The sequence below is a fragment of the Mesonia sediminis genome, from assembly GCF_042684705.1.
GTDB lineage: Bacteria > Bacteroidota > Bacteroidia > Flavobacteriales > Flavobacteriaceae > Mesonia > Mesonia sediminis.
Genome location: NZ_JBHULZ010000009.1, coordinates 1 through 42,070, shown reverse-complemented (window position 1 = coordinate 42,070; position 42,070 = coordinate 1). Strand labels below are relative to the sequence as shown.

Below are 42,070 nucleotides of genomic sequence, written 5' to 3'. Positions count from 1 at the left end.
GATAGAAAAATTTCTAAAAATCCTGACAAACTGAATTAAAAAACACTACACACAATAACTAAGCGTTCCCCAATGAAAAATCGGGGCAAGCTGTGTGGCCGGTATAGCCTGTCCCGACCTCTTTTTTCGAGAGCCTAACATGAACGCAGTGTTGACTAACCCGGCTGTTTGTCGGTTGGTACTATGGGGATTAATCTATTGTTGTGCTGCTCTTTTAGAGATGATTAGCAACATTTCTTTTCTTAGCGGTAGACTTAGGATACCCAAAAAGCTTATAAATTGCACCTCTTTGCGTATTGAATGGTTTATTGCTATCCCCGCTAGTGCACGGTTGCATCGCGTTCACCTTGCCTTATAAACCAAAGTAGCCTGTACGGGAAAATATTGACCCTTCCAGATTTTATCCCTAATAACCGAGTTAGGCTTTATCCAGTACAAAATTGTTTTAAAAGTGTATATTTGGGTTGATATAACGAGTTGGCAATAAGCTAAAAAATAATTTGAAATAAAGTTGAATGAGTAATTATAAAGTATTTATCATTAACTGGATTGAAAAACTTAACTAGTATTTTGACCTAAGATTATATAATTCAGATAATTCCCGTTTTTTTATTATATTTATCTCCAAATTACTTCAGCTGACATTTAAATCTAACCGTTAGCAGTAAGTCAGGATCTTCATGGGGAAATTAGCCGAACAGGAACCAATAGAACAATAGTAGGCACATCTAAAAATTTATTTTACATTAAAAATTTTAAATTGTCATTACGCATTTTATTCGCACTTTTTTTAAGTGCCAGTTTATTTACAGCTTGTTCTGTGGATAACGAAACACCCGAAAATGAACCTCTAAACGAAAGTTTGGAATCCTATCTGGAGTCCTTTTATTCGGACAGTTACCGTACAGGAAAAAAGGTCAATATTCCATTGCCAGGATCTGAGAGCCTCTATGACAGAACAGCGGATTTCGATGGTTATACCGTTACAGAAATTTTTGTAGGAAAAGAAGAAAGGGCCAGAGGGTATTTGGTTGAAAATCCCCAAAGTCAAAGGATTAGTCACGTGGACGTTGATAGGAAGCAGTATGTTTACACAATTACAGACTATAATACTTCCAGAGTAGATACCTATAGTGATATCAATGAAATAAAAGAATATGATTTAACAGATCAGTTCGATATCATTAAAATAATCTCTGATCCAGTAATTCCTGATCCCGTTACAGGAAACCCTGTAGTAATCTCTCAAGGTTGGAAATATACTTATGGAGCTTGTAACAGTGAAGGTTGGAGAGGTGTTTATAGGACATATTATTTATTTGGTTTTATTAGACTAACAGATACTGAGCCAGTTACGGATGAGAGTGGTGCGCCTGTAACTGTAGGGTGTAATGAAGAATATCAGCCATAAATTCATTAACTGTACTGTTGATGTTCTCGACAGTACAGTTTTAATAATCGTGTATATATGAAATTCGCATTTTTTTATATTTTATTGTTTTTTACATTTAATGTTTTTAGTCAAAAATTTGCGGTAGTAGACATCGATACTTATGATTTAATCGAATCAGTTACCTTCAAAGCTTATGATGGTAATAAGCTTGTCTACAAGGGTATAACAAAAAACAATAAAGCTACGGTTATACCAAGCGATATAGAATATGATAAAATTGATTTCTTTAAGGAAAATTATAAAAATCATTCTATTGATACAGATAGTTTGAATGGTGCAATTTTTTTGACAAAAGAACATATTGAACTAAACGATGTAGTAATATCTTCAAATAATAATGGAAATATTAATTTAGGTGAATCCAATAGAATCGTAAAATCTGGAAGTAGATATTTATTACCAAAAAAAAGTTTTGGTGTGGTATTCACAAATACACAGCAAAAATTGGAAATTTTTAGGACTGTATTTTATGTTGATAAAGTAAAACACAAAACAGCCTACAGAATTCACTACTATCAGGTAGAAGAAAGCCTACCGGATAAAAATAAGCAAACCATTAAATTCAATGAAAATATATATTCCACTGAAACCTTATATCTGGAAGCTAAAGAAAAAAATAGGATAGAGATTGAGCATAAAGAAAATATTCCGTTTGAAGTAAACACAACTATATTTGTTACTATTGAGTTATTGTATTATTTGGATGATAATAATAATAAATTTCAACCTGATAATAAGCATAGGTCGAAACTGAAATTTCAGTTATCGGATCAAAATAATTATTATTCAAAAACCGTCAATGAAATTACCTCTAAGAATTCTATTGATTTTGTGAATATAAATTTGATGTACAAATATGATTTTGCAAATTACCTATACGAGACTCCTCATAAAAGTCAGCTCTTATCACCAGCAATTATGTTGAACGCAATAAAAACACCATAAGGTAAAAGCCAATTGCCAACAATGTATATAACAAATAGCTGCGTCTTATATAAATCGGAAATTTGGTATATTTCGAATGTCGCCAATTTTTATTTTTGGCGTTTTATAAATTTAAAGGTAAAAACTTAAAATAAAAAAATTGGCTTGTAGCTTAACCGAAAAATTAGCACTTTTTTGCACGCTACTTATCATATACAAACACGTTGTGCAAAATATCGAGCAACAAATAGAAAACGTTAACTAAAAAAAAGATATGATAGCTAAATTAGAAAATGATATTTTGAATGTCTATAACGAGGAAAACAATTTAATTGGTGGAATTAAAACACAACCGAATTTTAAAAATACGGAAATTAAAATCGGAGAAAACAAATACGAACTATATCGCGATAAATGGAATACCGAAATTTCCGAAAATGGTAAAGTTATTTATAATTTGAAAATGAACTCTTTTTCAGGAAATGCAGAGATTTTAGAAACAGGAAATAAAATAACAGGTGTTTTTGGATTAAAATGGGGGACAAAAATGGTTGATAAAGAAAAAAATACTCTTTTGAAAATCAGAAATGAGAACCAAATTGTAAATACGAACAAATACGAAATTGAAATAACAAACAAGAAAGTTACGGATTTAGAAATTCTTACAACTTTATATGGACATTTATATGGTTCGAATATGAAACTCAAAGCTGTAATAATTGGAGCAGTTGTGGTTGGAATAATTGCGGTTGGAATTATAAATTAAAAAATACTTTGCCTAATAACTAAGCGTTCCCCAATGAAAAATCGGGGCAAGCTGTGTGGCCGGTACAGCCTGTCCCGACTTCTTTTATCGGGAGCCTAACATGAACGCCGTGTTGACTAACCCGGCTGTTTGTCGGTTGGTACTATGGGGATTAATCTATTGCTGTGCTGCCCTTTTAGAGATGATTAGCAACATTTCTTTTCTTAGCGGTAGACTTAGGATAACCAAAAAGCTTATAAATTGCACCTCTTTGCGTATTGAATGGTTTATTGCTATCCACGCTGCTACGCGATTGCATCGCCTTCACCTTGCCTTATAAACCAAAACTAGCCTCAACAGGCTAATGCTTAACCTATCCTATTTAAACCGTAATTGATTGATTTGTAAGCTCCCCAAAAACAAAATATTAATTATAAAATTCTAATTTTCAATGCTATATGCGTCTCAAGCATCCGCTTTAAGCGGAAAAACCATTCGCTTTCAAGAAGTATTTTATATCTTAGAAGCATGGAAGATTTACATGTAAGTTTTATTCAGACGCAACTTTTTTGGGAAGACCCGCAGAAGAATCGGACTCATTTTGAGGCTAAATTGGCCAACTTAGCTCCTACCGATTTAGTGCTGCTGCCCGAAATGTTTAGTACGGGCTTTAGCATGCATCCCGAACCCCTAGCCGAACCGACCAACGGACCCAGCTTGCAATGGATGCAAAAAATGGCTACCCAATATCAATTTGCCCTTTGCGGGAGCTTAATCGTTCAAGAAAAGCAAAAGTATTACAACCGTTTGTATTTTGTTTATCCCGATGGCCAATACACGCATTATGATAAAAAACACCTGTTCAGTTTAGCAGGTGAACAGCACAAGTACTCGCCTGGTAAAGCGCTAAACATTATTACTTATAAAGGCTGGCGCATTTGCCCGTTGATATGCTATGACTTGCGCTTCCCGGTTTGGTCGCGTAATCAAGATGAAGCCTATGATTTGCTACTATATGTAGCCAATTGGCCTGCACGCCGCACCTATGCTTGGGATCAGCTGTTAAAGGCGCGTGCCATTGAAAATATGAGTTATGTTGTGGGCGTAAATCGAATAGGGCAAGACGCCAATGAAAACCAGTACCTAGGGCATTCCATAATTTGCGATATGCTGGGCCAAGCACTCACCCCCGAGAAGCTTGAAAAAGACACTTGTCAGGGAGTGCTACTAAACAAAGAAGCATTGCAAAAAGCCAGAAAAAAGTTGGGTTTCTTACGAGATGCCGATAGCTTTACCTTATATTAAATTGCTCTACCACCTCCCAGTTGGCACGTAGTTCTACCTTACCCGGCAGGTAATGTACCTTTTCGGGTTTTTGCTTTTTTAAGTAATTTCCGGTATCCCATTGCTTATTGCCGTTAACGTCTTCAATTAAACGAATATAATAATTGCCAGGTTTAAGGTAATTAAAGGCAAATGCTTTTTGCGCATTGTTTTGACTTATAGAGCGTACTATCTCATCACGATCATTAAGTACCTGCATTAGCAAAGGGTACGGCGAATCTATACTCACCTTTACCTGTAAATTGGCGAGATTATCTAGACTTGGCGTTTGGTAGTTAAAACTTAAGGTATCATTGGTTGCACCATAAATATCGGTAAAAGCGCCGGGTAAAAGTTGTAAATTGTATTTGCTACTGGGAGCCGACTCAAAACGGAATACCCACTGGTTTTTTATAGGTTTAAAAACCGATTTAAATGCTACTGCCGCACTGTCTTGATCGGTCAGCGAAACTTTTGTTAGATCTAAGTCGGCTTTAGGTACATTGGCATAAACGCCAATACTATCTAATAAACTTATATTGGGCTTGGTAAGCGGTGTAAATTGCAAGGAGTCTTTATACAATTCTTTCACGCGGGTGTGCAAAGTATCTACTTGCTGCTGGTGGCGGTAGGCTATCACCAAACTGTCTTGTTTTAAAGCTTCTGGAACAAAATAATATAAGGTATCGGTATCTAAACTTTTGATGTAAGGCAATTTAGCGTTGGCATATGTCGGATAAATTTGGTTAATCTCTAGACTATCTGGCAATTCTCCTACATAGCCAATGCCAGCTTTTCGCGCCGATTCTTGTTTGAGTTTTACCAATTCAAAGCCAGGCTTTTCTTTAAACAAACTAAAACGTAAGGTTTTATCGGTGGGTAGGCTTATGGTATCGCTTAAAAAGTCTATTTTATCTTGGTAAGGGTTGTACAAATAATTACTGTTCTCGTCTTTTATCGCCACGGCTTTGTATTTTCCGGCACGCATATTCTCTAGACTAAACTGCCCTGTAGAATCCTTAGTATAAGCAATATAGGTGGGCGGCTTTTGATAAGGAATAGAATCGGTGTACTGCTCGTCTAAACGGTAGAGCATCACCGCTACAAAAACATCGGTTTCTCTTTCGAGCGCATTGTCAACACGACCGCTAATCTGTAAACTATCCAATTGGGATCCGGTAGAAAAAACGTATTTAAAAAAAGGCAACGGATTTTCTTCATTATGATCTACAATGCTATTCCCAAAGTTTATCGTGTAGGTAGTATTGGGCTGCAACAGCGTATCGTTAAATTGAATGCGGATGTATTTTTGCGGATTGCCTAGCGGACTCAAAGTAGGTTTGGGATCTAGGGGCGGTGAAAAAATAACTTGTTTTTGCGCATCTTGCAATTTGATGAACTCATTGAAATGGATACGGATTTCCTCAGCTTTAAAATTGGTGGTAAAGTTCCCCGGATTGGCGCGTAAAAACACCGGTGGTATAGTATCTTTCTCTCCGCCAGTTGGCATCCCGCGTTTGGCACAATGCGTAAAAGCACTTAAAGCCACCAGTGCCAAAACCATATAAACCCATTTTTTACTCATCTGCTCTCCTATTTTAAGCAAAATAACAAAATAAGCCTTTATAATACTTCATTTCTTGTCTAAAAAATAAACTCTACCAGCTCAAACACCTTTAACAAATAATCTCTTTTCGCTTTAAGCGGATGTAGAGGCAGGAAACAGAATATTTTCGGGATTCGTAAAAGACAACGATAATGTATAAAAATTTTATTTATTTTAGTGAAAATTTTGACAAAAATGCGTACTTATTTTTCAATTATTTGGATTTTAACACTGGCATCAAATTGTCTAGCCGGCAATATCGAATTCAACAAGTTGCAAAACCCTGATAGTTTACTTGTCCAAGAGAGATATAAATTAGCTATTGAGGCTTATTCCATTCTGTTACAGGCAGACAGCCTCCATTCAAGTCAGGAGATTGAGTATAGAATAAAAAGAGCTTATGCGCGGGGACAGTTCTTCCAAGAACAATCAAACTATGAAAAAGCCAATGAGTACTACGCCCATGCGCTGAAACTTCTAGAGCAATCAAATATAAAGTTAAAACCAACCTTTCTTATAGATGTTCATAACGCTTATTATCATTCATTAGCTTACGCCGGATCATGGGATAAAGCGGCAATTATAGGAAAACAAGGTCTTCCCTTATTAACCAGCCAACCCAACGATAAAGCTAAGGCAGATTATATATATGATTTAGGTTATATTAATGATCGTTTAAAGCAATACGCTTTGGCTATAGAGTATTATAATCGAGCTATTGAGTTATATGAAAGTTTTGAACAAAAGAACTATTTTGATATAGGATTGGCTTATAATAACTTAGGAACTGTCTATAGGCAAATTAATTTTTTCAAGGAAAGGCAAAATAGTTTACAAAAAGCTAAGTATTACTGGGAAAAGGACAAAAAGATAAAACCTCATTATTTGGTTACCTTGTACAGCAACCTAATTAAACTATATATTGAGTATGGTGATAAAGAAAGGGCAAGAGAGGTCTTTAAGGATTTGCAAGCAATAAACATTCAAGCCTTAGCTGCTCAAGATAAGTTGAACCTCTACCGAAGCAGCATTATGTTTTACGTAAATAATGATTATTTAAAGCGAGCCGAAATCACCCTAAAGAAAAGCCAAAAGTTATTCCATGAACTAGCAACCTCTCAACAACAAAAACACATACATCAAATACTTGCCAGTCAACTCCTACTAGTCGATGCATACACTGAAGGGAACCAACTAGAAAAGGGGAAAAAGATGCTAAGCAAAATCACTCCCCTAGCCCAGATTCATAAGCAGCATTATTATGAAATGCTAGCCTTTACTAAGCTGGCTAACATCAGCATCTTAGAAGAGAATTTTGAGAAAGGAATTAGCTTCCTAAATCAAGCTTATGCCATACACAGCCTATATCAAATAGGCGCTATCAACGAATCAAATATCTTAATTAAAAAAGCTAATCTAAGGCTAAAAACCTTTGAATTTGAGACGGGAGAGAAGGAAATACAGGAAGCCATATACAAGTTAACCAATCAACAAACGAATCAAGCATTTCAAGTAAATATAAACCATTTTAAAACGCAAAATAATAGTTACTATGTAAAAGCACTAAAAGGGATAGCCGACTTTTATTGGGAACTCTTTAAGAATACTCAAAACCAGCAACACATCAGTAAATCGATACATTTTTATGCTTTGGCCGCAGCCACTTTTGGTTACTATAATCAAACGGAACATTACAATCATAAACTTCATCAGATGAATCGGGAATTAACAGAATCTATATTTAGAGTATTTACCAGCCAAAACAAGCCTATCTGCACCGATTTATTGACACAACTCGAAGCTAATGAATCTCAACTATTACGTTTAGAATTTGAAAAGAAAAACCTCGAGTTTATTGCTTTAAGCCCGCAGACCATAACCAAAAATAATCTTTTGCGCTATACTTATACCCATCAAGATAATCTATCAGATGAATATAAAGCCGCCTTAAAAAAACAAATTGCCTGTTTGCAGACTACTATTGCTAAAGAGTCTCCTGCTTTTTCATATTTTTTTAGAAGTCAAATTAGTATAGATCAACTACAAGGTATGCTTGAGCCCGAAGAAGCTATTTTGAAATATTTTGTCGGATTTGAACGCATTTATTTGCTTTTACTAACCAAAAATCAACATAAAATTATTGATTTAGCTAAAAGCAAGCAAGTAGAACAATCGGTTTTAGGGCTCCTTAGTAAACTTGAAGAACCACGATTTCAGACAAAGGCAAATATACAAATGCTAAGCAACTATCTTATTGCTCCTATAGCAGATGAAATTACGCCTTACAAAAAACTAAATATCATTCGTCCAGCAGAATTACACGCAATTCCCTTTGAAATTTTGGAATATAATAATATTCAAATTATAGATCAATTTGCTTTAAGTTATGAGTACTCTCTAAGCATTTGGAAATTTATACGCGAACATCACCTTAACAATACGCTCAATCAAGAGCTTTTAGCGGCTTTTTCGCCAAATTATTTCCAACCCGAACATAGAGATACAACAGATAAGACTTGGAGGAATCATCGGTTCACTCAGTTACTAGGAGCAAACTTGGAAGCAGAAAAAATAACCCGTCAATTTAGCGGTGCATTATTTAAAAATGATGCCGCCAGTATTGATAATTTTATAAAAAACAGTAATAGGTTTAAAATTCTTCACCTGGCCATGCATGCCGTTCTAAACGAAGAAAATCCTCAAAAATCGGGTTTGGTATTTCAAGAGAATGATGTGCTGTATTATTCTGATTTATATAATCTATCTATCCCAGCAGAACTGGTGGTGCTTAGTGCTTGCAATACAGGTATAGGTCAAATGAATACTGTGAATGAATTTAAAAGCCTTGCCCAATCATTGACCTATGCTGGAGTGCGTTCAAACATACACAGTCTTTGGGAAGTACCAGATAAAGAAACAGCTGAAATAATGATAAATTTTTACTCCTTTTTAAAGAAAGGAGTAGGTAAATCTGAGGCTTTAGCGCAAGCAAAAAGAAAGTTCTTAAAAAACAATCCGTTGAAACAACACCCATATTATTGGGCAGGATTTGTATTGCAGGGCGATAATAAGCCCATAATAAAAAAAACAAATCCTGTATATTATATGTTAGGAATTATTGGAGTTACTAGCTTATCCCTGCTATTATTTCGCCGTAAAAAATTAAGGTAATTCTTGCAATAAATCTTTTGCGAACTGCGCCATGGGGGAGTCTTTAGTTTTTAAGGATTTCAGAATCGCTTTTGATTCTTTATAACGTTTGTTTTTGGCGTAGGCTAAAGCCAAGTACCACTTGTTTGCGTTCACTAATGCATCCTCTTTTAACTCACTTTTCAGTGCAATGAACAAATCTATTGCTTCGGCATCTTTGTCTATTGCCAAAAGGCTAATTGCCTTATAAAAACGTAGGTATGGCTCTCCTTTTAATTGATAAGCTTGTTCAAACAGGGGATATGCCTTATTATATTCTTGACTTTCATACATATAAAAGGCTAAAGCTACAGGATTATCAATTTCTGCATCAGAGCGGGTTACTATTTCAAAATGATTAGGGTAGGGCTCAAAATAGGTTGTAAAATAATCTTGAGTCGTTTTAAAAGGATTAAGAAAGAAATAAGAACTGCCTAGAATAACTATTATAACAGCTGCATATTTCAGTATGGAACGCAATTTTAGTATTGTCGAAGGTTTAAGCTTATTCTTATCTAAATTTTGCAAACGAGCTTTTATGTTGTCTAATTCTATTTGGGCAATCCCTTGTTGAATTTCAAGCTCACTATAAAAGTCTTCGGCAAATTGAGAGTTTTCTTCGAGTAATTTTTGAAATTCCTCAAACTCTGATTGACTTAAGCCTTGTGTAAAATACTTATCTTTTAATTCTTCTTTATTCATTAGGCTTGCAAATTAATTCTTTTAGCTTCTTTAAACATCTAGATTTTTGACTCTTAAGAACATCTTTTGAACTGTAGTTTAAATGCTTAACAATTTCGTCGAGCGAGTAAGACTGATAATAAAAATAATTCAATACTTGCTGGCATCTCTCGCCCAGTTTATCCCAAGAAGCTTTTATTTGTTCTGTTCGCTCTTCTTGCAAATCGGTTTCAAAATGCATTAATTCCTCTGAGTAGAAAATATGTTTATCATTTATAGTGATGCGTGGCACTTTTTTTAAGTGTTTATAAATCTTAAATTTTCCAATAGAAAATAAATAAGTCCGTAAACTACAATTAAGTTTATTTAGCCTACCGCTTTTTACATTCTGGTAAAAGCTAAGGATTACATCTTGATACATATCCTCCACCTCATCTTCTTTTAAACCTAACTTATAAGCAAAGAGAAAAAAGGGCTTCTTATGCTCTAGATAGATACCATCTAAGGTTTCTAGCTTTCCAGCTTTTATTGCATCAATCAAAAATTGTTCTCTAAGCATTTATCTAATTTTCACCATAAAGTAAACAAACCACAAAGTTAAACTTTTTATAATGTGTTCGACTAGCTTTCACCGCCTCCTAAAAAAATTATACCAATTTGATGTTTACGTTTTTAATTTCCTGGTATTAATAAGCAAATAAACAATCTAAAAACACTAAAAATGAAAAAACAATTATTTTTTCTAAGTCTATTTACAATTCTTGTTAGTTCAAGTTTATTAGCACAAAAAAACACAAAAATTGGAGCTTTTATGGCATACGGATCCGAGATTGAAAACCTAGGATTGGGCCTTAACGCAGAATTCGATTTAACCGAAAAACTAGCGCTTTCGCCATCTTTCATTTATTACCTGCCCAAAGATGAGTATGGTTTTAAAGCGAATTGGTGGGAGTTGAATGCCGATGCTCATTATTATTTTTTACAAGAAGAACAAATAAATGTATATGGTTTAGGTGGTCTAAATTACAGCCACATTAAAGTCTCTTATGAAAATGCTTGGGGTTATGGCGGTGACTACTCAGCCTCAGATGGCAGATTTGGTTTAAATCTAGGAGGAGGTATCAATTTTAACCTAAACGAAAAATGGTTACCATTTGCTGAGATTAAATATGTATTAATCGATGACGGCCAACTTGTATTGGGTGCAGGTATTAAATATGTCATCAATTAAAAGTTTACGGCCTCGCTTAAACTTGCGAGGCTAGTTTATTACTCAAATCAAAACATAACTTTATGAAAACAGCAATTCATTTGATAAACTATAAAACAATTAGTAGAGGTATTAACCTCGTACTTTTGATGATAGTTCTAAGCTTAGGCAATAGTCTATGCGCTCAGACCTTACGATATGTAGATACAACTGGCTCAGATTCCGGGAATTGCGATCAACCTGGAAATGCCTGCGCCACTATTGGCTACACCCTAAATCAAGCCAATAATGGAGACACAATAATCATTGCCTCAGGTATCTATACAGAACAATTGCACATAAACAAAGACATCACCCTTAAAGGTGCGGGTAATACGCTCCCTGGAGGAACTGTTATACAGGCACATGCCGTAAAAGGTCAAGCTAGTTTTAGGGTGATTACCAATACTGTATCTAATCAACTTAATATTGAAGATCTTGTCATACGCAATGGCGTGATGGGCGTAGGTGCCGGTTTATATGCAACAAACCAAAGTGTAGTAAACTTAACCAACGTAAGCTTTATAGACAACCAAAGCACTTCTTCAGGTGGAGGTTTTTTCATCAGTAGTTCAGGAACTGCTTTTCTCAATAACGTGTTATTTTTAGATAACACTGGGGGTTATGGAGGCGGAATGGCCAATAAGGGTACCGCCACTCTAAATCAGGTAGTATTTGATAATAATATTGCAACGGTATCAGGTGGAGCATTTTATAGCCTAGGGGTATCACATCTAACAGACATTCAGTTTTTAAATAACAATGCTGAATATGCAGGAGGGGCATTGGTGGCCGATGGCACCTTAAATTTAAATCAAGTCAATTTTATAAATAACACCACAAACCAAAGGGAAGGAGGAGCTATCATGGCGGCAAATGCTACAGCAAATTTACAACAGGTAGATTTCATGAATAATAAAGCAGGTGTAACTAACCCAAATCAAGATCACGGCGGGGCTCTGTATATAAAACAAAACAGTGACTTTACAATTATTGATGCCAATTTTGTCGATAACGAGAGTTCCGACGGTTTTGGTGGAGCCATAGCTGCTTACGATAGTGAACTTGCTATCTATTCTAGCAATTTTCAAGGCAACATAAGTAAGGCGCAAGGTGGCGGCCTATTTGCCGATAATGCTATTATTCAAATTGACACTTGTGATTTTAAGAGCAACCAGAGTTATCTTGCTGGTGCAATTTCATCAGAATCTAGTAATTTAGATATCATCAATTCTGCCTTTACAAACAATTCGGCAACGGGTCTATCTGCTGGAGCACTTTTAGTATACAGCCAATCGACTTGTACGATAAAAAATAGTTTTTTCAATGATAATTATGCTGATTTATACGCCGGCGCCATAGGTAATGAAAACTCTACCATGCTAATCAACAACACGCTTGTAGTAGGAAATGTAGCAGCCGGTAGTGGTAGTGGCATTGCCAATGCCGGTAATATGCAATTGAGTAATCTCACCCTATCTCAAAATGGAGATCCAAATAATACTGGTGTGGGTGGTATTCTTAATCTTTCTGGCAATTTAGATATCGTAAATAGCGTTATATGGGATAACTATGGTAGTATAACCGATATAGGCAATGGCTCAGGAGCAACCCTTAATATTAGTTATTCTATTTATAACCAAAACACCTCCTATAATGAAGGTGTACTCAACAGTCAAAATTGTCATTCAACAGATCCAGGTTTTGAAGACAGCTCGAACCAAGACTTTCAATTAAGTTCTAATTCTATCGCTATTGATGCTGGTGATCCTAATACTGACTTGAACCAGTTTATTACAAATCAGCAAAATGTTCCTATTGATTTAGCTGGAAATGAACGAATAATGAACCAACAGATTGATATTGGTGCCTACGAGTACAACAGCCTTTCAACAACAGATGAACACAATACTTTAGAAATTCAAGTATACCCCAATCCGGTTGTAACCGATGTGAACATATTTTATAATGGACCTATTTTAAGTAGCCAACTATATAATCTCCAAGGGGTAAAATTAAAGGAATGGAAAAACCAAAGAAAGCTACCCTTAGAAGGTTTACCTACCGGAACTTTCTTATTAACCATTAAGACTGCAAATGGAGATCATAGCAGCATAATTGTAAAACAATAAACTAATTTATATGAAAACCAAACAGAACAATTTTTTGAAACTAATTTTTTTATCGGTAAGTTTTGTCTTTATGACAAGTTGTGAGGAGGATGATTCTCCCGTAGAACCTGTACAAGAGTTATTACCGCCAATTGTCTTAGATTGTGATTCTTTTAAGGAAGATCAAATATTAACGGATGACCCCTTGCGTCCGGTAGATTTTGTTGTAACTTGTTGGGCAACTGTCAAAGGTGATCTACGCATAGAACCTGGTGTGGTTATTGAATTCGAACGCCATGCTGGGCTTTATATCGCTAATAAAAGTAAGGAGTTACAAATAAAAGGTACGCCAGATCTACCAGTAATATTGTCTGGCACCGAAAAACAGAAAGGCTTTTGGCGAGGCTTGCTCTTTGCAGAATCCCATAATTTAAATAACCTTATTGAACATAGCGTTATAGAATATGCTGGCTCACAAGATTTAAAACCTACTTCACCTATTTATCGCGGCAGCCTTGCGGTACAAGGGGTTTCTGGGACCACTCCGCAAGCCTTAAATCTTAGAAACGTTGAGATTAGTAACAGCGGTAACATAGGTCTAGATCTTCATGGAATATCTAAAGCGGCTAAAGTGAATACAGAAAACCTTAACCTTACAAAAAACAATGGGGTTCCTGTTCAAATTTCAGCCGAAATGACCCACATCTTAGATGGTAGTTCAAATTTTCAAGGTAATGTAAAAGATTTTGTAAATATTACAACAACTAATTATGAGCTACAAGAGCAAAATGTAAGCTGGAAGAAACTTAATGTACCTTACTTAATTGATGGGCGTGTACATATTAAGAAAAACGGGCACCTTAATATAGAAGCTGGAGCCAATCTTGTTTTTAGAACAAATGCATACTTACAAGTAGCACCTTTATTACCTCCCTACCAGGCAAGTCTAAAAATAGTAGGAAATAGTGGTGAACCAGTTAGTCTCCAAGGTTATGAATCAAATTTCTGGGGTGGTATTTATTTGGGGCATACACAAGAAGATAATAGAATTGAACACGCCCACATCAAAAACGCTAAAGGTGATTTTCCTGTAGGTAATCTACAAGATAAAGGTGCAATTTATCTTCATGCTCAACCTAAATTACAAGTACTCAATAGTGTCTTTGAAGACATTCCTAACTGCGCATTTTATGGATATGGTACAGATCCTTTTGAAAATCTCACCGTAAACAATTTAAACTTTATAAATGTAGCCAGTGAGTACTGTGCGAATTAGCCTAGTATGCAAGTTTAAGATGGCTTGTGCCCATTTTAAACTTGCATCTTTAATATAAATATCATGAATAAAAATAATTCTATCAGACATTTTAGCTTTTGTATCTTATTATTCTTTTATGGCGCAATTTTATACGCACAAAAGTTGAATTCCAAAGACCTAATTGGACAATGGTACGTTGAAGGTACTTTGATGGGAGATCTTGACGATCACTGGCTTTTACCCCATAATCAGTCTAATTCTATTTGCGGACAAGACTTTAACGAATTTTTAGAAGAAGGAAAAGGAAAAGAAGTACGCTTTGATTTGAAATGCAAACCTAAAAAAAAAGCTTTTTCATGGCAATTAAATCAAAATCAACTTACGCTTACTCGAGGGGCAAAAACGAAAGAATTTGAAATAGAACGCTTTAAAAACAAACAATTAATTTTAAGTCACAGGATAAGACCTAAGTCCGCCCATAAACAGTATTTTGTTTACAGTATTAAAGAGTCTCCATAATTATTTGGAGAAATTAAATGGATGAAAAAACTAAGCTGATCCTAATAAATTAAAACACTAATTAAATTAAAAAAATGAAACTAAGAATTAAAATCCTATTTAGCCTGTTGTTATGCAGCCTACTATCCTGCTCAAATGATGATGACAATTCAAGTAAAAAAACGAATGAATTACCAAAAAACAAAATTAGTTTTGAAATAGAATCTACTAAAAATCAAAAAAAACAAGGCGATTGCTTTATCGTCGTCGTAGAAGATTACACCTATATGATTTCTGCACATGACGGTAATAACATGGAAGATCAAAGTTTTAGCTTGCAATTTTACAAATCTTTTGATCAAGCTAATTCTGAAAACCCACCAGTTGGGACATATCCCATAAAAGGGATTCCCGATTTGGCCGAAATTGATGGATTTTGGGTTACATACACCGATTTGGAAACCGATCTAGAATATAACAATAATTTAGAAGGCCAAATAAAAATTACTCGTTCCGATAATCAAATTTTAGAAGGGAGTTTTAGTTTTGAGGCGACTAATTATGATACCGGCGAAAGTATAAAAATAATTAATGGTAAGTTTACTACTGAAGCTTTTTAATGTACTTTCTATAATAGACAATAAGAAAAGCAGGCGCACTTTGCACCTGCCTTAAGAGCGTTGAAAACTGCAAAACTAACTACGCTCAGGTTTAAAATAAGGCTCTTTCTGGATAATCGGTTATAATCACATCAACTCCCCAGTTTTTCATCTGCGCAATCTGTTTTTTTTCATTTACGGTCCAGACTACGGCCTTCATGCCTTTATTTTTAATTGCTTCTACATCCTTTACGGATTTGAGCAACTCAAAATGCACAGCATAAGCTTGGGGTTTAAAACTCAGTTTAGCTAAATTCTCGTCCAAATTCCCTTTGCCAACCAAATAATTCAAAGGCATATCAGGATAATTTTCGTGCAGATATTCCAACACGGCCAAATCAAAAGACTGCAGCTGCACACGGTCTATCATTCCTTTATCTTTTAAGGTTTGCATCAGTAGTTCTACAAACTGGCCTGGCTTGGGTTGGTATTTCCCATAGAGATTCGGATTAGATTTGAGTTCTATATTAAACTTAGGTTCGGGTAAATTAAATTGTTCAGCATATATATTAAGCGTATCAATAAGTCCTACCAATGTTGGTTTGTAAGTTTTGGTTGGTTGTTGACTTTTAAACTGCGGATGAGGCAAATTACCCGCTACATACGTTTTAATACTATCGGCTGTCATAGTAAATAGATTATAATTTAGCTGATTTGCCTCATCTATAACCCCACCGTCTGGAGTATTCATAAGAATATGATGCATATAAGGCTCGTGAGATACAACCACTTGATGATCTTTTGAAATTACCACATCAATTTCGATAAAATCTACTTTTTTCTTTAAGGCACTAATACAGGCCGGAATAGTGTTTTCAGGGAAACTCCCACGATCTCCTCGATGTCCGTGAATCTCGCCTTTATACTTCGACAAATTCTGAACCTCTGACGGTAAATCCGAAGACTTTTTCTTACAAGATATTGCCACTAAACAAGCATATATTATTAAGGCCACTACTTTAGGTCTCCTTTTATTCATAGTCATTGTTTTGCGGAGTTTCAATATTATAGACACTTTGTGCGTAATGCACTTGGCCATATCTATCGGTAGCTCGCACCTCAATTTGATGCTTCCCAATAGTTAATTCAGCCGGCAACTTGGCATACCATAAATGTGTACTAGGAATAGCATTACTACCTCGTTTACCCGGCATTAATTGGTTGGCATAATCACGTTTAAATAAGTTTAACTGGTAGCTCGGATCTAAAGTAGGGGTAAAACGCATAGTCTTCCACTTACCTGAATCCACTCTATACTCCACCAAATCTGTTTTACTCCCCATAAAGAAGTTGGCGAACAAGCCTGCACGGGTTTTATTTGCTTGTGCTACAACTTTAGGATGATATAATTCTATTTGATAACTAATAGGCTGCTCAGCCACTTTGTATTGAATGCGGTATTGGTTCGCATCAAAATGAATATACGCATAACCTTTTGGGGTGCCATCACGCATGGTAGAAATAGGTACACCAGATTCATTTAAAGCTCCCGAATACCAATCGCCCGAAGTGGTACCTACGTTATAATGGTGATGAGGAGTTTTATGCCGCCAACCCGATTCTTTCCCAAAGTAGTCTTGTTTCTGTATATGGGTATGAGCCGACAATGATAAGGTATAAGGGTGCTTTTTTAATAATCGAAACAAAGCCTCTCTATGTTTGTCATTAAAGGTATCCTTTCCTGTTTCTGAAATCGGAATGTGAAAAGCCAGAACAATCAAATGATCTTGGGGTACGTATTTTAAATCGTTTTTTACAAAATTAAGTTGGTCTTTTCGAAAGCCACCCCAATAACCTTTTTTATCTCTGGGATCAGGGTAAAGTACGTCATCTAATACTATAAAATGGACTTTCCCTATATTAAATGCATAATTGGTCGGACCAAAGTGAGCTTCAAAGGTTTCGTCTGAATGTTGGTCTAGCTCGGCATCGAAATTCAAATCATGATTACCAAGTACGTTATACCATGGTATGCCTACTGCCTGGGTGGCCTTGATATAGGGTTTAAACAAGCTCAAATCATCTCCTACCAAATCCCCTAGGCTCAAGCCAAATTCTACTCCTTGTATTCCTTCTAACTCTTTAATTATCCCGCGGTAGTAGTAATCAATTTCCTTCTTATTATAAGCTTGCGGATCGCCAAAAATCAAAGCACTAAAACGATCGCTTTCTTGGGTTGCAAATAATGGGAAATTCACTTCCTCTGGTAGCGGTCCAGTTGGTGACACCCCCTTATAATTTAAAACTGGCGAACCTTCAGGCTTATGAATATAATAAAATTGCGGTAATTGGTTTTCATCAACGGGTACCTTATACCCTGTAGGTTTTATGACAAATATAATTTGATCCTTGTCAACGCTTAACTGGTATGCTCCAGATTTATCTGTGCGTACAACTTGTTCGCCATTACTAACGCCAACTTGGCTTATTCCTGGTTCGCCTAGATCTTTAACACCATTTTTATTAAGATCTTCATAAACAAAACCACTTACTTTATTTTGGGCACTTACGCACCAAAGACTAATAAAAGTCAATAGTACTATGGGTAATATTCTTATCATTTTTCTCTATTTATTTATTCCACCAAACTTTGGTATTGATTTGATCTGGTCCCATTTGATCGATTGCCTTTAGATAATTATCATAGTTCCGGTCTACCTCATCTATCGGATAATACAGTCGCTCGGGCATTTGCTGGTTATTTTCCATAGCAGTAGTGGTAGGCAAAACCGGTAGACCAGTTCTCCTGTGTTCATACCATGCCTGCAAATCGGTAAAAAATAAACCGAAGTATTTTTGAGTTAAAATTCTAGATAAACTATTATCATAAGCTGCTAAGGGGTTGTCAAAATAATCACTAGGCAAATCTTCTCCCCATAATTTCACCGCAGCTTCTACACCCGTTTTGTAGTGCATTTCTGCCTGACCCAAGTAACCTCTTTGCGCTAATTCGGCTTTTATAAATGAAACTTCTGCAAAAGTTAAAATGGGTATAATTAAAGGGGCTTCAGCTAATGAATTTTGAACTCCAGAAGCAGTTGCAATACTATCTGCCAATGATTCATTTAAATAATCAATTGGCTCACCTATATAGCCGTAATTCTCATTATTGAGACCTTTGGCTTCACTAGCAAAAATGGCTCTTCTAGGATCATCCCACTCGTTTAACCGATCGATAAAAAATGCTGTATAGTATCTAAATACGCCAAAATCCTGCGGGCGATCCCAAGGTGAAAGTAAAGGAGGTATTCCAGTAATTTCGATTACTGCATGCTCCTCATTACTTTCAAATACAGGATACTGCATGGGGTCATTTAGCATTTGCTTTAACTTTTCGAAAGCTTGCAGTTCGGGCCGGTTTGAAACCCGTAACAGCAACCTTAAATGCAAGGAATTAGTGAATTTTTGCCAATGTAAAACGTCATTATTAAATAAAATATCGGGAACATAAGGCATTGGACTTTCTGGGTCATAGAGACTATTAGCATAGCTTAAATCTTTAAAAATTTGTTCATATATCTCTTTTTGAGGGGTAAAGGAAGGATAGAATACACCATTTTCTGCTTGGCCAGCCTCAACCATTGGTACATCTCCAAAAGTATCGGTAAGTAGCGAATAGGTATAGGCTTTCAAGCTAAGTGCAATAGCCTCATAATTAGGAAGTCCCTCCCTAATAGCGGCCTGTTCCATCTCATTTAAATTGTTTATTTGCTTATAGTAGGCGTTCCACATAGATCCGCCAACATTCTGGGTAAAACTGTATAAAAAAGGTGCATTGATGTAATCATCGGTCTGAATAAACATTTGCATCATTGGTGCAGATAAATTACGAACCGTATAGGCATTTCTCTTTGCCAATTCATACAATACTGGGTTCAGCACGCTACCCGCCGTAATTTCGGTTAATTTATTAGGGTCTGTATTGGTTTCTTCAAAATCTTTAGTGCAAGCGTTTAGTCCAATTACAGTTAAAGTTATCAATATAAATTTTCTCATGGTTGTTGATTATTCTATGGTTTTAAAAACTAACTTTTAGATTAAACCCGTATTCAGCTGGTACAGGCATTTGCCCTACTTCAACGCCAGGGTGCATACTTGAACCTCCTGCTATACCTGCTACTTCGGGATCATAAATAGGAAAGTCTGAAATTACAGCTAAATTTCTACCGTAAATAGAAAGTTTAAGATCGGTTAAAAAGCTCTTCGCTAAAAATTGCCTTCCAAAACTATAGCCTAGGCTTATTTCTCTCAGTTTTACAAAAGAACCATCAAAAGAGTTAGCTTCGGTATTGGCTAAGGGATAGTGTAGGTTGTAATAATTTGCAATGCTAAGCGGTGTAGTATTTTCTGAATAAGATCCATCGGGATTTTCCACTACTCCTTTTCCTATTAACTCCCCCGTATCTCTACCCTTTAGAGTATGTTTTAGTTTTCCTTGCTGGGTCAATTTATGATGCGTATGCGAATAAATTTTCCCTCCGTACTTACCATCAATCACCAAGTTTAAATCAAAGTTTTTATAGGTAAATTTATTGATAAAACCAGCAATCCATTTGGGTTGAGTATCGCCGATATAAACACTATTATCGGTCATTTTAGGAGCTCCCTTATTATCATAAATCACCTGACCTTCTTCATTTCTTAAATACGCTCTTCCAAACAAAGCGGTTGGAGAACCTCCTTCAACCGCCATTAATTTGGCTCCAGAAGAGCTAAGCATTTCTAATTGACCGTTTTCTGCATTTTCGTGTAAAGACAATACCTTACCCTCATTTTTAGACCAAGTGAGGGTCGTGTTCCAGGAGAAATTTTGAGATTTCAATGCGGTTGCCGAAAGCAAAACCTCTACTCCTCTGTTGCGCACCTTACCGGCATTTATCAACATATTGCTATAGCCAGATGATTGTGGTAATGGCGTAGATAAAATTTGATTTTTAGAGATATTTTCATAAACACTCAAATCAAGCTTAAGTCTGCTTTTAAACATTCGCCAGTCTAACCCGAACTCTGTACTCGTTGTGATCTCTGGTTTTAAATTGGTATTATAAAGTGATCCAGGAGCAACGGCCGCACCTGGAAAATCTGATCGCCCATAATACTTTTGGGTTTTGTAGCGGTTAGCAAATTGACCTGCACCTCCTACTTGTGCCCAAGACCCGCGTAGTTTCGCAAAACTCACCGATTGTCCTAAATCAATAACCTCGCTAAATACAAAACCAGAATTTATAGAAGGAAAGAAATAGGATTGATTCTTTTTTGGTAGCATTGAATTCCAATCATTTCTGGCTGTAACATCAATAAACAAATACCCTCTGTAATCTATATTCAATAAGCCATAAAGAGAATTAACTTTATTAAAACCGTCATATTCACTTGTAAAAGTCTCAGTGCCGTTAACCAAGTTGTACTGTCCAGGAATTTCGAGACCTTCTGCCCAAGAGTCTTGCCTCAAATATTGGTAATCTAGACGATTGCCTCCTAGATTTCCGGTGAGGTTCCAATTTTTAAATTGCTTGGTATAGGTAAGTAAGAAATCTAAGTTGGTTTCATTTTTAAACACATTGGTCTTTCGGTAATAACCTCTTGCATAACGATTAATATCATATGGTCGCTCTTGTCGCATATTCTTATTATACATATTTATTGAGCCCCGTAACATTAACTCTAGTGAAGGAGATAATTTTATTTGCGTATTTAAATTTCCGGTAAAGGCATGTTGATCTAGTGCATTAATAATTTCATGTGCCATAGCATAAGGATTGTCTATATAGCTGCTATAAGGTCTAATCATATCCAGTTGATCTGCATCTTTTTTCCAAATGGGCTTATACCAATCTAGGTTTACGTTAGGATTTTGAAAAATCATGAAATAAGCTATAGAGTGATTATTATAGCCTTGTCCTGGTAGATTATCGCTGGTTTTGTTGCGATAATTGGCTACCCCTTGCATTTTTATTTTTTCAGAAATCCGATGGCTTGCATTAAGCGATAAAGAAAGTTGTTCGAAGCCTGTGTTAGGCATAATCCATTCATTCTTAGTATGGGTTAGGGAGGCCCGCATATTTCCTGCATCACCACCGCCTTGCACCGCTACGTTTTGTGTGTGGGTAACCCCAGTTCGCCAGAAGTCTTTACGATTATCTTTGTAAGGTCTCCACAATTGTCTTTCGGCCGATTGACCCTCTAGCTCTGGATCGTATTGAAAGTAATACTGACCATCAAACTTAGGCCCAAAAGCACTACTACTTCCGCCAGTCGAATTCCCATCTTCCGAGGCTCCGTAAGAATAATACAACCTATCGTTATAAGCAACTGGGTTACCATTCTCGTCGGTAGCAGGTTTTAAATAACTACCTTTTCCACTTCCCTGCCCATAGGTATATTGCCAATCGGGCCAACGCTGTATGATATCAATTTTTGTATTACTTGAAAAAGTAACTCCTAGCCCTTTTGCCTTTTTACCCGATTTAGTAGTTATGATTACCGCACCATTGGCACCTTGATAACCGTATAGAGCAGCCGCAGCTGGTCCTTTTAGTACCGAAACGCTGGCTATGTCCTCTGGATTAAGATCGGCTATAGCATTTCCAAAATCAACAGGGGTATCATTACTAGCCGAGCCTCCCATATACCCATTGGAAGCTCCCGAACCCGGAAACTCATTTTGTATAGGCACACCATCAATTACAATTAATGCAGCATTGTTACTCGGATCTAAAGAGGCGTTACCCCGCAAAACAATTTGCTGGGAGCCTACAGGCCCACTCAAGCCATTTATATTAAGTCCGGGCACCTTACCTCTAAGCGCTTCAGACCAGTTGTTTGGCCTTGCTGCTGTTAATGATTCGTTTGATATACTTTGTTGGGCATAACCCAATTTTTTTTCTTCTCGTTTAATTCCGAGCGCGGTTATAACCACCTCGCTAAGTGCATTGTCTGATTCTTGCAGCGTTACCTCGAGTACTCGATTGGTCTCTAACTTGATAAGCTGGGTCTCAAAGCCCATGTATGAAATTTGAATTTCAACAGGAAAATTACTCACTTCTAAGCTAAAGTTCCCATCAAAATCGGTGGTGGTTCCTACCCCACTAGATTTAATCAAAACACTGGCTCCAGGCAACGGAATGTTCTGGCTATCGCGTACATTGCCCTTTAAAATAAGTTGTTGCTCTTCTTGATATTTTACACTAATACTATGCTGATAAAGGCGAAAAGTGTATGGACTTAAATTCTCCAATTGTTTTAAAACCGATTGAATATCCTTATGGCTGATATTAATGTTGTATTTAGCTGCATCTTGAGTAATTTTAGTATCATAAATAAAATTATATGCCGTTTGTGATTCGATGGTCTCAAAAATCTCTATTAGGGTTTTATTCCTTATAGCGAGATCAATAGCACTAACACTCTTTTCGGCAGCAAGCGAATTGAATGTACTTATTCCCGGCAGCAAAAGGCATAAACCTAAAAATAAGTAAGGTAGTTTAATTAATTTTTGTAATTTAGTTTTCATAGTTTAAATAGCTGATTTTAATGGCTGTTTGCATACTCATAAGCCCAAACTGTTGCAGCAGTCTTGGGCTTTTTTGGTGGGCTAATTCTTAGTTCTCTATTACATAATGATTGGGTTTTATTAATTTTATATTTAGATTATAAATATGGCTTAGGGAGGCCAACACCTCTTCAAGTTCAGCTTTTTTGAATTTTCCAGAAACACGGTAGTCTTTATCTAAATTTTTGCCCAGCTCTATTCGGGTATTGTACCATATTTCAATCTGTTTTATGGCCGACGATAACTTTTGGTTTTTTATTATTAACCAATGTTGTCTCCAATTCTCATCCGTATTTACCACTCGCTCGCATCTCCAAGTTGATTGCTCCCAAACCAAACGGTCTTGCGCCTCTAGTACAATAGACGCTCCTCCTCTCTCAACCTCAACACTACCTTCGGTAACTTCTACAACCAAGCGCTCGTTATGGTAGGTATTTACGTCAAAAGAAGTACCCAAAACCCTAATTTGTGCTTCACCGGTCTCTATAGTAAAGGGTTTTAAACTATCTTGGGCAATGGAGAAAAATGCCTGACCATTAAATTGGATCCTGCGCTTATTTTTAAAATCTTTTGTGTAGCTAAGTTGAGAAGCCGAATTCAGATGTATTTCTGATCCATCTGGAAGTATAAAAACTTTCTTTTCACCTTTTTCAGTTATCTGATTTGTGTTTGTTTTGATTAAAAAATGAGGCAACATAAAAATCAATATAAGAATAGCGACCATCGCAGAAGCTATTACTACTCTATTGCTACGTACTTTGAGTTGTGGTAACCCCTTTTTTATTCGCATCCAAATACGCGCATTTGCAAAAGGTCTCTGCTTAATCACTATAGAAGCATTTTGCTGTTCTCTCAAAAAAGCCTCTACTTGTCTCCTTTGGGCGTCAGTACAACTACCCTCAAGATAGTTTCGAATTAGTTTTTTAAATTGTTCTGGCTTCAAATTACGGCTTCTTTATTATAAGTCACTTTAAAAGCAGATTATACGTAAGTAAAAATCTAGTCTTAACGCTTTCTTCATAATCCCCGTTCTGTCTTAATAATTTATTAATATAAAGGCGAACCAAATCGAAAACTCATTTAAATGACGTAAGGCCGCTATGGCATTGCTAATGTGTTTCTCGATGGTACGTACCGATAAACTTAACTCTGCAGCTATTTGAGCGTGACTTAAACCCTGCTCTCGGCTCATTTTGAATACTTGCCTACACCTTGGGGGTAACTGATTGATAGAACGATGAGTAAGTGCCAGCAACTCCTGGTATTCTAATTCTTGCGACTCTTCTTTTTCGGGTATTAATTCTATATACCGCTGCTGCAAATCGGTGAATTCTCTCTTTCGTAATTGATTTAGGACTTTGTATTTTACCGCTTTGATTAAATAGGACTCCAAGTGTACAATACGCGTCTCTCGATTCTTATAGTAAAGGCTTATAAACACCTCTTGAACCATATCCTCACATAGCATCTCATCTGGACATACCTTGTAAGCATACTTGTATAAAGCTTGCCAGTAGCGAGAATATATTTCAGCAAAAGCTAATCTGTCGTCTTTAACAACCAAACTCAATAAATCTATATCGCTAAGTCTTTTGTAGTTATTACGTAACACGGATTTTGTCTTTTTACAAAAAAAAGGTATTTCGTGTTGCCTAATATCAAGAAAAGGTAAAGAGATGCTTAGCAAAATATGAAATATGCCCCAGCAATGTGTAGGCTATATTAAGCCAATAACCCAGCAAAACCTATTTTCTAATTTTTTATAAACCAAAATGCACCAGCTCTAACAAGCCCAAAAATAAATTCTTGCCGAACAAATCATAATAAGTTGCCGACGAATGAATGGCGCATTCAAGAGCTTTTTTGTAAATTTTCTACAATTTTCTAAAAAATATTGTACAACTTTTGTAAAAATATTGTACAATTTTTCTCTAAATATTGTACAATATTTTATAGCAAGCTGCAAGGCTTGTCTCTGCAAGCCTTGCAGCTTAGATGAAAAAGAACAGCAACTTAGGAATTTTTCTTACTTAGTTGCTATCAAGTTTCTTTTATTTTATACCTATTTTGTCGCTAATTTTCTGCCTAAAACCAAAAACACCAGCGTTTTTAAAGGCTGGTGTTTGATAAACCGTTGGTAAGAAGCAACTCACTCCATTTCGGCTACTAGCTTTTTTAGTCGGGTGTCTAATTTATGAATGATTTTCTCTAAGTTACCCGAAAGTCCTTTCATCTCAATCACAAATTGAGTCAGTTGACCATCGGCTACCTCGGGTATTTCACCTTCGAAACTAATTTTCACACTAATTCGCGCATCGGCAGCATTACCTTCAAAAGCAGCGCGTAGTAAATCATAATCGATGTTTTTGAGCTCTTCAAGGTTGCCGGTTGAAAACGCAAACTTGCTTACCACAGTAGTTGAGGTTTTTTGGTTTTCAGGCGCTTGTTCTTGAGCCATTATACTACCCGAAAGGATAAACAATAAACAAAAAAGTAATTTTTTAAGGTTCATAGGCGTTGGATTTTTCTACTATTTTTTTAAAAGGTGTTAAGGTTGATACTGTTTTAGCTCAAGGCGGATAAGGTTTAGGTTGAATTAAAAAAAATTTAAGCTTGTCAACCATCTACACGTTATTTATTTGTTCTAATGGCGAATACAAAAAGATCTAAACACCACCCAAACAAAAAGGTTTCGCCGTACGCATTAATTATCGAAGTAATTTAAGCAAAAAATAGCTAATGAAATCTATCAAAGCTATTTTTTAAATGTAATGCTTGATTTTTATGCGAGTGTTCATCCGCTTTAAGCTGTGGCTTTTTATCTATATAACTTTCTAAAAATAAAGATGCCGCAAAATCAAAAAACCCCCAAGAGCAAATGCACTTGGGGGTAACAGACTATGATTTTAAAAAAAAATAAGCGGTTTAGTTCACCATAAAGTGAGCGCCTTCGCTATGCGTGTGCCCGTCTTCATCGGTTACGCTAATGCTCAGGTGGTATTCACCCGGAGTCGCATTTTGCGGAACGTCTAAGTGTTCATGAAAATGAGCAGTGGTCCCGGTATAATTGCTGAAATTTTGATCAACTTCCCAGTTTACTTGGTTCCCTGTTGGATTAAGACCGTGACCGTGAATGTGCACATTGATGTTTTGAATACCGTGGGTACTCGTAATATCGGCTTCGGCATGCAAATCGCTACCCGCCGTTACATCCTCTACGTGCAAATTACTAATGCTAATCTCATCTTCGTGATCGTGAGCTTCTCCCAAAACAACTTCTACATAGGCTTCAGACTGGTTACCGGCTTCATCAAGCACAATAATACCCAAGTGGTAAGTTCCTGGAGTAATGTCTAAAGGCACATCAATATGCTCATGCAAATCAAAACTTTGTTGACCTGCTTCTAAGTTTTGCGTTTTGCTATAGGTCCACGGCTGACTTTCGGAATGACTTGCCACTCGGCCATGGGTATGTCCGTCAAAGTTATTATGAATATCAATTTTATACGAAGCTAAGCCTTCATTATCTTCTAAAAGGGCGTCGATATGCAGTTCTTCACCTAAGGCTATTTCCTGCATTTTGGTAGGCTCAATTAGCATAATACTTGGCGCTGTAGTATCTAATGCTCCATCATCGTCGCTACTACAAGCGCTTAAACTCATTACTGCTATTAAAAGCATTATTCTAAAACTATTTAATTTATTCATGGTTTTCTATTTTTTTATTTACGATTAAATTCTCCTTGGTTAGCTAGTAGCTGATTGCTGGTGTGTTTACCAAACGGGGGCCCTCGTAAATAATAAGGCATGCTGGCTTTTTGTAAAGGGCTAATTCGTACAAAGCGAAGCAATCTTCCTTGTGGCGGTGGAATAAAAGTTGAAATGCTATGAACCAAGCTCAAAGCTAAAAAGCCTCGCCACTGGTCAAAAAGCGTACAAAGGTGAACATAGTGCTGTGTGGCGAGTCCAGCCTCTGTAGCTTGACTTCGCAATACCTCAACCGTATACGGCGAACGGTGACTCACGCTTAAGAAGTGCAGGGGTACTAATGCCTGAGCTCCTAATATTAAAAGCGCTAAACCAAGGGCGATATGTTTTTTTGCATGGCGCATTAAAAGGCTATAGACCAAGTAAGTTGAATGTTTCTCGCCTGTTCGGGTATATCGATCTGGCGGTAAAAACTGGTGTGTTGATAATACTTTTGATTAAATAGATTACTCACGCGCAAACTCAATTTATTCGTCAGTTGCTCGATTTTAAAGTCTTTGCTTATTAACAAACCTAGTATTTGATAACCTGGAGTCGTTAGCTCGGCTTGAGCGATTCGCTTTTGTTTGGCGGCTAAACGTGCATTTAAACCTATTTGCATACCGGCTAACTTACTTTCTTTTGAGAAGCTATAGGTCAATTCGGTGTAAACCGAGTTGGCCGGAGTAAAGGGTAAAGGGTAATCGCGCCCAGCATTACCGGTTCGCTGTTGGTTATGCATATATTCAAGTACCAATAAGCTGCTCCATTGCTCATGAAAACGATGAGTATAAGAAGCCTCGAATCCACTTAAGATCGCTTCAGATTGGGTGTATTGATACAATTGCCCGGCGTGAGGTAGTATAGAGAAGACTTTCGTCGGATTTAAAAAGAGGTAATTAGCAAAATAATACACATAAGGATTTACGGCCACCTCCCAAGAAGGCCGCTTAAAGCTGATCTGCACATCGGCTACATAGCCCTTTTCGGGATCGAGTTGTGTATTGCCTTGCTCATGTCTAAACGAACCATGGTGTATACCGTTGGCACCCAATTCAATTGCGGTGGGCCATCTAAAATTGGTTCCCAAATTAGCGCGTAACTCCCAGTCTTGATAGCGTGTAGCAAAACCGAGCATTACATTAAAGCTGTCAAAGTTTTTAGAAAAATCTGGACTGCGTTGGGCATAAGTTTGCGCTTCTTCTGGGGTGTATTGGCTGTTTGTTAAAAAGTTATACAGGTATTCATCAAAATAGGATTTAATTTGGGTATGTCCCCAATCGTAACGCATACCCAGTTGTAGCAAACTCTTATCGGTAATCCGGAATTCATTCAGTAAAAAAGCCCCCCAAGTGCTGCTATTATAATCGGGAAGAAAGAAATTATAACCACCGGAATCGTTGGTTTGATAGCGCCCCTCTACCCCTAGTTTTAATTCGTTTTTAGTCAACCACTGCTGTTGCCATTTGAGCTTAGCATCATAAGTCTTCAAACTAAAATCCAATTCGAGATTAGGATTAACCGCAGGGGCTTCTTGATTGCCGTAATGCGTATGAAACCTACTAAATTCTTGACGGTGGTTGTTTTGATAGCTCAGGTCTATTTTTAAGGTCTTTTGATCTTCAACAAAATAGGTAGTATTATTGCTTAGCTTAAAATGGGTCACCCGTTGATACGGGTAGTCGATATCTCTTCGGTTTCCGCCATCTTTGACCCTTTCGACCGATGGAATACCGTGGGCACCTGGAAAAAAACCGGCTTTTTGATACACTCGACTAATGTTAAGTCTACTCACAAAACGCTTACCGCTATAGCCCAACTGCGTATGGATGTTGCGATCGACTCCTGCCGTATTTTTTAAGCGTCTCTGGTCTATGGGAAGTCTAAAATTAAGATAGGTTAGGCTATCGGCAGGTACTGCAAAATCGGCATAATCCATTTGCGAATAGGTAGCTTTAGCAAAAAAGCCTTTGTGTTTATAATTTAGCTGTAGCGAGCCGCCCAAGGCTTGATTAACCGATTTGGCCATACCCGTAAAACTTCCCGTAATACCTGACTCACTAGGCACTTTATAGTGATCTATTTTAAGTACGCCTCCAATGGCATCACTACCGTATTCGAGTGCCGCTACGCCTTTGATGATTTCCACCTGATCTACGGCAAGCGCATCAATAGCTAAACCGTGATCTGCACCCCACTGCTGATCGGCCTGATTAATGCCATTTTCACTTACTGCAATCCGGTTTAACCCAAGCCCCCGCAACATGGGTTTGGCCATACCCGAACCTACTTGCATGGCTTGTACACCGGGTAATTTCTCTAAACTCCCAGCCAAGCTTCCGTTGTATTCTTGTGCGATATAGTTAGCCTTTACTTTTTTTGTATGCTGCGTATTATTTAGGCGGTTTTCACTTTTAACCACAACTTCATCAAGCTCTTGCTGCCGCAGGGCGACATATAGTACGGGTTTAGGCGCATCATTTATTTCCACCACCCGAATGAATTCTTGTCCGTTACCCGCCGTAATACGCACTTGGCAACTGCCTTCGCATAGTTGCTTTAAAGTAAAATAACCCTCAAAATCGGTGTAGCTGGTTTGTGGTTTATCGAGTATTTCTATATGCGCATGTATAAGCGGCTCTTGTGTACGCTGGTCTACTATCTGGCCGTGCCACTGCAAATCGCAAGTTTGCGCAGTAGCCACAGCTCCTACCAGCATGCATAAGATGCTAGTGATTCTATGTATCATAATTAAATAAGGGAATACCGGTTAAACATCGGCAACAGCACAATGAGCAAAAGCTATTTTAGGCTGTGCAGGCGCCTATCTTTTATCAATACAATAAAAGAGGCCTTAGGTTTTTGATTTAAGCGGTAGGTTGCGGCGGAGGCTTATTGTAAATCAAGCAGCTAGGCAATGGTTTTAAAGCCGGTGCCTCGTATGCGGGAAAGTTGGTAGGAAAATTACTTTCAAAGGGAGCCTGAAGGGCAAAATCTATTGAACTAAATTCAGCTACCGGATTCTTATCGGCATGAGCGATATGACACCAAGAACAATCTCGCCAATCTTCGCTATGTTCATGGTGGGTAAGACTATGCAAACTGGCTACCTTTACCAGTACAAAAACCAGTAGGAAGAACCAAGAAAGACTATATTTTACCCGTTGCGTCATCATTCGGCTACAAACATACATTTTTAGTTGAAAAACGTCAATACTCGCTTAGTCTTTTTTCACCTCTTCGCTTTTAGTTTTTAACTGCTCTTAAACCAACTAACTCCCCGTAGGCCTTATTAATTGCGAGCCTTGTAAGACAAGCTATTGGCACTGCCTCTATTAGCCCTACAAGTAAGTCTCTACCAATTCGCTTTTTCTCAACAACTTACCGAATGTGATCTAGTTATACCAACCAAAAATCGAAAGAACAAGCTACTAGAGACCTAAAATGACAGCTAATACTAAAACTTTCTGCCTGAACCAAACTCAAGAGAACCCCTTAGCTTACCCGAAAAAACCGAAGAGATACTCCATAGCTAGCTCGATACTAGTTCGATACTCCTTCGATAAAACATCGACAAATCCTTATATTTCGAGGGATCAACGAAAAAGTACCGAAGGAGTTACGAAGTAGCCCTGCTTTTAGGTTGTTTTTAGCGGCTACAAAAATCAACTAAAATAGAGCCTTGCTCGGGCATAACACCTAAAACCAAAAGGGTGAAAAACCTTGAAAAATAGATTTTAATTGCTGAAGATTAAATTTTTATGATATCTTTAAAAGATGATTCTTAATAAAAAGTATAATATTTTGAATCTATCTTAAGTCGGTAATTCTTAATTAAATAACAAAAAGGTATGAGGAAACTATTGCAATTTATCGGTATTGCCCTATTAACGTTTTGTATGGCGTTTACAGGTGTAGACAAAAAGACGGTAGTAATCGATGTGGCGCACGGCGGTCAAGACAATGGCAGCACAATTGAAGGCTTTCAAGAGAAAGAGATTGCGCTTAAAGTGGCCAACAAAATTAAGGCCCTTAATCGTAATTCGGCCGTAGAAATCATTCTAACACGAGAATCGGATGAGTTTATATCGCTAATAGATCGCGCTAAGCACATCAATAAATTACAACCCGATATGGTGATTTCGCTACACGTCAACCAACATACCAACACCAACAAGCAAGGAATAGAAATTTATCTTAGCGATGAAAATAAAGAAAGAGCAAAATCTGCAGACTTGGCCTCGAAGTTACTTTATGGCTTTGAGGATAAAAAAGTGGCCATAAAAAAAGCTGGTTTTTATCTGCTTAAACAAGTAGACTATCCTATAGCATTGGTTGAACTGGGTTTTCTTTCAAATGAAAATGATCGCCAAATATTGACCAGTGAAAAAGGACAGGATGAACTCGCAACCAGAATTTTAAATGCGATTAGTGAACAATAATTAAAAAGCACTTGGCTTGATTTTGGCTTGTGAACTTCAAAGGCGTTCTACATAAAGCAAGATTATAGGTGATGGCCATGACCTAATGCATCACCCAATTAATATCCCGCCCCTTATGGAGTAAGATCATCATAGCCTTCGCCTGGCCGTTTAATATTAGCCAGTAATTCAATTTTAAATTATAGCTGAGCAACGATAGATCAATATGGCCAATACCTACACTCAATTATATTTTCATATTGTTTTTGCCGTAAAGGGTAGAAAAAACCATATTTCAAAAAAATGGAAAGATGAGTTGTATAAATATATTACGGGCATTGTAACCAATAAAAACCAAAAATTAATGATTATCAACGGAATGCCTGACCATATCCATTTGTTAATCGGAACTAAACCAAATTGTACCTTGTCGGATTTGGTTAGAGATATTAAAGCGAATTCTTCTAAATGGATAAACCAAAAACAACTCATCAAGGGCAAATTTGAATGGCAAACAGGCTTCGGTGCTTTTACGGTGAGTCAATCGGGTGTTAATCATGTGGTAGATTATATTAAAAATCAAGAAAAACATCATAGGAAGAAATCTTTTAGAGAAGAATATATTGATGCTTTAAACGCTTATGAAATTGATTTTAATAGCGAATATATTTTTACAGATGATTGATGTCACCCCTATGGGGTTACGGATATGACACCCCTACGTTTATTAATATGCCGCCCCTACGGGGCTATTGATATGGCACCCCTACGTTAAGGATATGTCACCCCTACGGGGTTACGGATATGCCGCCCCTACGTTACGGATATGTCACCCCTACGGGGTTATGGATATGCCGCCCCTACGTTACGGATATGGCACCCCTACGGGGTTACGGATATGTCACCCCTATGGAGTTATGGATATGCCGCCCCTACGTTACGGATATGACACCCCTACGGGGTTATGGACGGGCGGGGTTATGGAGTGGCGAAAATTTAAGGATATAACAAGGTCTTGTAACTAGGGTTACAAAACTTGTAAGTTTAGACCAGTATATTTGTCCAATAAAAGGTCAACAAATGGAGATTTATGAGATGCTAGGTTATGCCGGCGCGTTAATTATCGGACTGGTTTTAGGGTTAATTGGTGGCGGCGGTTCTATTCTAACCGTTCCTATATTAGTTTATGCTCTTTCGCTTAACCCTATTTTTGCTACGGCTTATTCTCTTTTTGTGGTTGGTATCACATCGCTTATTGGAGCAATAAAGAATATGTCTAAAGGTCTGGTTGATTTCAAAACCGCCATTATTTTTGCTATACCTGCCTTTATCGCGGTTTATCTTACCCGAGCTTTTTTAATTCCTGCCCTACCCGATAAACTCCTCGAAATTAACAATTTCACGCTTACCAAGAATTTGGCCATAATGCTCTTTTTTGCCTTAATAATGCTTTTGGCATCTTTTTCAATGATAAGAAACAAGAAAGGAGAAAATGATAACAATGGACCTGTTTCTTATAATTACCCCCTGATAGTTGTTGAAGGCATTGTAGTGGGCGCCATAACCGGTATTGTAGGGGCTGGCGGCGGATTTTTGATTATCCCTGCGCTTGTACTTTTTGCAAAATTACCCATGAAAAAGGCAGTGGCCACCTCTTTGCTCATCATCGCCATCAAATCGCTTACCGGCTTTTTAGGCGATGTACAAAACTTAGACATTAATTGGCCATTTCTACTTACCTTTTCGGGCTTGTCTATAGTAGGGATATTTATCGGTATATGGCTTAATAAGTTTATTGATGGCAAAAAGTTAAAAAAAGTTTTTGGCTGGTTTGTTCTCCTTATGGGGATCTATATCATTTATAAAGAATTAGCCGCACAGGGTTTTTAATTAATAGGCTTTCTTTTTACAAGGATCAAAATTGCTAAAACATTAAAATTAATCATAAACAAAAATTCAATTAAACTATGAAACTAGCACAGTTAACAAAATGCATCTCAATCGCTTTAATCGCCTTGTCTTCTTTAACCTTATCCGCGCAAAGCAGCAACCAAAAAGCTATTGATTTAGAAATGGTGAATGATTTGAATAAAACTCCAAATATGGCCTTAGGATTGCAAAAAGAACGCCATATTAAAGGGGCATTCAAATTTTTCGATCAATTAATTGATAGTAGTATTCAATTTGAAAATTTTGAAATCGTAATTTGGGGAGGTGTGGTAGCTGAGTTAAAACAAGGTACTGATCTCTCTCGGTTGATTGATACTAATCAACATCCGAAATTGCGCATAAGCGTTTGTAAACAAGCAATGAAAAGGTTAAAAGTAACCGAAAAAGATTTGCCACAATCGGTTATTCCCGTTGAAAATGCCTTTTCAAGACTTTTGCAGATCCAGGCCAAGGGGTATAATGTAATCATCCCCTAAACACCAATTGCTGCTATAAAAGCGTTTTTTAAATAAGAATGAAGTGAGATTAAATGCTATTGAGAATAAGATTTTTTAAACCCGTCTTTACCGACGGGTTTTTATGTGTTAAAGGAATTTTAAAAATTTCACAATGTAACCTAAGTCACTCGCATTCTAAATTTTAGGGCTTATTTTTATAGTAAATTGAAAAAAGTATAGTTATGAATATTAAACAATTTGAATATAAACCTTTAGCGCATTACAGTTATGCTATTGTAAGCGATGGCAAGATGGCCGTTATAGATCCGGAAAGGAATCCTGAACAGTATTTTGAATTCGCCAAAGCCAATAATGCAAAAATAGTCGCAGTAATCGAGACCCACCCGCACGCCGATTTTGTGAGCTCTCATTTAGAAATCCACAAAGCTACGGGAGCCACTATTTACAACAGTGAAAAACTAGGTGCAGACTACCCTCACCAGGCTTTTGACGAAGGGGACAGCATAAGCTTGGGGAGTGTTAAGTTAAAAGCAATAAATACACCCGGGCACTCCCCCGATAGTATAACTATTGTGGCTACAGAAGCAAATGAAACTGCGCTATTTACAGGTGATACCCTATTTATAGGTGATGTTGGTCGGCCAGATTTACGCGAAAAAGCAGGAAATATGAAGGCCAAGCGCGAGCAACTTGCCGAGATGATGTATGAAACCATTCAACATAAATTTACAGATTTACCAGACGATGCAGTAGTTTATCCCGCACACGGTGCAGGTTCGCTTTGCGGAAAAAATATGAGCGATGCAGCGAGCAGTACTCTGGGCAATGAACGTATGGGTAATTGGGCTTTTAAAAAGCAATCTAAAGAAGAGTTTATGGATACCCTACTCGACGGACAGCCTTTTATACCGCATTATTTTGGTTTTGATGTAGATACCAACAAAGCAGGTGCAGAAGACTTGAAACCCTCTATTGCAAGAGTCCCTTTTACCGAAAAGGTAACCGCTGAAGGTATTATTGTAGATACCCGCGATGAAGCTAGCTTTAAAAAAGGTCATTTAAAAGGTAGTATAAACATACAAGCAGTATCTGAAAACGCTAAATTCGAAACATGGCTCGGTTCTGTAATTAAACCAGAGGAGACCTTCACCCTGGTAATTGATCGTCCTGAGCTTAAAGACAGCTTATTGCAACGCGTAGCCAAAATAGGTTATGAGAAATTGCTGGAGCAGGTTATTACCCTCTCAGATGAAAATTTAGAAAATACCGAGCTATTAGATGTTACGGAATTCAAAGAAAATCTAGATCAATATACCATTGTTGACATACGCAATCCGAGCGAGGTAGAAGAAGGTAAGTATTTTGAAAGTGCGCTTAGTTATCCATTGAATGAATTGAGAGAAAAAGCCAGTGAAATACCAACCGATAAACCCATTGTAGTTCATTGTGCCGGCGGTTACCGCAGTGCTACCGGTAGCAGTATTCTTCAAAAAGAATTAGCAGGAACAAAGGTGTATGATTTAAGTGATGCGATAAAACAATTCAAAGACTAAACCAGTTACTACTGAATATGAGGTTGTAGTAATAATCTACTATTTGATGTTTATAAGCATTAGACACCCCTTATTTTGGTTACCCTGATTATCCCGAAGAGCTAAGCTTTTCGGGATTTTTCATGTAAGCTGGAAGCCATTAGCTTCCAGCTTATAAAAATTCTACTTCAGGCTTTCTAAAAACTTCTTAAATTTTGGATCACTATAATCTGCCATTCCGGTGTGAGTTAACGCCAAGTTACCTTCTGCATCGATAACATAGGTAGTTGGCAGTGCCGAAGATTGGAACATGGAGGGTAACTTACCCGCTGGTGCGAAAATAGGCAGGTTATAGCCTTTGCGTTTATCAAAAGCTTTGGCTTTCTCAAAATCTTTATCGAAGGAGAGCAGCACAAAAGCCACCTCATCTCCCATTTCTTCGTGTAAACTATTTATACTTGGCATTTCTGCAACACAAGGCGGACACCAAGTAGCCCAAAAGTTTAAAAATATTACCTTACCTTTAAACTCCTTCAACGATCTCCTGTTGCCGGCTGCATCTATAAAATCTAGGTTGTAATCTACTTTTTGAAGATTGCTCGCTTGAGATTTATCTTGTGTATTGGTCTGTTCTCTTTTTTCGGCAATTTCTTCAACATCGGGGTTCATTAAACCCGTAGCCAGCACACCTCGCTGAACAAATCCTATTACCTCGGTATGCCAACCTGTAACGTACAAGATTAGGCCGACGACCGCAAAAATGGCATATTGCATCCTCGTTTTCTTCGAGCTCTTTTTATTTTTATTCTTTTGCATAGTGTTTATTTAAATTGGTAATCTGTTTTTGGTACGGTTGAAAATGAATTTACCCCTAGGTACTCACAATAGGCTCTTCCTTCTAAAGTTGGCGAAACAGGAGAGTTTTTTCTAAGGTATTCTTCTACTACATCGTGAATGGTATAGTCTTTAACTTCAACATCTTTAACGTTGGGCATTCTACAAAGATTATCTATGGGATCACCTGGACGAACACAAGCTGAGAGGGTATAGTATTTATCATCGATTATTGGCTCACCATTTACCGTAATACTTTTTATACGTTTCCCTTTCTCGTTTTGGCTATCAAAATCGACTTTCATTCCTGAGAACCGAACCAACCAACCCCCAAATCTCTCGGTAGGATTTTGTGCAAACGCATTGTGCATTTCTTTTTCTAACCAATTTTTAATTTGTTTACCTGTAGCTCTTCCGGTTTTAACCTTTTCATTTACTGGTAACAGGTTCCATAAATTCGCTCTTGTAATAGGTGCAGGCTGACCGTTCTCGGGCACGATAGGATTTCCGAATCTAAAGCCGTTAGAAATGGATATATCTGCTCCTGTTTTCCATCTAGCCGCATCGGTAATCATATTATCCATCGGATTTTCAACGGTTAAATACCGGTAAATTGGCGTTTTGGTATATCCTACTACGGTTTCTAAATGCTCTTTATACGGTGCCTTGGCTTTTTCAACCAATTGTTGCATTTCTTTATCTGCTGGGAAAACTTCTGGATCTACCTCTATTAACTCATACTCATCGCCTACCAGCTTGCCGTCTACAAAATGCAGCGTAAGTTTTCCTACAAACGAACCAAATGCACCAGGCTCTGTTACTTTTGCATATTTTCCTTGTATAGGCTTACGTACACGTTCGTGTGTATCATTCCCTAAAATATAGTCGACATTTTCGGCTATGGGATTATTGGCCAATTCTACTTGTTTAAAAATCCCTATATGGGTCACCAAAAAAAGCACATCTAATTTCTCTTTCTGCTTTAGCTCATCTATTTGTGATTTTAATTCTTTTGATAGACCGCTGAAAGCGATTCCCTCACTAAAGATTGGATTTTGACGAACGGGAACATCGGGATCATTAATGCCCATAAAACCAATGCGTACGCCTTTAATCTCTTTAACAGAATAAGCAGGAAAAAGCGGTTGCTTACTGTTATCATGGTACATATTCTGGGCAATTACATCGGTATCATAAGCATTCATCACCTCTAGCATAATTTGCTTGCCGTATACAACTTCCCAATTACCAGGAATAATTACATCATACCCCATTTCTTTAATAAGTTGAGGCATTACATCGCCATTAGAAAGCGCCGTATATCCGCTCCCCTGAATTAAGTCACCGCCATCTACAACAAGCGTTTGGTTAGGATTTTTTTGACGTTCTTGCTCAAATAGGGTTTTGATATTGGCCAGACCACCCCGATTTTTAAAGACGATTTGCTCATTTTCCCAAAACAGTTCTGGATGGGTATCGAGTTGCCCGTGTATATCGGCAGTTTGTAACACGCTTATTTTCAAGGTGTCTTTTGCCGGGTGAGCACTCTTGGTTGTTTTAGATTTTTCGGCTTTGCAAGAAACGGCAAACACCGCAAAGGCTACTAAAATAATAGCCGATAATTTATTTTTATTTAATAATTTCATGATGATTAGAATTTGACTTTTATAAACTTACGCTTAGAAATAATTATAGGTGTCTTTGTAAAACTTATTCGGCTTAAGCCTATTGGCAATATTGCATCCGCTACTAAGCGAAAACTACTAATGTGTTATAATTACAATTTAGATTTAAATTTTATCAACCAGCGCTTGGCCAGGGGATATCGGAATTAAATCGTCTATAAGACAACTTGTTAAAATATACCTGCCTTATTTACAATCGTAAAAACAACCGCTTTATAAGCTGAAAATTTTCCTATACATTATTCAAAAGCCTTTTACTTATTTGCATTTTTCCCGCCTTTAGGCGAATAGTATTTTCGCCTATTGCTATTGACTAAGCTTTACGGAAAAACGGATTTAAATAATTGGAACAAGTTTATGCCCAGCGGGGAGGCGGAGAATCGTTTTCTAAGTAACGATAAAGTAAATCTGTGGGAAAGTAATTACCCAGGGCGGCAATGGGTTCTAAAATATTTGTTTCCCAAGTGAAGAGATCAAATTGAAATGGAGAAGTACAAATACTACTTAGCGCAACCTCTTGCATAGCATTATTGTCTGCCGATAAATAAGTTGCATCTTCGCTAGTTTTCTTGGCTGCCCTTTCTTTTGCACAAAAAGTTTTTACCAGCTTAAACTCATTACCATTAAGTAATGTGTTTAATCCATTGGCCTCTACGGCGATGAATTTTACCACAAACACAAGGTTCAATAAAATGGATAAGATTGCTTTACTTTTCATATTGCTAGCAAATGTAGCAGATTTTTTGCAAATGCTTTGTAACTAAGGTTACTCAACTCGATAAAATTAAGCATAGTACGAGCTGCGAAAAAAGGTGATAGCATAATACGCTCTATTTCACGATCTCTTTACCGATTAAGGAAACAAAAAAACTCCATAGCATTTCCTATTGCTTTGCTCAAAATTTGAGTTTATAGTTCTATTCCAATCCGTTTTAAACTTGAAAATATTTAAAATAAATTTTGACTATTGTAACTCTAGTTACTTACAAAGCCATCTAAAAAGCCAATCTTTGTAAAAAATTGAAAAAATGGACTTAATTTATGAACCTTGGCCTTGGTATGTAGCCGGGCCTTTGATTGCCTTAGTGATGTTTTTATTATTATTCCTCGGCAAAAAATTTGGAATGTCGTCTAACCTACGTACGGCTTGTACCATCGCAGGTGCAGATAAAGCTGCAGACTTTTTTAAATTTGACTGGAAAGCTGAACGATGGAACTTAATGTTGGCAGTAGGAGCTGCTATTGGTGGTTTTATTGCCTCTAATTACCTGAGTGATAATAAAGTTGAAATAAACCCTGCGGTTGCTGAACAACTTGCTGAAGACTATCAAATAAACAGTGCGGGCGAGGCCTACTTGCCAACCGAAATCTTTGCGGCTGAGAACCTAAGCGACCCATCAAATATTATTATACTGCTTTTAGGCGGATTGCTCGTTGGTTTTGGTGCTCGGTATGCCGGGGGTTGCACCTCTGGTCATTCTATTTCGGGAATGAGTAACCTTCAATTACCATCACTTATCGCCACTATAGGTTTCTTTATAGGCGGCCTAATAATGGTACATTTATTATTTCCTTTAATCTTTTAAGCTATGCGTTACTTTATATATTTATTAGTTGGTATTTTCTTTGGTATTTTAATGTTTAAATCAGAGGCTGCCTCTTGGTTTCGTATTTATGAAATGTTTCAATTTGGCAGTTTTCATATGTATGGCATTATGGGTTCTGCTCTATTTATTGGGGTGATTGGTGTTCAAATTATCAAACGCAAAAACTTAAAACCCTTAGGCGGTGGCGAGATGAGTTTGAAACCCAAAGAGAAAAGTATTGCCCGTTATTTAATAGGAGGTATATTATTTGGTTTAGGTTGGGCGCTCGCTGGTGCTTGTCCGGGACCTATGTATGTATTGGCCGGAAGCGGTTATCTTTCTATTTTGATTGTTATAGTTGGTGCCATCGCTGGTACTTTTTTATATGGTTTACTGAGAAAAAAATTACCGCACTAGTAGCTTTACCTATTCGACTTAACAACAAGCAGCTGGTTTAAATTATTATCGAGCTGCTTGTTTTATTTAACTTTATAAGATAAAAGGCTTTGTTTACGCGGTTTTTACGGATTGGTTTGACTATAAAAATATAGGAATGAGATAAAATAATTAAGATTTTTATAGTACTAAATTTAAATCTAAGGGCAGGGGTAAGAACTAGCATAGTAGGGTTGCCTTGCATATGTACATGGTTATTGACAAGGGTTGATTAAGCAAGTTAAAGCAGTTTGTACTAATTTTTTGATTGATAATTATAAAATTAAATTATTTTACTACTCTTATATTAATTATTAAAAAGTATCTTTATCCGGATAATTTTATACAATAAAGTGTATATTTGACTCGATATAACCAGTTGTGTGCCATATAAAAACTGACCGCAAATGAAAAACGAAAACATATTCTCGACCAAATTTCAAGCGGGAAATCGGACTTATTTTTTGGACGTAAAAACAACCAAAGATGGTGACCGATATTTAAAAATCTCTGAAAGCAAACGAACAGGCGAAACGGAATTTGAAAGACACCAAATAATTGTATTTGACGAAGGAATTGACAAACTCGCTGAAAAAATAACAGAAGTAGCAAATAAAATACGGACTGATGAAAAAAGCTACTCTGTTGATGAAAAAAGAAAAACGCATCGGAACGCATATCAACCGTGGACTGATGAAGATGACAACCGACTTGAATTGCTTTACTGCGAAGGTAAAAGTATAACTGAACTGACTGAACTTTTCGGACGGAATAGCGGAGCGATTCGGTCGAGAATTAAAAAACTTGAGCTGAAAGAAAAATACGGCACACAACACCGTGTATAGCTCATTGCGGCTGAATTCCTAATCGGAATTCATTGCAATTTGCTATCTTTCGGTTACGGCGGAAAATCCTCGCGGATTTCCCGCAACGAGCCATACACAAAACCGTTGTGCGTCATACCCAAACACACGTAGAAATAAATGAAAATTAACAAAACCTATCAAAGTTTATTAGACAAATCAATCAATTCAATGCTATCTGCAATTGAGATTTATAATAAACCTGATTTTAAATATCGTGAGGAAACTTTTTCCATACTTTCTATTAACGCTTGGGAGTTATTATTTAAAGCTAGAATTTTAAAACTTTCAAAATATAATATGAATTCCATTTACGTAATGGAAAACAAAAAAAAGAAAAATGGAGAAAAATCTAAATTGCTCACACCTAAACTAAATCGAGCAAAAAATCCAATGACAATTAGTTTGGCTGAATCAATGCATAGATTAAGAAAACTTGACGAAAGGATTAGTCTAAATTTAGTCAAAAGCCTTTTCTCGCTAATTGAACTTAGAGACAATTCAATACATTTTCACAATGCATCAGACATATCAAAAGAGATTCAAGAATTAGGTTTTGCTTGTATTAAAAACTATATGGAATTAATTCAAAATTGGGAATCAAGAGTTGACCTGTCTAAATATAATTTTTATTTAATGCCACTGGCTTATGTTGATTCTAAAATAGACTCTACTTCTGTTCTAACTGAAGAAGTTAAAAACTATTTAAATTTTGTAAAAAAGAAAGTTTCTGAGACAGACATATTAGATGATAAATTTAGTGTAGCAATAGGAATTGATATAAGCTTTAAAAAATCAAAAAACATAGACGGAATTGGAATGAGATATGATGAAAATGGTGTTCCCGTAAAATTGACAGAAGAAGACATTACATTAAAATATCCTCTATCTTACTCTGATGTCACTACTTCTGCAAGTAGAAAATATCAAGATTTCAAAGTAAATCAAAAGTTTCATTCTGTTATGAGAGAAATTAAAGCAGACAAAAAATTAGCTCATAATAGAAAGTTAGACCCAAAGAATCCTAAATCACAGACTAAAACATTTTACAACTCGAATATTTGGAAAAAATTTGATGAAAAGTATACTAGAAAATAAGTACGAACGCACAACAATGTATAACCGCAATTACGGCGGATTCGACTACGTCCGAATCCACTCGGAATTGCTAACGCCAGTTCTTAACCGAAAATTATTAACTTTAAATCCGTAACTGACGGTTATACGAGACCGTCAGACTGTCTCAAAACCATGCCATCATTACAGTCTTTTTTTAAGGATATATTTTTAATTTTTTTTATCTTTAAAAAT

37 protein-coding genes are annotated in these 42,070 nt (G+C 36.9%); 20 read left to right on the top strand and 17 right to left on the bottom strand.

The window, feature by feature from the left end; translation table 11 throughout:
* Positions 1-760 precede the first annotated feature (760 nt).
* From ACFSQ0_RS02555 to ACFSQ0_RS02540, 4 genes are all read left to right on the top strand, one after another.
* The gene (locus ACFSQ0_RS02555; RefSeq protein ID WP_379043686.1) at positions 761-1,411 is read left to right on the top strand and encodes a hypothetical protein; all 651 of its coding nucleotides are present in this window, start codon (positions 761-763) and stop codon (positions 1,409-1,411) included.
* A gap of 57 nt (positions 1,412-1,468) precedes the next feature.
* The gene (locus tag ACFSQ0_RS02550; protein WP_379043683.1) at positions 1,469-2,398 is read left to right on the top strand and encodes a hypothetical protein; all 930 of its coding nucleotides are present in this window, start codon (positions 1,469-1,471) and stop codon (positions 2,396-2,398) included.
* A 253-nt stretch (positions 2,399-2,651) separates the two neighbouring features.
* A complete protein-coding gene (locus ACFSQ0_RS02545) occupies positions 2,652-3,143 on the top strand; it encodes a hypothetical protein (protein ID WP_379043680.1) in 492 nt (163 codons plus the stop codon).
* A 507-nt stretch (positions 3,144-3,650) separates the two neighbouring features.
* On the top strand, positions 3,651-4,427 hold the full coding sequence (locus ACFSQ0_RS02540; protein WP_379043677.1) for an amidohydrolase: 777 nt from the start codon (positions 3,651-3,653) through the stop codon (positions 4,425-4,427).
* Here the strand turns inward: ACFSQ0_RS02540 and ACFSQ0_RS02535 are convergent.
* A complete protein-coding gene (locus ACFSQ0_RS02535) occupies positions 4,414-6,030 on the bottom strand; it encodes an Ig-like domain-containing protein (protein ID WP_379043674.1) in 1,617 nt (538 codons plus the stop codon). The genes ACFSQ0_RS02540 and ACFSQ0_RS02535 overlap by 14 nt on opposite strands.
* A gap of 216 nt (positions 6,031-6,246) precedes the next feature.
* Between ACFSQ0_RS02535 and ACFSQ0_RS02530 the strand changes: the two genes are divergently transcribed.
* Complete coding sequence (locus ACFSQ0_RS02530; protein WP_379043671.1) at positions 6,247-9,222, top strand: CHAT domain-containing protein; 2,976 nt, start codon at positions 6,247-6,249, stop codon at positions 9,220-9,222.
* Here the strand turns inward: ACFSQ0_RS02530 and ACFSQ0_RS02525 are convergent.
* Positions 9,214-9,942 (bottom strand): tetratricopeptide repeat protein, encoded by a 729-nt coding sequence (locus tag ACFSQ0_RS02525; protein WP_379043668.1) that lies wholly within the window; start codon positions 9,940-9,942, stop codon positions 9,214-9,216. The two genes, ACFSQ0_RS02530 and ACFSQ0_RS02525, sit on opposite strands and share 9 nt — an antisense overlap.
* On the bottom strand, positions 9,935-10,480 hold the full coding sequence (locus tag ACFSQ0_RS02520; protein ID WP_379043665.1) for an RNA polymerase sigma factor: 546 nt from the start codon (positions 10,478-10,480) through the stop codon (positions 9,935-9,937). Before ACFSQ0_RS02520 ends, ACFSQ0_RS02525 begins: the two co-directional genes overlap by 8 nt.
* A gap of 162 nt (positions 10,481-10,642) precedes the next feature.
* On the opposite strand from ACFSQ0_RS02520, the gene ACFSQ0_RS02515 reads away from it, so the two are divergent.
* The 5 genes from ACFSQ0_RS02515 (at position 10,643) to ACFSQ0_RS02495 (ending at position 15,657) form a co-directional block, all read left to right on the top strand.
* On the top strand, positions 10,643-11,152 hold the full coding sequence (locus ACFSQ0_RS02515) for an outer membrane protein (protein ID WP_379043662.1): 510 nt from the start codon (positions 10,643-10,645) through the stop codon (positions 11,150-11,152).
* Positions 11,153-11,214: 62 nt separating this feature from the next.
* On the top strand, positions 11,215-13,302 hold the full coding sequence (locus tag ACFSQ0_RS02510; protein WP_379043659.1) for a choice-of-anchor Q domain-containing protein: 2,088 nt from the start codon (positions 11,215-11,217) through the stop codon (positions 13,300-13,302).
* Between the two features lie 10 nt (positions 13,303-13,312).
* Complete coding sequence (locus ACFSQ0_RS02505) at positions 13,313-14,557, top strand: hypothetical protein (protein ID WP_379043656.1); 1,245 nt, start codon at positions 13,313-13,315, stop codon at positions 14,555-14,557.
* Between the two features lie 63 nt (positions 14,558-14,620).
* Positions 14,621-15,058, top strand: coding sequence for a hypothetical protein (locus ACFSQ0_RS02500; RefSeq protein ID WP_379043653.1), 438 nt, complete (start codon positions 14,621-14,623; stop codon positions 15,056-15,058).
* A 74-nt stretch (positions 15,059-15,132) separates the two neighbouring features.
* Positions 15,133-15,657 carry a hypothetical protein gene (locus tag ACFSQ0_RS02495; protein WP_379043651.1) on the top strand — a complete coding sequence of 175 codons (525 nt, stop codon included), beginning with the start codon at positions 15,133-15,135 and terminating at the stop codon, positions 15,655-15,657.
* Positions 15,658-15,748: 91 nt separating this feature from the next.
* Here ACFSQ0_RS02495 and ACFSQ0_RS02490 read toward each other — a convergent pair whose 3' ends face one another.
* From ACFSQ0_RS02490 to ACFSQ0_RS02440, 11 genes are all read right to left on the bottom strand, one after another.
* Complete coding sequence (locus ACFSQ0_RS02490) at positions 15,749-16,675, bottom strand: glycerophosphodiester phosphodiesterase family protein (RefSeq protein WP_379043649.1); 927 nt, start codon at positions 16,673-16,675, stop codon at positions 15,749-15,751.
* A complete protein-coding gene (locus ACFSQ0_RS02485; protein ID WP_379043646.1) occupies positions 16,668-18,257 on the bottom strand; it encodes a calcineurin-like phosphoesterase C-terminal domain-containing protein in 1,590 nt (529 codons plus the stop codon). Before ACFSQ0_RS02485 ends, ACFSQ0_RS02490 begins: the two co-directional genes overlap by 8 nt.
* Positions 18,258-18,267: 10 nt before the next feature.
* Complete coding sequence (locus ACFSQ0_RS02480) at positions 18,268-19,692, bottom strand: SusD/RagB family nutrient-binding outer membrane lipoprotein (RefSeq protein ID WP_379043643.1); 1,425 nt, start codon at positions 19,690-19,692, stop codon at positions 18,268-18,270.
* A gap of 22 nt (positions 19,693-19,714) precedes the next feature.
* Positions 19,715-23,209 (bottom strand): SusC/RagA family TonB-linked outer membrane protein, encoded by a 3,495-nt coding sequence (locus ACFSQ0_RS02475; protein ID WP_379043640.1) that lies wholly within the window; start codon positions 23,207-23,209, stop codon positions 19,715-19,717.
* A gap of 88 nt (positions 23,210-23,297) precedes the next feature.
* Positions 23,298-24,191, bottom strand: a complete 894-nt coding sequence (locus tag ACFSQ0_RS02470; protein WP_379043637.1) for a FecR family protein — start codon at positions 24,189-24,191, stop codon at positions 23,298-23,300.
* Positions 24,192-24,284: 93 nt separating this feature from the next.
* The gene (locus tag ACFSQ0_RS02465) at positions 24,285-24,860 is read right to left on the bottom strand and encodes an RNA polymerase sigma factor (RefSeq protein WP_379043634.1); all 576 of its coding nucleotides are present in this window, start codon (positions 24,858-24,860) and stop codon (positions 24,285-24,287) included.
* Positions 24,861-25,397: 537 nt separating this feature from the next.
* Entirely contained in the window at positions 25,398-25,760 is a 363-nt protein-coding gene (locus tag ACFSQ0_RS02460) for a hypothetical protein (RefSeq protein WP_379043631.1), read from the bottom strand.
* Between the two features lie 413 nt (positions 25,761-26,173).
* A complete protein-coding gene (locus ACFSQ0_RS02455; protein WP_379043628.1) occupies positions 26,174-26,956 on the bottom strand; it encodes a DUF4625 domain-containing protein in 783 nt (260 codons plus the stop codon).
* Positions 26,957-26,970: 14 nt separating this feature from the next.
* Positions 26,971-27,360 carry a hypothetical protein gene (locus ACFSQ0_RS02450; RefSeq protein ID WP_379043625.1) on the bottom strand — a complete coding sequence of 130 codons (390 nt, stop codon included), beginning with the start codon at positions 27,358-27,360 and terminating at the stop codon, positions 26,971-26,973.
* A complete protein-coding gene (locus ACFSQ0_RS02445; protein ID WP_379043622.1) occupies positions 27,360-29,744 on the bottom strand; it encodes a TonB-dependent receptor in 2,385 nt (794 codons plus the stop codon). The genes ACFSQ0_RS02450 and ACFSQ0_RS02445 overlap by 1 nt, the downstream gene beginning before the upstream one ends.
* A 118-nt stretch (positions 29,745-29,862) precedes the next feature.
* Complete coding sequence (locus ACFSQ0_RS02440) at positions 29,863-30,189, bottom strand: hypothetical protein (protein ID WP_379043619.1); 327 nt, start codon at positions 30,187-30,189, stop codon at positions 29,863-29,865.
* A 657-nt stretch (positions 30,190-30,846) separates the two neighbouring features.
* Between ACFSQ0_RS02440 and ACFSQ0_RS02435 the strand changes: the two genes are divergently transcribed.
* The 6 genes from ACFSQ0_RS02435 to ACFSQ0_RS02410 all read left to right on the top strand — a co-directional run bounded on the left by ACFSQ0_RS02435 (position 30,847) and on the right by ACFSQ0_RS02410 (position 35,377).
* Positions 30,847-31,437, top strand: a complete 591-nt coding sequence (locus ACFSQ0_RS02435; protein ID WP_379043616.1) for an N-acetylmuramoyl-L-alanine amidase family protein — start codon at positions 30,847-30,849, stop codon at positions 31,435-31,437.
* A gap of 205 nt (positions 31,438-31,642) precedes the next feature.
* The gene (gene tnpA, locus ACFSQ0_RS02430; RefSeq protein WP_379043613.1) at positions 31,643-32,101 is read left to right on the top strand and encodes an IS200/IS605 family transposase; all 459 of its coding nucleotides are present in this window, start codon (positions 31,643-31,645) and stop codon (positions 32,099-32,101) included.
* Positions 32,102-32,195: 94 nt separating this feature from the next.
* The gene (locus ACFSQ0_RS02425) at positions 32,196-32,441 is read left to right on the top strand and encodes a hypothetical protein (RefSeq protein ID WP_379043610.1); all 246 of its coding nucleotides are present in this window, start codon (positions 32,196-32,198) and stop codon (positions 32,439-32,441) included.
* Positions 32,442-32,496: 55 nt separating this feature from the next.
* A complete protein-coding gene (locus ACFSQ0_RS02420) occupies positions 32,497-33,306 on the top strand; it encodes a sulfite exporter TauE/SafE family protein (protein ID WP_379043607.1) in 810 nt (269 codons plus the stop codon).
* 77 nt (positions 33,307-33,383) lie between these two features.
* Positions 33,384-33,842, top strand: coding sequence for a DsrE family protein (locus ACFSQ0_RS02415; protein WP_379043604.1), 459 nt, complete (start codon positions 33,384-33,386; stop codon positions 33,840-33,842).
* 203 nt (positions 33,843-34,045) lie between these two features.
* The gene (locus ACFSQ0_RS02410) at positions 34,046-35,377 is read left to right on the top strand and encodes an MBL fold metallo-hydrolase (RefSeq protein ID WP_379043601.1); all 1,332 of its coding nucleotides are present in this window, start codon (positions 34,046-34,048) and stop codon (positions 35,375-35,377) included.
* Positions 35,378-35,539: 162 nt separating this feature from the next.
* Here the strand turns inward: ACFSQ0_RS02410 and ACFSQ0_RS02405 are convergent, their stop codons facing one another.
* The 3 genes from ACFSQ0_RS02405 to ACFSQ0_RS02395 all read right to left on the bottom strand — a co-directional run bounded on the left by ACFSQ0_RS02405 (position 35,540) and on the right by ACFSQ0_RS02395 (position 38,593).
* On the bottom strand, positions 35,540-36,172 hold the full coding sequence (locus ACFSQ0_RS02405; protein WP_379043598.1) for a TlpA family protein disulfide reductase: 633 nt from the start codon (positions 36,170-36,172) through the stop codon (positions 35,540-35,542).
* A 5-nt stretch (positions 36,173-36,177) separates the two neighbouring features.
* Complete coding sequence (locus tag ACFSQ0_RS02400; RefSeq protein WP_379043595.1) at positions 36,178-37,836, bottom strand: bifunctional metallophosphatase/5'-nucleotidase; 1,659 nt, start codon at positions 37,834-37,836, stop codon at positions 36,178-36,180.
* 394 nt (positions 37,837-38,230) lie between these two features.
* Positions 38,231-38,593: a hypothetical protein gene (locus tag ACFSQ0_RS02395; RefSeq protein ID WP_379043592.1), complete on the bottom strand. Its 363-nt coding sequence runs from the start codon at positions 38,591-38,593 to the stop codon at positions 38,231-38,233.
* 310 nt (positions 38,594-38,903) lie between these two features.
* Between ACFSQ0_RS02395 and ACFSQ0_RS02390 the strand changes: the two genes are divergently transcribed.
* From ACFSQ0_RS02390 to ACFSQ0_RS02375, 4 genes are all read left to right on the top strand, one after another.
* A complete protein-coding gene (locus tag ACFSQ0_RS02390; protein WP_379043589.1) occupies positions 38,904-39,461 on the top strand; it encodes a YeeE/YedE family protein in 558 nt (185 codons plus the stop codon).
* 3 nt (positions 39,462-39,464) lie between these two features.
* Entirely contained in the window at positions 39,465-39,878 is a 414-nt protein-coding gene (locus ACFSQ0_RS02385; RefSeq protein ID WP_379043586.1) for a DUF6691 family protein, read from the top strand.
* A 425-nt stretch (positions 39,879-40,303) separates the two neighbouring features.
* Entirely contained in the window at positions 40,304-40,741 is a 438-nt protein-coding gene (locus ACFSQ0_RS02380) for a DUF3276 family protein (RefSeq protein WP_379043583.1), read from the top strand.
* Positions 40,742-40,879: 138 nt separating this feature from the next.
* Complete coding sequence (locus ACFSQ0_RS02375; protein ID WP_379043580.1) at positions 40,880-41,857, top strand: DUF3644 domain-containing protein; 978 nt, start codon at positions 40,880-40,882, stop codon at positions 41,855-41,857.
* The last annotated feature ends 213 nt before the right edge of the window (positions 41,858-42,070 follow it).

What these genes read in the sequence shown, in the direction of transcription:
- ACFSQ0_RS02550 (WP_379043683.1), top strand. Translation starts at nt 1,469, where the DNA reads ATGAAATTCGCATTTTTTTATATTTTATTGTTTTTTACATTTAATGTT.
- ACFSQ0_RS02545 (WP_379043680.1), top strand. Translation starts at nt 2,652, where the DNA reads ATGATAGCTAAATTAGAAAATGATATTTTGAATGTCTATAACGAGGAA.
- ACFSQ0_RS02540 (WP_379043677.1), top strand. Translation starts at nt 3,651, where the DNA reads ATGGAAGATTTACATGTAAGTTTTATTCAGACGCAACTTTTTTGGGAA.
- ACFSQ0_RS02535 (WP_379043674.1), bottom strand. Translation starts at nt 6,030, where the DNA reads ATGAGTAAAAAATGGGTTTATATGGTTTTGGCACTGGTGGCTTTAAGT.
- ACFSQ0_RS02530 (WP_379043671.1), top strand. Translation starts at nt 6,247, where the DNA reads ATGCGTACTTATTTTTCAATTATTTGGATTTTAACACTGGCATCAAAT.
- ACFSQ0_RS02525 (WP_379043668.1), bottom strand. Translation starts at nt 9,942, where the DNA reads ATGAATAAAGAAGAATTAAAAGATAAGTATTTTACACAAGGCTTAAGT.
- ACFSQ0_RS02520 (WP_379043665.1), bottom strand. Translation starts at nt 10,480, where the DNA reads ATGCTTAGAGAACAATTTTTGATTGATGCAATAAAAGCTGGAAAGCTA.
- ACFSQ0_RS02515 (WP_379043662.1), top strand. Translation starts at nt 10,643, where the DNA reads ATGAAAAAACAATTATTTTTTCTAAGTCTATTTACAATTCTTGTTAGT.
- ACFSQ0_RS02510 (WP_379043659.1), top strand. Translation starts at nt 11,215, where the DNA reads ATGAAAACAGCAATTCATTTGATAAACTATAAAACAATTAGTAGAGGT.
- ACFSQ0_RS02505 (WP_379043656.1), top strand. Translation starts at nt 13,313, where the DNA reads ATGAAAACCAAACAGAACAATTTTTTGAAACTAATTTTTTTATCGGTA.
- ACFSQ0_RS02500 (WP_379043653.1), top strand. Translation starts at nt 14,621, where the DNA reads ATGAATAAAAATAATTCTATCAGACATTTTAGCTTTTGTATCTTATTA.
- ACFSQ0_RS02495 (WP_379043651.1), top strand. Translation starts at nt 15,133, where the DNA reads ATGAAACTAAGAATTAAAATCCTATTTAGCCTGTTGTTATGCAGCCTA.
- ACFSQ0_RS02490 (WP_379043649.1), bottom strand. Translation starts at nt 16,675, where the DNA reads ATGAATAAAAGGAGACCTAAAGTAGTGGCCTTAATAATATATGCTTGT.
- ACFSQ0_RS02485 (WP_379043646.1), bottom strand. Translation starts at nt 18,257, where the DNA reads ATGATAAGAATATTACCCATAGTACTATTGACTTTTATTAGTCTTTGG.
- ACFSQ0_RS02480 (WP_379043643.1), bottom strand. Translation starts at nt 19,692, where the DNA reads ATGAGAAAATTTATATTGATAACTTTAACTGTAATTGGACTAAACGCT.
- ACFSQ0_RS02475 (WP_379043640.1), bottom strand. Translation starts at nt 23,209, where the DNA reads ATGAAAACTAAATTACAAAAATTAATTAAACTACCTTACTTATTTTTA.
- ACFSQ0_RS02460 (WP_379043631.1), bottom strand. Translation starts at nt 25,760, where the DNA reads ATGAACCTTAAAAAATTACTTTTTTGTTTATTGTTTATCCTTTCGGGT.
- ACFSQ0_RS02455 (WP_379043628.1), bottom strand. Translation starts at nt 26,956, where the DNA reads ATGAATAAATTAAATAGTTTTAGAATAATGCTTTTAATAGCAGTAATG.
- ACFSQ0_RS02450 (WP_379043625.1), bottom strand. Translation starts at nt 27,360, where the DNA reads ATGCGCCATGCAAAAAAACATATCGCCCTTGGTTTAGCGCTTTTAATA.
- ACFSQ0_RS02445 (WP_379043622.1), bottom strand. Translation starts at nt 29,744, where the DNA reads ATGATACATAGAATCACTAGCATCTTATGCATGCTGGTAGGAGCTGTG.
- ACFSQ0_RS02440 (WP_379043619.1), bottom strand. Translation starts at nt 30,189, where the DNA reads ATGTATGTTTGTAGCCGAATGATGACGCAACGGGTAAAATATAGTCTT.
- ACFSQ0_RS02435 (WP_379043616.1), top strand. Translation starts at nt 30,847, where the DNA reads ATGAGGAAACTATTGCAATTTATCGGTATTGCCCTATTAACGTTTTGT.
- tnpA (WP_379043613.1), top strand. Translation starts at nt 31,643, where the DNA reads ATGGCCAATACCTACACTCAATTATATTTTCATATTGTTTTTGCCGTA.
- ACFSQ0_RS02425 (WP_379043610.1), top strand. Translation starts at nt 32,196, where the DNA reads ATGTCACCCCTACGGGGTTACGGATATGCCGCCCCTACGTTACGGATA.
- ACFSQ0_RS02420 (WP_379043607.1), top strand. Translation starts at nt 32,497, where the DNA reads ATGGAGATTTATGAGATGCTAGGTTATGCCGGCGCGTTAATTATCGGA.
- ACFSQ0_RS02415 (WP_379043604.1), top strand. Translation starts at nt 33,384, where the DNA reads ATGAAACTAGCACAGTTAACAAAATGCATCTCAATCGCTTTAATCGCC.
- ACFSQ0_RS02410 (WP_379043601.1), top strand. Translation starts at nt 34,046, where the DNA reads ATGAATATTAAACAATTTGAATATAAACCTTTAGCGCATTACAGTTAT.
- ACFSQ0_RS02405 (WP_379043598.1), bottom strand. Translation starts at nt 36,172, where the DNA reads ATGCAAAAGAATAAAAATAAAAAGAGCTCGAAGAAAACGAGGATGCAA.
- ACFSQ0_RS02400 (WP_379043595.1), bottom strand. Translation starts at nt 37,836, where the DNA reads ATGAAATTATTAAATAAAAATAAATTATCGGCTATTATTTTAGTAGCC.
- ACFSQ0_RS02395 (WP_379043592.1), bottom strand. Translation starts at nt 38,593, where the DNA reads ATGAAAAGTAAAGCAATCTTATCCATTTTATTGAACCTTGTGTTTGTG.
- ACFSQ0_RS02390 (WP_379043589.1), top strand. Translation starts at nt 38,904, where the DNA reads ATGGACTTAATTTATGAACCTTGGCCTTGGTATGTAGCCGGGCCTTTG.
- ACFSQ0_RS02385 (WP_379043586.1), top strand. Translation starts at nt 39,465, where the DNA reads ATGCGTTACTTTATATATTTATTAGTTGGTATTTTCTTTGGTATTTTA.
- ACFSQ0_RS02380 (WP_379043583.1), top strand. Translation starts at nt 40,304, where the DNA reads ATGAAAAACGAAAACATATTCTCGACCAAATTTCAAGCGGGAAATCGG.
- ACFSQ0_RS02375 (WP_379043580.1), top strand. Translation starts at nt 40,880, where the DNA reads ATGAAAATTAACAAAACCTATCAAAGTTTATTAGACAAATCAATCAAT.